The 56,042-nt window shown below is 71.5% G+C and carries 52 protein-coding genes and 1 pseudogene (1 of these 53 only partly in view); 22 read left to right on the forward strand and 31 right to left on the reverse strand.

What is annotated here, in order from left to right; genetic code table 11:
- Positions 1–34: 34 nt before the first annotated feature.
- The 4 genes from OG858_RS04510 to OG858_RS04525 form a co-directional block, all read right to left on the reverse strand.
- On the reverse strand, positions 35–997 hold the full coding sequence (locus OG858_RS04510; protein ID WP_086751704.1) for an electron transfer flavoprotein subunit alpha/FixB family protein: 963 nt from the start codon (positions 995–997) through the stop codon (positions 35–37).
- An 87-nt stretch (positions 998–1,084) separates the two neighbouring features.
- Positions 1,085–1,870, reverse strand: a complete 786-nt coding sequence (locus tag OG858_RS04515) for an electron transfer flavoprotein subunit beta/FixA family protein (protein WP_086751705.1) — start codon at positions 1,868–1,870, stop codon at positions 1,085–1,087.
- Positions 1,871–2,074: 204 nt separating this feature from the next.
- Positions 2,075–2,584: a flavin reductase family protein gene (locus OG858_RS04520; protein WP_319261978.1), complete on the reverse strand. Its 510-nt coding sequence runs from the start codon at positions 2,582–2,584 to the stop codon at positions 2,075–2,077.
- A 181-nt stretch (positions 2,585–2,765) separates the two neighbouring features.
- Positions 2,766–3,179: a TlpA family protein disulfide reductase gene (locus tag OG858_RS04525; protein WP_086751719.1), complete on the reverse strand. Its 414-nt coding sequence runs from the start codon at positions 3,177–3,179 to the stop codon at positions 2,766–2,768.
- A gap of 75 nt (positions 3,180–3,254) precedes the next feature.
- Here OG858_RS04525 and OG858_RS04530 point away from each other — a divergent pair, with 75 nt between their 5' ends.
- Complete coding sequence (locus tag OG858_RS04530) at positions 3,255–3,671, forward strand: DUF4395 domain-containing protein (protein WP_327749308.1); 417 nt, start codon at positions 3,255–3,257, stop codon at positions 3,669–3,671.
- Between the two features lie 186 nt (positions 3,672–3,857).
- Entirely contained in the window at positions 3,858–4,586 is a 729-nt protein-coding gene (locus tag OG858_RS04535; RefSeq protein WP_319065179.1) for a lysophospholipid acyltransferase family protein, read from the forward strand.
- 47 nt (positions 4,587–4,633) lie between these two features.
- Here OG858_RS04535 and OG858_RS04540 read toward each other — a convergent pair whose 3' ends face one another.
- The 5 genes from OG858_RS04540 to OG858_RS04560 all read right to left on the reverse strand — a co-directional run bounded on the left by OG858_RS04540 (position 4,634) and on the right by OG858_RS04560 (position 9,037).
- A complete protein-coding gene (locus OG858_RS04540; protein ID WP_086751712.1) occupies positions 4,634–4,987 on the reverse strand; it encodes a hypothetical protein in 354 nt (117 codons plus the stop codon).
- 95 nt (positions 4,988–5,082) lie between these two features.
- The gene (locus OG858_RS04545; protein WP_086751714.1) at positions 5,083–5,676 is read right to left on the reverse strand and encodes a transglutaminase-like domain-containing protein; all 594 of its coding nucleotides are present in this window, start codon (positions 5,674–5,676) and stop codon (positions 5,083–5,085) included.
- 96 nt (positions 5,677–5,772) lie between these two features.
- Positions 5,773–6,843, reverse strand: coding sequence for a threonine aldolase family protein (locus tag OG858_RS04550; RefSeq protein ID WP_086751716.1), 1,071 nt, complete (start codon positions 6,841–6,843; stop codon positions 5,773–5,775).
- A complete protein-coding gene (locus OG858_RS04555; RefSeq protein ID WP_319065177.1) occupies positions 6,840–7,592 on the reverse strand; it encodes an SDR family NAD(P)-dependent oxidoreductase in 753 nt (250 codons plus the stop codon). Before OG858_RS04555 ends, OG858_RS04550 begins: the two co-directional genes overlap by 4 nt.
- A gap of 47 nt (positions 7,593–7,639) precedes the next feature.
- Complete coding sequence (locus OG858_RS04560) at positions 7,640–9,037, reverse strand: DUF6421 family protein (RefSeq protein ID WP_086750550.1); 1,398 nt, start codon at positions 9,035–9,037, stop codon at positions 7,640–7,642.
- A 414-nt stretch (positions 9,038–9,451) separates the two neighbouring features.
- On the opposite strand from OG858_RS04560, the gene OG858_RS04565 reads away from it, so the two are divergent.
- Complete coding sequence (locus OG858_RS04565) at positions 9,452–10,135, forward strand: glycerophosphodiester phosphodiesterase (protein ID WP_328545122.1); 684 nt, start codon at positions 9,452–9,454, stop codon at positions 10,133–10,135.
- Positions 10,136–10,160: 25 nt separating this feature from the next.
- On the opposite strand, the gene OG858_RS04570 is transcribed toward OG858_RS04565, so the two are convergent.
- On the reverse strand, positions 10,161–10,700 hold the full coding sequence (locus OG858_RS04570) for a GNAT family N-acetyltransferase (RefSeq protein WP_319262201.1): 540 nt from the start codon (positions 10,698–10,700) through the stop codon (positions 10,161–10,163).
- Positions 10,701–10,822: 122 nt separating this feature from the next.
- Between OG858_RS04570 and OG858_RS04575 the strand changes: the two are divergent.
- A pseudogene (locus OG858_RS04575) lies at positions 10,823–11,056 on the forward strand (VOC family protein); the annotation flags it as partial.
- A 62-nt stretch (positions 11,057–11,118) separates the two neighbouring features.
- Here OG858_RS04575 and OG858_RS04580 read toward each other — a convergent pair.
- Positions 11,119–11,667, reverse strand: coding sequence for a MarR family winged helix-turn-helix transcriptional regulator (locus tag OG858_RS04580; RefSeq protein WP_086750553.1), 549 nt, complete (start codon positions 11,665–11,667; stop codon positions 11,119–11,121).
- Positions 11,664–13,298 carry an FUSC family protein gene (locus OG858_RS04585; RefSeq protein ID WP_319065176.1) on the reverse strand — a complete coding sequence of 545 codons (1,635 nt, stop codon included), beginning with the start codon at positions 13,296–13,298 and terminating at the stop codon, positions 11,664–11,666. The genes OG858_RS04580 and OG858_RS04585 overlap by 4 nt, the downstream gene beginning before the upstream one ends.
- Before the next feature lie 195 nt (positions 13,299–13,493).
- Between OG858_RS04585 and OG858_RS04590 the strand changes: the two genes are divergently transcribed.
- The 3 genes from OG858_RS04590 to OG858_RS04600 all read left to right on the forward strand — a co-directional run bounded on the left by OG858_RS04590 (position 13,494) and on the right by OG858_RS04600 (position 15,874).
- Positions 13,494–14,048, forward strand: a complete 555-nt coding sequence (locus tag OG858_RS04590) for a DUF5134 domain-containing protein (RefSeq protein ID WP_086750555.1) — start codon at positions 13,494–13,496, stop codon at positions 14,046–14,048.
- A 387-nt stretch (positions 14,049–14,435) separates the two neighbouring features.
- The gene (locus tag OG858_RS04595; RefSeq protein ID WP_319261999.1) at positions 14,436–15,119 is read left to right on the forward strand and encodes a phosphatase PAP2 family protein; all 684 of its coding nucleotides are present in this window, start codon (positions 14,436–14,438) and stop codon (positions 15,117–15,119) included.
- 32 nt (positions 15,120–15,151) lie between these two features.
- Complete coding sequence (locus OG858_RS04600) at positions 15,152–15,874, forward strand: HAD family hydrolase (protein WP_328545121.1); 723 nt, start codon at positions 15,152–15,154, stop codon at positions 15,872–15,874.
- Positions 15,875–16,160: 286 nt separating this feature from the next.
- Here OG858_RS04600 and OG858_RS04605 read toward each other — a convergent pair whose 3' ends face one another.
- On the reverse strand, positions 16,161–17,672 hold the full coding sequence (locus OG858_RS04605) for an LVIVD repeat-containing protein (protein ID WP_327749303.1): 1,512 nt from the start codon (positions 17,670–17,672) through the stop codon (positions 16,161–16,163).
- A gap of 194 nt (positions 17,673–17,866) precedes the next feature.
- On the opposite strand from OG858_RS04605, the gene OG858_RS04610 reads away from it, so the two are divergent.
- The gene (locus tag OG858_RS04610) at positions 17,867–18,532 is read left to right on the forward strand and encodes a DUF305 domain-containing protein (protein ID WP_086750559.1); all 666 of its coding nucleotides are present in this window, start codon (positions 17,867–17,869) and stop codon (positions 18,530–18,532) included.
- A gap of 27 nt (positions 18,533–18,559) precedes the next feature.
- On the opposite strand, the gene OG858_RS04615 is transcribed toward OG858_RS04610, so the two are convergent.
- Positions 18,560–19,036, reverse strand: a complete 477-nt coding sequence (locus tag OG858_RS04615; protein WP_319065175.1) for a DUF6214 family protein — start codon at positions 19,034–19,036, stop codon at positions 18,560–18,562.
- Between the two features lie 226 nt (positions 19,037–19,262).
- On the opposite strand from OG858_RS04615, the gene OG858_RS04620 reads away from it, so the two are divergent.
- Entirely contained in the window at positions 19,263–20,606 is a 1,344-nt protein-coding gene (locus OG858_RS04620) for an FAD-dependent oxidoreductase (RefSeq protein ID WP_086754551.1), read from the forward strand.
- Positions 20,607–20,832: 226 nt separating this feature from the next.
- On the opposite strand, the gene OG858_RS04625 is transcribed toward OG858_RS04620, so the two are convergent.
- Together OG858_RS04625 and OG858_RS04630 are read right to left on the reverse strand one after the other, a co-directional pair.
- A complete protein-coding gene (locus OG858_RS04625) occupies positions 20,833–22,137 on the reverse strand; it encodes an SGNH/GDSL hydrolase family protein (protein ID WP_327745747.1) in 1,305 nt (434 codons plus the stop codon).
- Between the two features lie 173 nt (positions 22,138–22,310).
- Positions 22,311–23,636: an extracellular catalytic domain type 1 short-chain-length polyhydroxyalkanoate depolymerase gene (locus OG858_RS04630; RefSeq protein ID WP_319065174.1), complete on the reverse strand. Its 1,326-nt coding sequence runs from the start codon at positions 23,634–23,636 to the stop codon at positions 22,311–22,313.
- A gap of 441 nt (positions 23,637–24,077) precedes the next feature.
- Here OG858_RS04630 and OG858_RS04635 point away from each other — a divergent pair, with 441 nt between their 5' ends.
- Positions 24,078–25,055: a pectate lyase family protein gene (locus OG858_RS04635; RefSeq protein WP_319065173.1), complete on the forward strand. Its 978-nt coding sequence runs from the start codon at positions 24,078–24,080 to the stop codon at positions 25,053–25,055.
- Positions 25,056–25,091: 36 nt separating this feature from the next.
- Complete coding sequence (locus tag OG858_RS04640) at positions 25,092–25,874, forward strand: pectate lyase (RefSeq protein WP_086753253.1); 783 nt, start codon at positions 25,092–25,094, stop codon at positions 25,872–25,874.
- 120 nt (positions 25,875–25,994) lie between these two features.
- Here the strand turns inward: OG858_RS04640 and OG858_RS04645 are convergent, their stop codons facing one another.
- Positions 25,995–26,576, reverse strand: coding sequence for an Rv1733c family protein (locus OG858_RS04645; RefSeq protein WP_086753255.1), 582 nt, complete (start codon positions 26,574–26,576; stop codon positions 25,995–25,997).
- 236 nt (positions 26,577–26,812) lie between these two features.
- On the opposite strand from OG858_RS04645, the gene OG858_RS04650 reads away from it, so the two are divergent.
- The 4 genes from OG858_RS04650 (at position 26,813) to OG858_RS04665 (ending at position 30,864) form a co-directional block, all read left to right on the forward strand.
- Complete coding sequence (locus tag OG858_RS04650) at positions 26,813–27,898, forward strand: WD40/YVTN/BNR-like repeat-containing protein (RefSeq protein WP_086753257.1); 1,086 nt, start codon at positions 26,813–26,815, stop codon at positions 27,896–27,898.
- A 197-nt stretch (positions 27,899–28,095) separates the two neighbouring features.
- Complete coding sequence (locus tag OG858_RS04655) at positions 28,096–28,773, forward strand: uracil-DNA glycosylase (protein WP_037690795.1); 678 nt, start codon at positions 28,096–28,098, stop codon at positions 28,771–28,773.
- Complete coding sequence (locus tag OG858_RS04660) at positions 28,770–29,747, forward strand: N-acetylglucosamine kinase (protein WP_319315960.1); 978 nt, start codon at positions 28,770–28,772, stop codon at positions 29,745–29,747. The genes OG858_RS04655 and OG858_RS04660 overlap by 4 nt, the downstream gene beginning before the upstream one ends.
- A 193-nt stretch (positions 29,748–29,940) precedes the next feature.
- Positions 29,941–30,864: a sirohydrochlorin chelatase gene (locus tag OG858_RS04665; RefSeq protein ID WP_086750965.1), complete on the forward strand. Its 924-nt coding sequence runs from the start codon at positions 29,941–29,943 to the stop codon at positions 30,862–30,864.
- A 105-nt stretch (positions 30,865–30,969) separates the two neighbouring features.
- On the opposite strand, the gene OG858_RS04670 is transcribed toward OG858_RS04665, so the two are convergent.
- On the reverse strand, positions 30,970–32,022 hold the full coding sequence (locus OG858_RS04670) for a lactonase family protein (protein WP_327723287.1): 1,053 nt from the start codon (positions 32,020–32,022) through the stop codon (positions 30,970–30,972).
- 313 nt (positions 32,023–32,335) lie between these two features.
- Complete coding sequence (locus tag OG858_RS04675; RefSeq protein ID WP_319262025.1) at positions 32,336–33,823, reverse strand: FUSC family protein; 1,488 nt, start codon at positions 33,821–33,823, stop codon at positions 32,336–32,338.
- Positions 33,824–34,081: 258 nt separating this feature from the next.
- Here OG858_RS04675 and OG858_RS04680 point away from each other — a divergent pair, with 258 nt between their 5' ends.
- Entirely contained in the window at positions 34,082–34,570 is a 489-nt protein-coding gene (locus OG858_RS04680; protein WP_319065248.1) for an Lrp/AsnC family transcriptional regulator, read from the forward strand.
- Positions 34,571–34,590: 20 nt separating this feature from the next.
- Positions 34,591–35,277: an HAD family hydrolase gene (locus tag OG858_RS04685; RefSeq protein WP_086752752.1), complete on the forward strand. Its 687-nt coding sequence runs from the start codon at positions 34,591–34,593 to the stop codon at positions 35,275–35,277.
- Between the two features lie 76 nt (positions 35,278–35,353).
- Here the strand turns inward: OG858_RS04685 and OG858_RS04690 are convergent, their stop codons facing one another.
- From OG858_RS04690 to OG858_RS04705, 4 genes are all read right to left on the reverse strand, one after another.
- Positions 35,354–37,999, reverse strand: a complete 2,646-nt coding sequence (locus OG858_RS04690; protein WP_319262028.1) for an immunoglobulin I-set domain protein — start codon at positions 37,997–37,999, stop codon at positions 35,354–35,356.
- Positions 38,000–38,192: 193 nt separating this feature from the next.
- A complete protein-coding gene (locus OG858_RS04695) occupies positions 38,193–38,732 on the reverse strand; it encodes a hypothetical protein (RefSeq protein WP_327743127.1) in 540 nt (179 codons plus the stop codon).
- Positions 38,733–38,936: 204 nt separating this feature from the next.
- Positions 38,937–39,920: an HtaA domain-containing protein gene (locus OG858_RS04700; protein WP_327743128.1), complete on the reverse strand. Its 984-nt coding sequence runs from the start codon at positions 39,918–39,920 to the stop codon at positions 38,937–38,939.
- A gap of 105 nt (positions 39,921–40,025) precedes the next feature.
- Positions 40,026–40,823 (reverse strand): LPXTG cell wall anchor domain-containing protein, encoded by a 798-nt coding sequence (locus OG858_RS04705; RefSeq protein WP_319065167.1) that lies wholly within the window; start codon positions 40,821–40,823, stop codon positions 40,026–40,028.
- A 77-nt stretch (positions 40,824–40,900) separates the two neighbouring features.
- Here OG858_RS04705 and OG858_RS04710 point away from each other — a divergent pair, with 77 nt between their 5' ends.
- Positions 40,901–41,974 (forward strand): heme/hemin ABC transporter substrate-binding protein, encoded by a 1,074-nt coding sequence (locus tag OG858_RS04710; RefSeq protein ID WP_406194800.1) that lies wholly within the window; start codon positions 40,901–40,903, stop codon positions 41,972–41,974.
- Between the two features lie 269 nt (positions 41,975–42,243).
- Here OG858_RS04710 and paaE read toward each other — a convergent pair whose 3' ends face one another.
- From paaE to paaA, 5 genes are all read right to left on the reverse strand, one after another.
- A complete protein-coding gene (gene paaE, locus OG858_RS04715; RefSeq protein WP_328545120.1) occupies positions 42,244–43,446 on the reverse strand; it encodes a 1,2-phenylacetyl-CoA epoxidase subunit PaaE in 1,203 nt (400 codons plus the stop codon).
- Positions 43,446–43,952: a 1,2-phenylacetyl-CoA epoxidase subunit PaaD gene (gene paaD, locus OG858_RS04720; protein WP_319065164.1), complete on the reverse strand. Its 507-nt coding sequence runs from the start codon at positions 43,950–43,952 to the stop codon at positions 43,446–43,448. The genes paaE and paaD overlap by 1 nt, the downstream gene beginning before the upstream one ends.
- Positions 43,946–44,773, reverse strand: a complete 828-nt coding sequence (gene paaC, locus OG858_RS04725) for a 1,2-phenylacetyl-CoA epoxidase subunit PaaC (RefSeq protein WP_319065163.1) — start codon at positions 44,771–44,773, stop codon at positions 43,946–43,948. The genes paaD and paaC overlap by 7 nt, the downstream gene beginning before the upstream one ends.
- 10 nt (positions 44,774–44,783) lie before the next feature.
- Positions 44,784–45,050 carry a 1,2-phenylacetyl-CoA epoxidase subunit PaaB gene (gene paaB, locus OG858_RS04730; protein WP_028796737.1) on the reverse strand — a complete coding sequence of 89 codons (267 nt, stop codon included), beginning with the start codon at positions 45,048–45,050 and terminating at the stop codon, positions 44,784–44,786.
- Between the two features lie 146 nt (positions 45,051–45,196).
- Entirely contained in the window at positions 45,197–46,201 is a 1,005-nt protein-coding gene (gene paaA / locus OG858_RS04735; protein ID WP_256960546.1) for a 1,2-phenylacetyl-CoA epoxidase subunit PaaA, read from the reverse strand.
- A 197-nt stretch (positions 46,202–46,398) separates the two neighbouring features.
- Here paaA and paaK point away from each other — a divergent pair, with 197 nt between their 5' ends.
- Complete coding sequence (paaK, locus tag OG858_RS04740) at positions 46,399–47,727, forward strand: phenylacetate--CoA ligase PaaK (RefSeq protein WP_328545119.1); 1,329 nt, start codon at positions 46,399–46,401, stop codon at positions 47,725–47,727.
- 314 nt (positions 47,728–48,041) lie between these two features.
- Here paaK and OG858_RS04745 read toward each other — a convergent pair whose 3' ends face one another.
- Both OG858_RS04745 and OG858_RS04750 read right to left on the reverse strand, forming a co-directional pair.
- Positions 48,042–49,613, reverse strand: a complete 1,572-nt coding sequence (locus OG858_RS04745; protein ID WP_319065161.1) for an amidohydrolase — start codon at positions 49,611–49,613, stop codon at positions 48,042–48,044.
- Positions 49,614–49,660: 47 nt separating this feature from the next.
- Positions 49,661–51,142 carry an APC family permease gene (locus OG858_RS04750; protein WP_086750637.1) on the reverse strand — a complete coding sequence of 494 codons (1,482 nt, stop codon included), beginning with the start codon at positions 51,140–51,142 and terminating at the stop codon, positions 49,661–49,663.
- Between the two features lie 145 nt (positions 51,143–51,287).
- On the opposite strand from OG858_RS04750, the gene OG858_RS04755 reads away from it, so the two are divergent.
- Both OG858_RS04755 and OG858_RS04760 read left to right on the forward strand, forming a co-directional pair.
- Positions 51,288–51,905 (forward strand): TetR/AcrR family transcriptional regulator C-terminal domain-containing protein, encoded by a 618-nt coding sequence (locus OG858_RS04755; protein ID WP_086750636.1) that lies wholly within the window; start codon positions 51,288–51,290, stop codon positions 51,903–51,905.
- Positions 51,906–51,973: 68 nt separating this feature from the next.
- On the forward strand, positions 51,974–54,145 hold the full coding sequence (locus tag OG858_RS04760) for a TerD family protein (protein WP_086750635.1): 2,172 nt from the start codon (positions 51,974–51,976) through the stop codon (positions 54,143–54,145).
- Positions 54,146–54,399: 254 nt separating this feature from the next.
- Here the strand turns inward: OG858_RS04760 and OG858_RS04765 are convergent, their stop codons facing one another.
- A complete protein-coding gene (locus OG858_RS04765) occupies positions 54,400–55,263 on the reverse strand; it encodes a fructosamine kinase family protein (protein ID WP_319065159.1) in 864 nt (287 codons plus the stop codon).
- Positions 55,264–55,465: 202 nt separating this feature from the next.
- On the opposite strand from OG858_RS04765, the gene OG858_RS04770 reads away from it, so the two are divergent.
- Positions 55,466–56,042, forward strand: partial view of an ABC transporter substrate-binding protein gene (locus OG858_RS04770; protein ID WP_086750634.1) — the start only. The gene runs 749 nt beyond the window's last position; only the first 577 of its 1,326 coding nucleotides appear in the window; it begins with the start codon at positions 55,466–55,468; its stop codon lies beyond the right edge, outside the window.

Raw genomic sequence — 56,042 nt, forward strand, 5'->3', positions numbered from 1 at the left:
GGGGCCTCGGACGACTCGGGAGGAGTCAGGAGGTTCAGCCCTTGCGGGTGTTGATCTCCTCGGTGAGCTGCGGGACGACGTCGAAGAGGTCACCGACGACGCCGTAGTCGACGAGGTCGAAGATCGGGGCCTCGGCGTCCTTGTTGACGGCCACGATGGTCTTGGAGGTCTGCATGCCGGCGCGGTGCTGGATGGCGCCGGAGATGCCGTTGGCGATGTAGAGCTGCGGCGAGACGGACTTGCCGGTCTGGCCGACCTGGTTGGTGTGCGGGTACCAGCCTGCGTCCACCGCGGCGCGGGAGGCGCCCACGGCCGCGCCGAGGGAGTCGGCGAGGGCCTCGATGAGGGCGAAGTTCTCGGTGCCGTTGACGCCACGGCCGCCGGAGACGACGATCGCGGCCTCCGTCAGCTCCGGACGCCCGGTGGACTGGCGCGGGGTGCGGGCGGTGACCTTGGTGCCGGTGGCCAGCGCACCGAACGTCACGGCCAGCGCCTCGACCGCACCGGCGGCCGGAGCTGCCTCCACGGCGGCGGAGTTCGGCTTGACCGTGATGACCGGGGTGCCCTTGGAGATGCGGGACTTGGTGGTGAAGGAGGCGGCGAACACCGACTGCGTCGCGACCGGGCCCTCGTCACCGGCTTCGAGGTCGATGGCGTCGGTGATGATGCCGGAGCCGATGCGCACCGCCAGACGCGCGGCGATCTCCTTGCCCTCGGCGGAGGACGGCACCAGCACGGCGGCCGGGGACACGGCCTCGACCGCGGCCTGCAGCGCGTCGACCTTGGGCACGACCAGGTAGTCGGCGTACTCGGCGGCGTCGTGGGTGAGGACCTTGACCGCGCCGTGCTCGGCGAGGGCGGCGGCGGTGTCGGCGGCGCCGTTGCCGAGCGCGACGGCGACGGGCTCGCCGATGCGGCGGGCCAGGGTCAGCAGCTCAAGGGTGGGCTTGCGGACGGCGCCGTCCACGTGGTCGACGTAGACGAGAACTTCAGCCATGGGAATGCTCCTGCGGATTGCGAAGTCTGAGGGGCGGTAAGGGAGTCGGGCCTCAGCCGGGCCGGGGGCCGCGGCGGGCCGCAGGGCCTAGATGAACTTCTGGCCCGCGAGGAACTCGGCGAGCTGCTTGCCGCCCTCGCCCTCGTCCTTGACGATCGTGCCGGCGGTGCGCGCCGGGCGTTCGGTCGCGGTGTCGACAGCCGTCCAGGCGCCTTCCAGACCGACCTCTTCCGCCTCGATGTCGAGGTCGGACAGGTCCCAGGACTGAACCGGCTTCTTCTTCGCCGCCATGATGCCCTTGAAGGACGGGTAACGCGCCTCGCCCGACTGGTCGGTGACCGACACGACCGCGGGCAGGGTGGCCTCGAGCTGCTCGGAGGCGGCGTCGCCGTCACGGCGGCCCTTGACCGTGCCGTCCTCGACGGAGATCTCGGACAGCAGCGTCACCTGCGGGACACCCAGACGCTCGGCCAGCAGCGCGGGAACGACGCCCATCGTGCCGTCGGTGGAGGCCATGCCGGAGATGACCAGGTCGTAGCCGGCCTTCTCGATCGCCTTCGCCAGGACCAGCGAGGTGCCGATCGCGTCGGTGCCGTGCAGGTCGTCGTCCTCGACGTGGATGGCCTTGTCTGCACCCATCGACAGCGCCTTGCGCAGCGCGTCCTTGGCGTCCTCGGGGCCCACGGTCAGCACGGTGATCTCGGCGTCGTCGGCCTCGTCGGCGATCTGCAGCGCCTGCTCGACCGCGTACTCGTCCAGCTCGGAGAGCAGGCCGTCCACGTCGTCACGGTCGACGGTCAGGTCATCGGCGAAGTGCCGGTCGCCAGTGGCGTCGGGCACGTACTTCACAGTGACAACGATCCTCAAGCTCACGCCGGCTCTCCTACTGCATCGTCATTTCCGGGCTGCCTTCTTCCAGGCAGCATAGGCGCCTGAAGCGGCCGATCCCGATCGGGGCGACCTGCGCTCCGGTCAGGATATTACTCGCCAGTACGACGCCTACGTTCCCGCATTCCGTGCCCGCTAAGCAAGCGCTTTGAACTGTGAGGTAGGCAACCCTGCGTAATCGGGCGGGAATCAGTCTCGCAGACCGTTGAAGCGGCCCTGGTGGTACAGGAGTGGCCGCCCTGCGCCCGACGGGTCACCCATGACCACCTCGGCGAGGACGATCCGGTGGTCACCCGCCGGCACGCGTGCCACCACCCGGCAGACCAGCCAGGCGAGCACGTCGTCGAGGACGGGAACTCCCTTCGGTCCACTACGCCATCCGGTGGGATCCCCGAACCGGTCGGCACCGCTGCGGGCGAAGGTGGCGGCCAGTTCCCGCTGGTGCTCCCCGAGTATGTGCACGCCCACATGGCGCGCCTCGGAGATCACCGGCCAGCTGGAGGCGCCCGTACCGATGCCGAACGAGAGCAGCGGGGGGTCCGCGGAGACCGAGGAGAGCGAGGTGGCGGTGAAGCCGACCGGGCCGGTGGCGTCCTGCGCGGTGATCACGGCGACGCCGGCGGCATGGCGCCGGAAGACGGAGCGCAGGAGGTCGGGGGAGGCGAGCTGGGGCGAACCGAGGCCGGAGGTGGCCGTCATGGAGTTGTCCTTCTGTTGGCGTCGACGAGCTGGCCCGGGCTTGTTCAGGGTCCCGGACAGCGCGAACTCGCCGTGCGGACCAGGTCCACATGCGTGCGCTCGAAGAGAAGGAGTTCTCGGGGCATACGGTCAGGCTGACGATAGGTGAGGCGTGCAGTCAAGTGCGTTCCGGCATGCGGCTTCACACGGCCTCACCGAGCGCGGCGATCACATCCGTCTTGCGCGGCTGCCCGGTTGCCCGTCGCACGATCCGGCCGTCGGCGTCGAGTACGAGCACGGTCGGCGTCTTGAGAATGCCGAGCCGGCGCACGAGGTCGAGGTGGTCTTCGGCGTCGATCTCCACGTGGGCGACGCCGGGGACCATTCCGGCCACCTCGGCGAGCACCCTGCGGGTCGCCCGGCACGGGGCGCAGAACGCGCTGGAGAACTGGACGAGCGTGGCCCGTTCGCCGAGCCCCTCCCCCAACTCCGCCGAACCGAGCCGCTTTTCGCCGTCCCGCCCGCGCACCCTGATTCTCCCGCTCCGCCGCCGATGCAGCACTCCGTAGACACTCGCCATGGCGAGCACGAGTCCACACACCACAAGTCCGGTCACAGCGCGCTTCAGCATTCACAAGACTGCAAAAATTCCCGGCTCCCCAGAAAGATTGGCGTGCGGAATGCTTGACGCATGGACATTGACGTGAGGGGGCCGCGCTTCGGGGCGGCCGTGACGACCGTGGTGCTCGCGGTCGCACTGATCACCGGGAGCGGCTGGCTGCTGGCCTGGCAGACGTTCGCGTTCGCGCTGGGCGCGGCGGGCGGGGTGGGGCGTTCGCCGTACGGCTGGGTCTTCCGCACGCTCGTACGGCCCCGGATCGGGCCGCCCGTGGAGTTCGAGGCGCCGGAGCCGCCGCGGTTCGCGCAGGCGGTCGGGCTGGTCTTCGCCGCGGCGGGCCTGGCCGGTTTCACGGTGGGGCCCGAGTGGCTGGGGCTGGCGGCGACCGGCGCGGCGCTGGCGGCGGCCTTCCTGAACGCGGTGTTCGGGTACTGCCTGGGGTGCGAGATGTACCTGCTCGTCCGACGGGTCACCGTACGTACGCAATAGAGGGCGGCTGAACTTCCGGTGGTCGCTCGCATGTCCGACGTGACAAGAATCTCGCCCTGGGCCGGCGCCAAGACTGGCTACTCGTGCGTTCTTGGGGCACGATCTGCGAGATGCCGTAAACCTACGGCTGCGTAACTTCCCGCCGGGAGACCCCTTCCCAGGCAGAGAGAAGGGTCCACTCCGCCCATGGCAGAGCTCGTCTACCGCCCCGCGATCGGTCTCGCCCACACCCTGTTCAAGGCATGGGACCTGAAGATCGACTGCAAGGGGTCGGAGAACATCCCGCGCTCGGGCGGCGCCGTGCTGGTGAGCAATCACATCGGCTATCTGGACTTCATCTTCGACGGCCTGGCGGCGCTGCCGCAGAAGCGTCTGGTGCGTTTCATGGCCAAGGAGTCGGTGTTCCGGCACAAGGTCTCCGGTCCGTTGATGCGCAACATGCGGCACATCCCGGTGGACCGCAAGCAGGGCGAGGCGGCCTACGCGCACGCGCTGGACTCGCTGCGCTCCGGCGAGATCATCGGCGTCTTCCCCGAGGCCACCATCTCGCAGTCGTTCACCCTGAAGAGCTTCAAGTCGGGTGCCGCCCGGATGGCCCAGGAGGCGGGGGTCCCACTGATCCCGATGGCCGTGTGGGGCACGCAGCGACTGTGGACCAAGGGACATCCCCGCAACTTCAAGCGCAGCCACATCCCGATCACCATCCGGGTCGGCGAGGCGATAGAGGCCTCCAAGGACAAGTACGCGGGCGCCATCACCCGCCAGCTCCGGGAGCGCGTCCAGGAGTTGCTGGAGGCCGCCCAGCGCGCGTACCCCGTCCGCCCCAAGGGACCGGACGACACCTGGTGGATGCCCGCCCATCTCGGCGGCACGGCCCCGACCCCGGAGCAGGTCCGCGAGGCCGAGGCCCGCTGACCCGCTCGACCGGCGCGGGCTTCACGGATCTTCCGTGCGCCGACGCCTCATGGGTTCCAGTAGGTGGACAGGGAACCGATGAAGCCCGCCCCGAAGTTGAGCACGACCAGTTGCGCCGCGGCGGTCAGCCACAGTCGGCAGACGAGGGCGAGGCCGACGGTGCCGGCCGCCAACTGGTAGAGGAACATGACGGAGTCGTGCTGGTAGCTCGCGCCGTCCGGGGCCGTCATTCCCGGGTACGGCAGCCAGTCCTCGGTGAAGACACCCTCCGTGCCGAGCATCAGGACCCAGCCGAGGACGATGAGGTCCACGGCGACCATCAGCACGGCCACGCCGATGTCCGCGCTCCGATGCCGCTCCGACCTCTCCAGGAACCGCTGGACCCGCCCCGCCTCACGCATCAACCGAGTCGATCACCTCGACCTGGCGACGGCCTATGGCGGAGGCCACACCTCCGGCAACAGGAGCGTCACAGGAACCGGCGCCCGCAAGGGTCTCAGAGTTCCGTGGGGAGCGTTCGCCAGAGGTGCGGCCGGTCGGGGGCGGCCCTGAGCGCGTCCAGTACCGCCGGATGCGGAGCGGCGTGGAGAACCGGGTAGTCCAGCTCGTCCGAGTCGGGGTCGGGCACCCAGGCCAGCCGCTCACCGTCCAGCGAGAATTGGGCATCCACACCAGGCTTGTTGCCGCGGGGGTCCTGGCGGTGCCAGTGCCCGTTGAAACGCACCGCGACCAGACCGTGGACGGCGTGTCCGCCGCCGTCGTCGTGCGCCAGCCGCTGATAGCAGAGCGCGGTGGGGATGTCCTCGGCGCGCAGCAGCGCGGCCAGCGCGTGGGCCTTGGCGTAGCAGATGCCGGTCCCCTGCTCCAGGACGTCCGAGGCGCGCCAGGTGACGCGCGGATCACCCGAGTCGGCCGAGTGGGGAATGGCGTCACGCACGAACTCGTACGCCGCCCGCGCATAGTCATACGAGTCGGTCGCGTCCTTGGCGAGCCGCGCGGCCGCCTGCCGCACCCGGGGATGGTCATGGTCGATGACCTCGTCGGCGGCCAGATACGCGGACAGGTCGGGGGTTTGCTGGATGAGCTCCATGCCCGCAGAGCATAGGAATACGATCACCCAGGAGTCAATACATTTCCGAGTGACCGCATACCCATGCAGACATGCGGAGTCCGCTCCCTGTCCGGGTCAGCGCGCCATCTCCTCCTTGAGCGCGGCCACGAATCCGTCCACGTCCTCCTCCGTCGTGTCGAAGGAGCACATCCAGCGGACATCGCCGGCCGTCTCGTCCCAGAAGTAGAACCGATAGCGCTTCTGGAGGCGTTCGCTCACGTCGTGCGGGAGGCGGGCGAAGACGGCGTTGGCCTGCACGGGATGGAGGATCTCCACCCCGTGTACCGCGCGGACGCCCTCGGCGAGCCGCTGGGCCATCTCGTTGGAGTGGCGGGCGTTGCGCAGCCACAGGTCCTTCGACAGCAGGGCTTCCAACTGCACCGAAACGAAGCGCATCTTGGAGGCGAGCTGCATGGACAGCTTGCGCAGGTGCTTCATGTGGCGGACGGCGTCCTGGTTGATGACGACGACCGCCTCACCGAACATCGCCCCGTTCTTGGTGCCGCCCAGGGAGAGCAGGTCGACGCCGGCCGCGTTGGTGAACGTACGCATCGGGACGTTCAGGGAGGCGGCGGCGTTGGCTATCCGGGAGCCGTCCAGGTGCACCTTCATGCCGTGCGCGTGGGCGTGCTCGCAGATCGCGCGGATCTCCTCGGGCGTGTAGAGGGTGCCGAGTTCGGTGCTCTGGGTGATCGAGACGACCTGCGGCATCGCGCGGTGCTCGTCGTCCCAGCCGTACGCCTGCCGGTCGATCAGCTCGGGTGTGAGCTTGCCGTCGGGTGTGGGCACGGTGAGCAGTTTCAGCCCGCCGACCCGTTCGGGCGCCCCGCATTCGTCGACGTGGATGTGCGCGCTCTCAGCGCAGATCACCGCGCCCCAGCGGTCGGTGACGGCCTGGAGCGCGACGACGTTGGCGCCGGTGCCGTTGAAGACCGGGAACGCCTCGGCGGTGGCGCCGAAGTGGCTGCGCACGATCCGCTGGAGGTTCTCGGTGTACTCGTCCTCGCCGTACGCGACCTGGTGCCCGCCGTTGGCCAGGGCCAGTGCGGCGAGCACCTCGGGGTGGACCCCCGCGTAGTTGTCACTGGCGAAACCGCGGATCTCCGGGTCGTGATGGCGTCGGGCGTCGGTCTTCGGAGGGTTCACGGCTTGTCGGTCAGCCACAGACGGTTCCCGTTCACTTCGGCGGCGGACTTCTCCCAGACACCGGCGATGGCCTCGGCCAGCTCCTTGACGTCGGTGAAGCCCGCGAACTTCGCGTTGGGTCGGTCGGCGCGCATCGCGTCGTGCACCAACGCCTTCACGACCAGGATGGCAGCCGCGGAGGTCGGCCCGTCCGGCCCGCCCGCCTTGCGGAAGTAGTCGGCCGTGGCCAGCGTCCACGCCTCGGCGGCGGCCTTGGCGGCGGCATAGGCGGCGTTGCCCGCCGTGGGCTTGCTCGCGCCGGCCGCGCTGATGAGGACGTACCGGCCGCGCTCACTGCGCTGCAGGGCCTCGTGGAAGGCGAGGGAGGTGTGCTGCACGGTGCGGATGAGCAGCATCTCCAGGAAGTCCCAGTCGTCGAGGCTGGTCCTGGTGAAGGTCTCGCTGCCGCGCCAGCCGCCGACGAGGTGGACGAGTCCGTCGACCCGCCCGAAGTCCTTCTCGATGCGGGTGGCCCAGTCCCGGGTCGACTGGAGGTCGAGGAGATCGACCGTGTCGCCGACGACGGTGGCGCCGCCGTGCGCGTAGCGGGCCGCGTCGACGGCCTCGGAGAGCCGCTCGGGGTCGTTGTCGGAGCCGACGACGATCGCGCCCGCTTCGGCCAGCCGCAGCAGGGCCGCCCGGCCGGCGGGTCCGCCCGCGCCGGCCACCGCGATCACCGCGCCACTCAGTGCACCGTTACCGTTCTGCATGGTCTTCGCCTCCTGAGCAGCGTCTGTGACGTCTGCGAATCCGGCGCTCACGCGGCGACCCGCTCGGCGTTCGCCGCGGTGATGCCCTTGGTGGAGGCGATCACGGTCTTCAGCTTCTTGGCGAGCGCCTCATAGAACATGCTGAGCGGAAACTCGTCCGGAAGCACGTCGTCGACGAGTTTCCGCGGCGGCTGCGTCAGATCCAGGGCGTCCGGGCCCTTGGCCCAGCGGGATCCGGGGTGCGGTGCGAGATAGTCGGCGACCAGCTCGTACCCGGCGAACCAGTGGACCAGCTTCGGGCGGTCGATGCCGTCCCGGTAGAGCTGCTCGATGTCGGCGCAGAGCTGGTTGGTGACCTGCGGGGCGCGCTGCCAGTCGATGTACAGCTTGTTGTCGGTCCAGCGGACGACGTCGTGCTTGTGCAGGTAGGCGAAGAGGAGCTGGCCACCGAGGCCGTCGTAGTTGCGGACCCGCTCGCCGGTGACCGGGAAACGGAACATGCGGTCGAAGAGCACCGCGTACTGCACGTCACGGGCCTGCGGGACGCCGTCGGCCTCCAGCTTCACGGCCTCCTTGAAGGCGGTGAGGTCGCAGCGCAGCTCTTCGAGGCCGTACATCCAGAACGGCTGGCGCTGCTTGATCATGAAGGGGTCGAAGGGCAGGTCGCCGTGGCTGTGGGTCCGGTCGTGGACCATGTCCCACAGGACGAAGGCCTCCTCGCAGCGCTTCTGGTCGTGGACCATCGCGGCGACGTCCTCGGGCAGGTCGAGGCCGAGGATGTCCACGGCGGCCTCGGTGACACGGCGGAACCGGGCGGCCTCGCGGTCGCAGAAGATGCCGCCCCAGGAGAAGCGGGCCGGAGCCTCGCGCACGGCGATGGTCTCCGGGAAGAGGACGGCCGAGTTGGTGTCGTAGCCGGCGGTGAAGTCCTCGAAGGTGATGCCGCAGAACAGCGGGTTGTCGTAGCGGGTGCGCTCCAGCTCGGCCAGCCAGTCCGGCCAGACCATGCGCAGCACGACCGCTTCGAGGTTGCGGTCGGGGTTGCCGTTCTGCGTGTACATCGGGAACACGACGAGGTGCTGGAGGCCGTCCGCGCGGCTCGCGGCGGGCTGGAAGGCCAGCAGCGAGTCGAGGAAGTCGGGCACCTCGAAGCCGTCGTCGGCCCAGCGCCGCAGGTCCTTGACGAGCGCCTCGTGGTAGGCGGCGTCGTGCGGCAGCAGCGCGGACAGCGCCTCGACGGCCCCGACGACATCCCGCACGGCGCGCTCGGCGTCCGCCGGATCGGGGGCGTGCTCGGCGTCGAAATCGATCGAACCGTCCTTGGACTGCCATGGCCGGATCCGCTCCACGGCATCCTTGAGCACGGGCCAGGCCGGGTGCTCCACCACCCTACCGACCGAAGGAATAACACCCTCCGCGCCCATCTGCACAAGAATTTCCGTCATGACCCATCCTCCACGGGATAAACTTTCGTAGGGACACCGTACGTAGCGAGGGTTCCCCACCGCAAGACCGATCATGAGCGATCCAGCCGGAAATCTTCCCGCCACCCCCTCCGACTAACCGCTGAATCTCCTGTCACACGCGTCATGGATCACAGTTCGTGCGTCGCGCCCGTCGCACGCAGGTCTCCGGGGTCAACGCGCGCCGGACTCGCCCACTCACGGATGACCCGATCGGTACGGGGCAGGTGCGGAAACGGTCCTGTTCTTCGACGTGACACGACGTGACACGACCCGAAAGGGCTCATGCACATGCGGATGCATCGCACGGCGGGAGTACTACGCTGCGCCCCAGCCGCGTGCCGCCCCTCCCCCGGTCACGCGGGCCGAGCCGCCGTCGACGGAAGCGAGTCAACCTTGAACTTCCTCACCATCGGTCACCGCGGAGTCATGGGTGTCGAACCCGAGAACACCCTCCGCTCCTTCGTAGCCGCCGATCGCGCGGGCCTCGACGTCATCGAACTCGATCTGCATCTGAGCAAGGACGGCGCGCTCGTCGTCATGCACGACGCGGACGTGGACCGGACGACGGACGGCACCGGCCCGATCGCCGACAAGACCCTCGCCGAGCTGCGCGCCCTGGACGCGGGCCGCGGCGAGCGTGTCCCCACCTTCGAGGAGGTCCTGGACGCGGTACGGGCACCGCTCCAGGCCGAGATCAAGGACGCGGCGGCGGCCCGCGCCCTCGCCGAGGTCATGCACCGGCGCGACCTGGTGGGGCGGGTCGAGGTGCTGTCCTTCCACGACGAGGCGGTCGCCGAGATCGCCCGGCTCGTGCCCGGCGTGCGCACCGCGCTGGTCGCCAGCCGCTACGGCCCCGACGTGGTGGACCGGGCGGTCGCGGTGGGCGCCGCCACCCTCGTGCTGAACATCCGGCGGCTGACGCTGGAGGTCGTCGAGAAGGCCCGCAAGGCGAACCTGCGGATCATCGGCTGGGTGGTGAACACCCAGGACCACCTGCGCCTGGTCCGCGCGCTCCAGCTGGACGGCGCGACGACCGACTACCCCGACATCAAACGCACCGGCCGCTTCACCGCGTAGGTCTCGGGCGCAGACCGGCGAGACCTCAGACGATTTCCTTGACCAGCAGCTCGAACCGCAGGTCGTCGCGGAGCGGGATGCCGAAGCGCTCGTCGCCGTACGGGAACGGGGTCATCCGTCCCGTACGGCGGTAGCCGCGCCGCTCGTACCAGGCGATGAGGTCGTTCCGTACGGAGATCACGGTCATGTGCATCTCCTTGGCGCCCCAGACCTCACGCACGATCCGCTCGGCCTCGGCGATGATCACCTTGCCGAGACCGCTGCCCTGGAGGGCCGGGCTCACCGCGAACATCCCGAAGTAGGCGTGGTCACCGCGGTGTTCGAGCTGGCAGCAGGCGAGGATCATGCCGTCCCGCTCGACGGTGAGCAGCCTGCTGTCGGGCGCCTTGATGACCCGCAGAACACCCTCCGGATCGGTCCGCTGCCCTTCGAGGATGTCCGCCTCCGTGGTCCACCCGGCCCGGCTGGAGTCCCCGCGGTACGCCGACTCGATCAACGAGACGAGGGCGTCCACATCGGCATCGGTGGCATCGCGGAAGATCAGGCCGGTGGTGGCGGCGTCCATGGACGGCTCCTGAAGGATGTCTGCGGGTTCGAACACGCACGAGGGTAACGGCAGCCGTGCCCCGGCAGGGGTGCGGCCAGGGCACGGGGAACCGCGCGGGAAGCCCTCCCCCACCCGCACCCGCCGACTTCGGCGGCATGATCACGATGGACGAGAAGTTCCCGCCCGAGGTGCCCTCGCACTGGCTGCCGTACTTCGCCGTGGAGGGCGTCGACGAGTCGGCCCGCATCGCCGCCGGGGCGGGCGGCACCCTCCTCATGGAGCCCACCACAGTGCCGGACGGCCCCCGCATCGCGGTGCTGCGGGACCCCCAAGGAACCGTGTTCGGCACGTACCTGGCGGGCGCGGAGGGCTGACCCCGACCGGCATCGACCTACCGACCCCGACCGGCCGGTCCCGGCGCACCGCGCGTCGCGCACTAGGCGCGCGGCAGACCCAGGCGGCCTTCCAGCTGGATCAGCAACTCGCCCAGCAGCACGGCGAGTTCGCGTCGATTGTCGGCGTCGACGCCGGAGAGTACGGCCTCCTCGTAGGCCAGTTGCTCCGGCATGACGCTGTCCACGAGGTCACGGCCGGCGTCGGTGAGGCGGACGTGGGCGACGCGGCGGTCACGGTCGTCACCGCGGCGCTCGACCAGTTCGCGTTCGGTGAGCAGCTTGAGGCGTTTGGTGACGGCGGCGCCGGAGGCGAAGGTCTCGCGGGCGATCTCACTGGGGGTCAGTTCATGACCGGTGCGGCGCAGGGTGCCGAGGACGTCGAACTCGGGACGGGTGAGGCCGGCCCGGCGCAGCGGCGCGTCCTCGGCCTGTTGGAGGAGGGCGGCGCAGCGGTTGACGCGGCCGATGATCTCCATCGGCGCCGTGTCGAGACCGGGGTGGACCGTCTGCCACTGGCGCACCACCTTGGCGACCGTGTCCCCGAGTACCGCGCCGCTCCCCGCCGCCGCCCGCCCGTTGCCTGCCGTCATGCCCGTGCGCCCTCCGATGCCTCGAACCCTTGCTGTCGTACCGTCGCCGCGAGCGTACGGTGTCCGGCCTGCTCGGCGTGTGTCACCCGCTCCGACGGCCAGGCGCGTTGCCACCATTCGCCGCTCGCGGCGTCGGTGACGGCGCGCAGTTCGACGAGGGCGGCGGCCAGGGCGCGGCGGGCGGTGGGCAGTGCACCGGGTGCGGCGTTCGGGTCGGCGGCCGTGCGGACCGTGTGCGCGCGGGCGCGCTCCACGGTGGTGAGGGCGTGGGCGACGCGGTCTCCGGCGCGCCGGTTGGTGACGGCGACCGCCACGAGGAAACCGACCAGGACGCCGACGACGGTGTCCAGGAGCCGGTCGGTGATCAGCTCGCCGGGGTTTCCGTAACGGACGAACTCGGTGACGAGCAGGGCCATCGGGGTGACGCAGATGGTGCCGAGCCAGTAGTTGCGGCTGATCAGGGCCTCGGCTCCGAAGCTGAGGGCGAGGCAGCACAGGACGAGTGCCGTCGGGCCGAGGTGGGCGAGCGGGACCAGGGCGGCGAAGGCCGACACACCGGCGAGGTTGCCGACCACGCGCTGCACGCCCCGGCTCCAGGTGAGGGTGAGGTTCGCCTGATAGAGCGAGGCGGCGGTGACGAGGGCCCAGTAGGGGCGGCCGACACCGATCGCGAGGGAGGCGTACCCGGCGAGGGCGCAGCCGACGGCGGTGCGTACGGCGATGGGGGTGAGCGGGCCGAGCCTGCTCCACAACGGGGCTCGCCCGCCCGCGGGTTCGACCTCCGCGCCGGGCATCTCGTCGGCGGCCTCCGTCGGGGCGGCGTCTCGCGGAAGGGGTCCGGCACCGCGCAGCTCCCGTGCCAGGGCGCGCAGCCGGCCGGGGTCGGCGGCAAAGGGTGCGGCGAGTGCGACGTCGGCGCGGGCCAGGAGCGCTTCGAGGGCGCGCCGGGGTTCGGTGCGGGCGCCGGCGGCGAGCAGTGTCTGCCAGGCGGTGTGCAAGGCGGTCGTGGCGGTCGCACGGATGTCCGGTCGCTCGGGCCTTTCGACGTGGGCGGCCACCGCGTTCAGGGCCTGGGCCGTGGCGCGGCGCTCCGGCCCGTGCGGGCGTGGCAGGCCGGGGGCCATGCACACGAGCCAGGCCCAGGCACCCGCGACGGCGGACGCGGCGAGGTGACCGGGAACCTGGGCGAGGCCCTGGGGCAGGAAGAGGGCCGCCGAGGTGACGAAGGTGAAGATGACGTTGGCGGGCGGCCCGACCCGGCTCGCGTCGCAGAGCGCCTTCTGCACGGCGGCCAGAAGCGCGCCCACGGTGACCAGCACCACCGCGTTCGTGGTGAGCGAGGCGGCGACCAGGGCGACCGCGAGTCCGCCGACCATGCCGAGCACGACGCGGGCGAGGGTCCGGGCGCGGGCGGCGTACGGGCGGTGGTGGGCGTAGAGCGCGCACAGGGACCCGGCCATCGTGTACATCGCCAGGTCGAGGCGGTCGAGGGCCAGCAGCGTCAGGTTGGGTGGGGCGGCCGCGACGACCACGCCGAGCGCGGGCTTGAACCAGATCTCGGAGGGCCGGTTCACTCGGAGGGCACCGGAGAGCGGAAGCCGGCGGGCATGAGGAGGTCCGACGCTGAACATGCCATGACCTTAGCTGGTGTTTTACTTGTGAAATAGATTTCGGACTGTGGCGCTCGTCTCGGCCCCGCACCCCCGCGCGCTCCCCCGCGTACACCCTTGCGCTCGTATGCGCGCCATCGGGCCCGGGCATGCCCTGACCGACTGTCCGACCTCACTCTCAGCACTGACCGATGTCGTCGAACGGGGAGGTGCGCGGTGCACGGACCGGTTTCGGCCGGCTGGCTGCTGGTCGCGCTGTGCGCGGTGACCGGGGGCTACTGCCTGCTGCGGATGCGCAGCGCCGTCGAGGAACAGCGCCTGGCCGCGGGCGGCGAGGCGCTGATGGGGTTCGGGATGGCCGCGATGGCCGTGCCCGCCGCGGCCATGGCGCCGCCGCGCTGGGCCTGGCTCGGCTACGCGGTCGTGTTCGGCATGGCGGCGGCGCGGGCGCTGTGGTCGGCCCGCACGAGCCCGCACCATCTGCACCATCTGGTGGGAGCGCTGGCGATGGTCTACATGGCCGTGGTGATGGTCGCCTCGCCGGGCGGCGGCCACGGCGGCGCGGGCCTGCCCCCGGTGACCGGGGTGCTGCTGGTGTACTTCGCGGGCTACGTGCTGTGGGCCGGCATCCGGCTCATGCCCGTACCGGCCACGACGGGGGCGCGGGTTCCGGTCGCACGGGCGACCGGCTGGGGTGACCGGCCGGAGCTGGCGCGTGCCTGCCGGCTGTCCATGGGCATCGGTATGTTCGCCATGCTGCTGACGGTCTGAGCGGCCCGGACGTCCGCGCCACCGGCCGTGGGCCGCTCGGAAACGGTTCGTCCGGCCCCGAGCCGCGCCTGGTCGCAGTCCGCGTCACTTCGGCGGCCCGGCCCGTGTCACCGCGCACCCGCCCTGCCCATGGGCCGCGCCTCATGACGGCCGCCACGACCGCCGCCGGGCGCCCTCCGGTGGCGCTCGCGGCGGGTTCCCGCGGTGGCCGGTGGCTTTCGTCCCCGCTTCGCGGGCACTCGACAGGTCGTGAAATGGCAAAGAGAGGACAAAGGGCAGCCCAAGGACAACGTGCGGCGCGACGGCTTTGCTCCGGTCGCGGCGCGTGACAGTGATCTCACGCCCCGACGTTGGCCTGAGGCCCCGGGAGTCGGCAAGGATCGCTGTATGCACACCCCCACCGTCGACGCGCCGCCCCACCGGCCGCCGACCACCCGCACCGTCCGCGCCGCCGCGGCCTTCGCGGCGCCCTCCGTCCTGCTGCTCGTGCTGGTCGCGCTCCCCTGGGGGCCGCTCATGTCGCTGGACGAGAGCATCGCGAACACCACGCACAGATGGGCCGTCGACGCACCGGGCATCACCCACGCGTTCCGCATCCTGACGGACTGGGTCTGGGACCCGGTGACGATGCGTCTGCTCGTCGCGGCCGCCGCGATCTGGCTGGTGTGGCGCCACCGGGAATGGTGGCTCGCCGGGTGGCTGGCGGTCACCTGCGCGGTGGGTACGGCGATGCAGCAAGGGCTGAAGGCGGCCGTCGGCCGGGAGCGGCCCGCGTGGCCCGACCCCGTCGACTCCGCCCACTACGCGGCGTACCCGTCGGGCCACGCCATGACAGCCACGGTCGTCCTCGGTCTGCTCGTGTGGCTCCTGCACCGGTACGGCGCCGGCCGTGTCGTCGTGCGGACGGCCCTGGCGGTGGCCGCCGTCTCCGTCGTGGGCGTCGGACTGACCCGGATCTGGCTGGGCGTGCACTGGGCGTCGGACGTGCTGGGCGGCTGGCTCCTGGGCGGCCTGACGATCGCGCTGGCAGTGCTGAGTTACGAGAAGTGGCAGGCCCAGAGGCGTACTTGACCGGGCGCGGGCGGGCACGAAGGATCGACGGCATGACGGTCAAAGGAGTGCTGTTCGACTTCTCCGGAACCCTTTTCCGCGTGGAGTCCACCGAGTCCTGGCTCCGCGCGGCCCTGACGGACGCCGGTCTGGCCCTGCCCGAACCGGAGTTGGTCCGGGCGGCCGAGGCGCTGGAGCGGGCGGGCGCGCTGCCGGGCGGGGCGTTCCCGGAGGAGCCGCCGACGGGCCGACAGGGTGAACTGTGGGCGGTGCGGGACCGGAGCGCCGAGCAGCACCGGGCCGCCTACACGGGTCTGTCCCGCCAGGTACCCCTCCCCGTCCCCGCGCTCCACGACGCGCTGTACGACCGCCATATGACGCCGTCGGCCTGGAGTCCCTACCCGGACGCCGCCGAGGTCCTCGCCGCCCTGCGGGAACGCGGCGTGTCCGTCGGGGTGGTCAGCAACATCGGCTGGGATCTTCGGCCGGTGTTCCGCGCCCACGGCCTCGACCCGTACGTCGGCGCGTACGTGCTGTCGTACGAGCACGGCATCCAGAAGCCGGACCCGCGGCTGTTCGCCCTCGCCTGCCAGGCGCTCGGTGTGGACGCGCGCGACACCCTGATGGTCGGCGACGACCGGCGGGCCGACGGCGGTGCGGCGGCGCTGGGGTGCGGGGTGTACTTCGTCGATCATCTGCCCGCCGCCGAGCGGCCGGACGGGCTGCGGCCGGTGCTGGATCTGATGGATGAGGTGCCGTCGGCCGCTGCCCCCTGAGCCGGGCCCGGTGCCCGCGTCCCGTTCGCCGACCGGCTGTTCGTCACCGCTGGACGTCCGTCCCGGACCGTCCCCCGTGCGGCCCGGGACGAACAACGGCCGGGCGGGAGCACGTAGGGTCGCCGCCCGGAAGCGCTGAGTATAGTTCGCCGACAGCGAGTCGACGCGGGAGTTGCCGGATGTCCTCGCGCAGCGAGCCGGTCGGTGAAGAGTCCGCGAGCGCGGTGTCCCGCCGGTCCCCGAAGGGCCCGGCGGGACGGGTTGACCGAGATCCGTGGCGGTGCTGCTACCGGTCCACGTCGAAGTAGTCCGGCTGCGTCTGCACGTTGAGCTCGGACAACTGGACCTCCTTGGCCGGATCCGTCCGCGGGTCGTCGAGCTTCAGGACGTCGAAGCCCTTCACCAGGTCGTTCGAGTAGATGTAACCGTTGTAGTAGTACGCCGACCAGGAGCCGCCGCCCACCAGGGTGCTGGTGGAGATCGGACCGCGCTCGAAGTAGGCGATCTCCTCGGGCTTGGCGGAGTCGGTGAAGTCCCAGACGGAGACGCCGCCCTGGTACCAGGCCTGGACCATGATGTCCTTGCCCTTCACCGGGATCAGCGAGCCGTTGTGGGCGACGCAGTTCTCGGTGTTCGCCTGGTGGCGAGGGATCTTGTAGTAGCTCTTGAAGACGAGCTTGCGCTCGTCGCCCTTGCCGGTGATCTCGTAGATGCCGTCGGCGCCGCGGTTCGGTCCGATCGCCGCGTTGCAGGTGGCCGCGCCGCCGCCACCCAGCTCGTCGGTGAAGACGACCTTGTCGGCATCCTGGTTGAAGGTGGCCGAGTGCCAGAACGCGAAGTTCACGTTGTCCTGGACGCGGTCGATGACCTTCGGCTTCTTCGGGTTCTTGATGGAGAACAGGATGCCGTCACCCATGCAGGCGCCGGCGGCCAGGTCCTTCGACGGCAGCACCGTGATGTCGTGGCAGCCGGTGGTCTTGGAGACACCGGGGTTCGTGGGCGAACCCGGATTGCCGCCGCCGTCGGGGCCCTCACCGGGGAAGAGGACCGGGAAGCCCACCACCTTCGCCCTCTCCGGGCGCTCACGGGACACCTTGATGACCGAGATGCCGTCGTGCGGAGGCTTGCAGTCGGGGAACAAGGCGCTCGGCGAGTACGACGAGACGTAGACGTAGACGTTCTTGCCGTCGGGCACCAGCGTGTGGGTGTGCGAGCCGCAGGCCGTCTCGACGGCGGCGACGTACTTCGGGTGTGCCTTGTCGCTGATGTCGAAGATCTTGACGCCTTCCCACGACGACTTCTCGGTCGCGGGCTGCGTGGTGCTGTTGCAGGAGTTGTCGCTGCGCGAGGAGTCGGTGGACAGGAACAGCAGGTCGCCGGAGACGGAGATGTCGTTCTGCGAGCCCGGGCAGAGCACCTGGGCGACTGTCCTGGGCGCCTTCGGGTCACTGATGTCGAAGACACGGAAGCCGTCGTAGTTGCCGGCGTAGGCGTACTTGCCCTGGAAGGCGAGGTCCGAGTTGGTGCCCGGCAGCGCCTCCTTGGGGATGTTGGTCAGATGCTGGATGTTGGCGGAGTGGACGATCTCGTCCTGGCCGGGTATCTCGCCGGCGGCTATCGCCGCCCGTGCCTCGGCGGCGTCACTCTTGGAGACCTTCTCCCGCACGGCGGGCGAGTCCCCGGGGTCGGGGATCGCGGCCGCCGGTCCGGCGGTGAGCAAGGCGGCCAGGAGGCCGGCCGCAGTCGCGGCGACCCCAATACGTCTGCGCCGCGTCCGAAGGTTGTTCAACAGGGTCACTGTGTCCTCCCATGTAGCCGTTCGCGGTCGAACGGTTCAGGCTCCTCCGAAGTATCTTCTTCATCATGCACAGATCAACAGACGGCAATGTATTTGTAACGAACAAATTTGATCACCGGTCAGCGAAAGCGTGTTAGGAAAGTCCGTCAACACTCACAAGGTGTACGCCCGTTGCTGTGCCCCAGGAGGTCACTGTGCTCGTTCGCCGCACAACCCGCGCACCGCTGGTCACGGCCTCGCTGACGGCCGCTTTCCTGGTACTCGCGGGCTGCGACTCGGGGTCGGAGTCGGACCCCGACGGCGGTTCCGCCCAGTCGAGCGGACCGGCGGTGATCGCCCCCGGAAAACCCGGTGAGGCCGCACAAACCCTCTCCCCGGAAGAAGTCCAGGAGCAGCGGGCGGAGGACGACACTCCGAATTCCGCGGACTTCGACTATGTGCGCATGATGATCGTGCACCACACCCAGGCGTTGGAGATGACCGAACTCGCCCCCGACCACGCGAAGTCGACCCCGGTGAAGCGGATCGCCGAGCGCATCTCGGCCGCCCAGAAGCCCGAGATCGAGGCCATGGAGGGCTGGCTGAAGGTCCACGACGGTGACAAGAGGGACACCGCGCACGACCACGAGACGATGCCCGGCATGGCCACCGGGGCCCAGCTCAGAAAACTCGGCACACTCGACGGGGAGAAGTTCGACCAGCTCTTCCTGAAGCTGATGATCACTCATCACGAGGGGGCGATCACCATGGCCACGGATGTGAAGGCGCAGGGCAACAACATCCTGGTCGAGGAGATGGCCGACGACGTGATCGCCCAGCAGGCGACGGAGATCAGCCGGATGCGCGACCTGACGGAGTAGCCGGCGAGCCCTGCCTGTCCGTCGGGTTCAGCGCCGGGCGTGGCGGGGGCCGAGCAGGCCCTCGTCGCGCGCCCCGGCGATCAGCCGGAGCGACTTGCGGCGGCTGTGCCCCGTCGCGCACATCACGGCGAGGACCGGGTCGTAGCCGGACCGCTGCGCCGCGAGGTACTCCTCAGCCACCAGCCGCCGCCCCTCCGTCCCCCGCGGCCAGGCGGGCCTGGCCCGGCGCCCGGATCCGTACGCGGTCTGCGGCAGCTCCTCGTCGAGGAAATCGGGCGTGGTGCCGCACGCCTCGAAGAGCGGGCCCTCGATCCAGTCGGCCAGCTCCGCCAGGTCGTCCAGGGACAGCGGCGGCTGGGCACGCACGTCCTCCAGGGACAGACGGCCCTCGCAGACCACGACGAGCACCTCGACCGCGGCGCCGTCCGGGAAGGCCAGCATCGCGTCGAACCAGGCCGTGGCGCCGCCGTGCTCCTGCACTTCCCACGCGCGACGCACGGTCACCGCGCCGTCCTGCCAGTGGCGATCAGAAAGATTAAGAAAGGATGCTTCCAGCACATACGCAACGTAAGCGCATGATCACATTCACTGCGCACAGCCACGCGTACCGGGGGCGTACGGCACCCCGACGGCGCAGCACGCCCTCCCTCCCCTCCGCACCCCTCCCCCGGTGGGCCTCACGGTGCGATCCTTGAGACATCAGCGATCTCCTCGCGTAAGGAGTTCCGCCGTGCTGCATGTCGCCGTCGTCGGATCGGGGCCGAGCGGGTGCTACACCGCCCAGAGCCTCGTCCAGCAGGACCCGGACGTGCTCGTCGACGTACTGGACCGGTTGCCGTGCCCGTACGGTCTGGTGCGCTACGGGGTGGCGCCGGACCACGAGAAGATCAAGTCGCTGCAGAACAATCTGCGCACCGTCCTGGAGCACGAGCGGGTCCGGTTCCTCGGCGGCGTCCGGGTGGGCCCGGACGGGGTGCCGGCCGCCCGGCTGCGGGAGCTGTACCACGCGGTCGTGTACTGCGTGGGCGCCGCGGCCGACCGACGGCTCGGTATCCCGGGTGAGGAGCTGCGGGGCAGCTGGTCGGCCACCGAGTTCGTCTCCTGGTACAGCGCGCACCCGGACGCCGTGACCGACGGCTTCGCCCTCGGCGCACGGGCCGCCGTGGTCATCGGCGTCGGCAACGTCGCCGTCGACGTCACCCGGATGCTCGCCCGCGGCGCGGCCGAGCTGAGCCCCACGGACATGCCCCAGGCCGCGCTCACCTCCCTCGCCTCCAGCGAGGTCACCCATGTCCACATGGTGGGCCGCCGAGGCCCCTCCCAGGCCCGCTTCACCACGAAGGAGCTGCGCGAGCTGGGGACCCTCCCGGACACCCAAGTGACCGTCAACCCTGCCGAGTTGGAACTCGATCCGGACTACGTCGACCCGTCGTCCCTCCCTGCCGCCCGGCGCCGCAACGTCGAGGTTCTGCGCGGCTGGGCCACCGCGCCCGCCCCGCCCGGCCGCCACCGCGTCCGCCTGCGCTTCTTCCTCCGCCCCGTCGCACTCCTCGCCGACGGTGACCGGGTCTGTGGCGTCCGCCTGGAGCGCACCGAACCCGACGGCCACGGCGGTCTGAGCGGCACCGGCCGGTACGAGGAGATCGAGGCCCAACTCGTCCTCCGCTCGGTCGGCTACCGGGGCGTCCCCCTCGACGGCCTCCCCTTCGACCCGGCCCACGGCACGGTCCCGCACAGCGCCGGCCGCGTACTCCGCGAAGGCGTGGCCTCCCCGGGCGAGTACGTGGCCGGCTGGATCAAACGTGGCCCGACCGGGGTGATCGGCACCAACCGCCCCTGTGCCAAGGAGACGGCGACATCTCTGCTGGAGGACGCGCCGGAGCTCGCGGGCAGGAACGTGCCGGACGATCCCGCGAGGGCACTGCGGGCCGAGGGCTGCACGCCGGTCGAATGGTCGGGTTGGCAGGCGATAGAGCGAGCCGAGGCGGAACTGGGCGCCTCTCTCGGCAGAGGCGTGGTGAAACTCCCGGACTGGCGGTCCCTGCTGAACGCCGCTCACCGGGGCGCCCGTTGAGGGACACGGGGTCCGCGCGACCGGCCCCCACCGACCCACACATCGAACTCACCCAGGGCAACACCCCTGACATCACCGAACTGTTCAAGTCCCCCGGGGCCGGCCCGCGGCACCCGCCACCCCGTGAACGGCCACGCCTCCGGGGCCCGCATCCCCATCGGCCACCGAGCAGTACCCACCGGGTCGGTCCAGGCGGGGTTTCCGACCGGCGGCCGGGCCGAGCCGCTCAGCTTTGCCGCAGCAGGCGGGTCGGGACCGCCTCGGCCAGGATCCGGTAGCCCTCCGGGTTGAGGTGCAGCCAGTCGCCGTCGTGAAGGCCGGGCAGGAGGCGGCTCGGGTTGTCCGGGTCGCGGACCGCGCGGTCGAAGTCGAGGACCGTGTCGAAGCGGCCGCTGGTGCGGATCCAGGTGTTGACGGCCTGCCGCGCCGCCTCACGGTGTCCGGCGGTGTCGTCGTAGGGGGTGTTGCCGCCGAAGGGCAGGAGGGTCGCGCCGTGGACGCGGATGCCCTGGGCGTGGGAGCGGACGATGATCTGCTCGTAGGCGGCGATGAGGTCGGCGGTGACGCGCTGTTGGGCGGCGGGGGTGGCCTCGGCTGTGCCGAGGTCGTTGACACCCTCGAAGACGATCAGTTGTTCGACAGCGCTGTGGGCCAGGATGTCGCGGTCCAGGCGGGCGAGGGCGCTCGGGCCGAGGCCGTCGTTGAGGACGCGGTTGCCGCCGGCCGCCTGGTTCACCACGGCGATGTGCCGGGTGCCGGGCCGCTGTTGGAGCCGGTCGAAGAGCTGGTCGGGCCAGCGGTTGTTGCCGTTGGTGGTGGAGCCCCTGCCGTCGGTGAGGGAGTCACCGAGGACGGCGACGGCGGTCGTGGCGGGCCGAGACAGCACCTCGACGTCGCTGAGCAGGTACCAGTGGTTGGTCGGGGTCGCGCCGGGGAGGTCCGTGTCCTCGGTGTGGTCGCCGTGCCGGAGGTACGAGGTGGTGCGCGAGCCGGGGTGCGAGGTGAGGGCGAGGGACGCCTGGCCCTCGGCCAAGTACGCCGTCACGGTCAGGTTGGTGCCCGGATTCAGCGTGAAGTCCAGTGGGTCGGAGACCACTTGGGCGCCGACCGGGACGGTCATGGACTCCCGGCCGCTGAAGGTCACCGTCCGGGAGGTGCCGGGCTCGATCGCCCCGACCCCGGCCTGTCCGCCCAGCGGGAGGGCCACTGTCACGGCGGTCAGCGGCAGCGCGCTGCCGCCGAAGGCGTTGGAGAAGCGCAGCCGGACGCGGTCACCGCCGGTGGTGACGCGTACGGTCTGGCGCAGGGTGGTGTCGACCAGTACGGCCCGCTCCCCGGTGAACGGCGCCGGGGGCATGTTGCCCGGCTCGGTGAGCTGCGGCATCGCGGACCAGGTGTTCACCCAGTGCCGGGTGGACGACGCCGTGTCCCGGGTGCCCGCCCCGTCCGTCCGCTGCGTACCCCCGACCAGGGCGACCACGGCGGACGACGCCACCACGAGGGCCAGGGCGAGGACGCAGGTGGCGATCACGGTCGCGAGCGGCGCTCCGCCGGACGGCTTGACGGGCTGCGGGCTGCTGAGCGGTTGCAAGGGCGGTGCCTTTCTCCGGAGGTCGGGCAGGACGAACGAGGTCCGGGCGCGCGCCCTGTCGGCACACGCCCGGACGGCCGGTCGGATCGAGACGAAGGTCAGGTCAGGTCACGTCAACCGCGCGTGCACGCCGTCCCGTTGAGCGAGTACGCCGAGGGTGCGGCGCTGTTGCCGGTGTGGTTTGCCTGATAGCCGATGCTGACGCTGGCGCCGGGCGCGATCGCGGCGTTGTAGGTGGCGTTGGTCGCGGTCACGGCACCGCTCGCGGGGCTGTATGTGGCGCCCCAGCCGTTGGTGACGGTCTGTCCGGAAGGCAGGGTGAAGCCCAGCTGCCAGCCGTTGACCGCCGTCGTACCGGTGTTGGTGATGGTCACGGACGCGGTCAGACCCGTGCTCCAGGCGTTGGTGGTGACGGCCACCTTGCAGGGGCCGGCCGGGGGCTGGGGCGCGGGGCCGGAACCGTTGAGGCCGAAGAAGGTGAGGACGCGCTCGGCCATGCCCCAGGCGTAGAGGTTGTGGCCGGTGCCCTGCAGGCTGATGGCCTCGACGGGGGCGCGGTCACCGGTGCCGCCGTAGCGGGTGCGGGTCCAGCCGGACTGGGGCGAGTCGGTGGCGGCCGGTGTCTGGCCGACACCGTGCACATTGGTCCACTGCTTGATCTCCTCGCCGAAGTTCGGGTAGCGCAGCACGTCGTCGGTGGTGCCGTGCCACAGCTGCATACGGGGCCGGGGTCCGGTGTAGCCGGGGTGGGCGCCGCGGACGAGGTCGCCCCAGGCCTGCGGGGTCCGTGTGATGGTGCCGTTGGCGCAGTCGCTGTTCCACTCGGAGCCGTTGGTGGTGGCGAAGCAGGCGAAGGGCACACCCGCGAAGGCGGCGCCGGCGGCGAACACGTCGGGGTAGTCGCCGAGCAGGACGTTGGTCATCATCGCGCCGGAGGAGATGCCGGTGGCGAAGACGCGGTCGGTGTCGGCGTCGTAGGTGCGGACGGTCCAGTCGACCATGGACTTGATGCCCACGGGGTCGCTGCCGCCGCCACGGGTCAGCGCCTGCGGGGAGGCGACGTCGAAGCACTTGCTGCTGCGGGTGACGGACGGGTAGACGACGATGAACCCGTACCGGTCGGCCAGCGAGGCGTACTCGGTGCCGTTGTACATCGCCGGCCCCGAGCCGGTGCAGTAGTGCACGGCCACCACGATCGCCGGGTTCGCGGTGACGCTGTCCGGGACGTACAGGTACATCTGCAGGTTGCTGGGGTTCGTGCCGAAGCCCGTGATCTCGGTGAGCGCGGCCCGCGGGGCGGCCTCGGCCTTCGCGGCCGCCGCGGCGGCCGCGGGCGCGGTCAGGAGCGTGGCCGCGAGCAACGGCAGCAGCGCTCCCAGCAGCGCGACGAGCACCGAACGCAGCGGTCCGCGCGCCCGGTCGTGGGGGGTGAGGGTCACGTCGTTGTGCCTTCCTGTGACGGGATCGGCAGTGGGCGAGAAGTCGCTTCGGGTCAGCGGGAGAAGCATCGTGACATGCACATGGTTGCCATGGAAGCGCTCCCACACGTCGAAAGAATTCGCCGCCGCCGACCCGCCACTCCCGGCCGGCGCACCCGCCGAGCGCGGCCGAGCGCCCTCACCAGGCCCGACCCAATGTCTTTTGCGCAAAGCGTTGACTAGAAAGCGCTTGCCCCCTACGTTCCGTTCAGCAGTGTGAACCGGCTGCCGACGCCCCACCCCAGGGCAGCGCACGCCGGAGCCAGGCACCTCAAGGGAAACTGCTCCACCTGCACCACCGAGGTCGACGCCACTCCTCTTCCGCTCGCACGCGTCGGCCATGGGAGTGACTTTCATTCATATACATGACCCCGCAGGCTCTCCCTGAAGGGACGCACCCGCATGCGTACCGTCCCCCCACGTACACAGGCGCAAAGATCAGCTCTGGTGGCTGCGGCGGCCGCCCTGGCGACAGCCGCCGTCCTCGTCCTGCCGCACTCCGCCGGCGCGGCGGAGACCTCCCCGGTCGGCTACGGCGCCGGGACCACCGGCGGCGGCAGCACCACCCCGGTCACGGTCTCGACGCTCGCCGCCTTCAAGAGCGCCGTGACCGGCAACGCGGCCAAGGTCGTCCGCGTGAACGGCCTGATCACGCTGAGCGGCCAGGTGGACATCGGCTCCCACACGACGGTGCTGGGCGTGGGTTCGTCGTCCGGGTTCACCGGCGGCGGTCTGCGGATCAAGGAGGAGACCAATGTCGTCGTCCGCAACCTGAACATCAGCAAGCCCCTCGCGCCCGCCGACGGGATCACCGTCCAGGAGTCCACGAAGGTGTGGATCGACCACAACTCCTTCTCGGCGGACCGCACGCACGACAAGGACCACTACGACGGCCTGCTGGACATCAACCACGGCTCGGACAACGTGACGGTGTCCTGGAACACCTTCAAGGAGCACTTCAAGGGCTCGCTCGTCGGCCACAGCGACAACAACGCCTCCGAGGACACCGGGCACCTGAAGGTGACGTTCCACCACAACCACTTCGGCAACGTCCACTCGCGCATCCCCAGCCTGCGCTTCGGCACCGGGCACTTCTACAACAACTACGTGGACGGCGCCGAGACCGCCTGCCACTCGCGCATGGGCGCCCAGATGCTCGTGGAGAACAACGTCTTCCGCAATACGGGAGTCGCGGTCACCACGAACCGCAGCAGCGACGTGGACGGCTACGCGAACCTGCGTGGCAACGACCTCGGTGGGGCCACCACCGAGGTCTCCCGGGTGGGGAGCTTCACCGCCCCGCCCTACGGCTACACCGCCGAGCCCGCCTCCTCCGTCGTCGCCTCGGTGACGTCGGGCGCGGGCGCCGGAAAGCTCTGACCCCCCATCCGCTCGGACCACAGAAGGAATCGGGACATGACTTCTGCAGCACGCCCGCGGGCCCGCACCCGCGCGCTGACCGGCACGTTCGCCGCGTTCAGCCTCTCCTTTGGCATGATCATGACTAGCGGAGCAACTCCGGCGAACGCCGCCACCTGGCCGTCCGCGAACGGCAGTCAGCCGGTGTCCTCCACCATCTCGGTGTCCGGCACCCGGGACGGCGGCATGGTCCGCTACTACGGCAGCGGCGCCCTGGCCGGCGACGGGCAGGAGGAGGGCCAGGACCCGATCTTCAAGCTCGCGGCCGGCGCGACGCTGAAGAACGTCATCATCGGCGCACCCGGCGCCGACGGCATCCACTGCGAGGGCAACTGCACGCTGCAGAACGTGTGGTGGGAGGACGTCGGCGAGGACGCGGCGACCTTCCGGGGCGGCTCCACCTACACGGTGACCGGCGGGGGCGCCAAGAAGGCGGCGGACAAGGTCTTCCAGCACAACGGGCCCGGCACCCTGAACATCTCCAACTTCGCGGTCAGCGAGTTCAAGACGCTGTACCGCTCGTGCGGCGACTGCTCCACGCAGTACACCCGCAAGGTGAACCTCAACAACATCGAGGTGACCGGGACGGGCTCCACCGCGCGGCTCGTCGGCATCAACGTCAACCGGGGCGACGTCGCGACCCTGCGGAGGATCACGATCCTCAACGACAGTGGCCGCAAGGTCGTCCCGTGCCAGAAGTACAACAACAACGCCACCGCCGGCACCGGCCCCGACAGCACCAACTGCTTGTACTCCTCCTCGGACATCACCTACAGGTGAGACCGCTCATCACCCACCGGTGAGTCCCCCGGCGGCCGGACGAAGCCTCCCCCCACGGGCCTCGTCCGGCCGCCGGCCGTGCGCGGGGCGATCGCCGTCACGGCCGCGCCCCGCCCGTCCTCACCAGATCTTGCGCTCCCAGAGCGGGCCGATCCGCTCCCACTCCTCGTCCCACTGGTCCATCCGCCGCCGCTCCATACGGCCGCGCACGAGTCGGCCGCCCACCAAGGGCACGGCGGCCACGAACACGCCCGCGAGACCACCGACGAGCGCGGCGCGCAACCGGGCCTGGGACTCGCCGGCAGGCTTGGTGACCAAAAGGCCCTCGGCGTCCGTCCAGACGGTGACCGGGGCTCCCATCATGCTCGCGGGATCGACCCGGGCCTGCCCCTCGTGGGCGGAGCCGTCCGGCGCCGTCCAGCGGACCTTGCCCCACACCTTCTCCGTGCCCGTACCGCTCGGGCCGGACGGCTCCGGCGCGTCCTCGGTGAGGACCGCGTCGACGGGCCGCCACTCGGCGCGCTGCCGGGCGAGGCCGGACTCGACGGAGTCGGCGGCCATGAGGCCCATGGCCACCCCGCCGAACAGTGTCAGGGTCCAGGTGATCAGCACGACCCAGGACTCCAGCCGGTCGCTGCGCCTTCTGAGCGGGTTACGCCGCCATCGCCACAACCACACCTTCGGACCACGGAATGCCACCATCGGGGGCACCCTCCCTCGCACACGCAGGACTGCCGGACCGCTCTCCCATACGGCGGCGGCCCTCCCCCTGCTCATGCGATGTGGGTCACCCCGCCCCGCCCGGGCGGTCCCAGGCCCGTGCACGAGCCGCCTCCACGCCCGCTGACCTGCTGCGAAGGCGTCTCAAGGGGTGACTGTCAGTGGTGGGGTGCAGACTGGCCCGTGACTGAGACGACGATGTCCAGGAGGTGGCCGAGATGGCTGACGTACTGCTCACGGTAGGCACGCGCAAGGGATTGTTCATCGGACGGCGGCGCAGCGGCGCATGGGAGTTCGACGAGACCCCGTACTTCAACGCGCAGGCGGTCTACGCGATCGCCGTCGACACCCGTACGGACACCCCCCGACTGCTCGTCGGCGGCGACAGTGCCCACTGGGGCCCCTCCGTCTTCCACTCCGACGACCTCGGCCGCACCTGGACCGAACCCGCCCGGCCGGCCGTCAAGTTCCCCAAGGACACCGGGGCCTCGCTGGAGCGCGTGTGGCAGCTGCACCCGTCGGCCGCCGAGCCGGACGTGGTGTACGCGGGCACAGAACCGGCCGCGCTGTACCGCTCCGAGGACCGGGGGGTGACCTTCGAGCTGGTACGGCCGCTGTGGGAGCACCCGACCCGCGACAGGTGGGTGCCGGGCGGGGGTGGCGAGGGCCTGCACACGATCCTCACCGACCGGCGCGACGCGCGCGCGATGACCGTGGCCGTCTCCACCGCCGGGGTGTTCCGCACCGAGGACGGCGGGGCGAGCTGGGCTCCCTCCAACTCCGGTGTCTCCGCGGTGTTCCTGCCGGACCCGAACCCGGAGTTCGGGCAGTGCGTGCACAAGGTGACCCGGGACGCCGCGACCCCCGACCGGCTGTATCTGCAGAACCACTGGGGGGTGTATCGCAGCGACGACGCGGGCGGGCACTGGGAGGACATCGGCGAGGGCCTGCCCTCCACGTTCGGGTTCACGGCGGTCGCCCATCCGCACCGCGGTGACACCGCCTACGTGTTTCCGATCAACGCCGACGCGGACCGCGTCCCGGCCGACCACCGCTGCCGGGTCTTCCGGACGGCCGACGCGGGAAAGAGCTGGGAGCCGCTGTCGGCGGGGCTGCCTACGGAGAACCACTACGGCACGGTGCTGCGCGACGCGATGTGCACCGACGACGCCGACCCGGCCGGCGTGTACTTCGGCAACCGCAACGGCGAGGTGTACGCGTCGGCCGACGACGGCGACAGCTGGCGGCAGTTGGTGTCGCACCTGCCGGACGTGCTGTGCGTACGCGCGGCGGTCGTCGGCTGACACGGAGACGGAAGGAGAGCAGGGAGAAAGCCGGTTGTCCACATCGCCGGTCGGGTCGTTCACGTCGTCCGTCGTGCGCCCGTACCGTCCACCAAGTCGGCCCGGAAACGGTCGTGTTCGACATCGGGACGGTCGCTATCGATCACCCGTCGGCCACCGGTTGATCGTCATGACCGTTACGGCAGTAGGGTGACGCCGTGGCACCACGACCGTTGCATGAGATCGTCGAATCCGGCTGGGCGAAGGCCCTCGAACCCGTGGCCGGGAGGATCGCCGAGATGGGCGACTTCCTGCGCGGGGAGATCGCCGCGGGGCGCACCTATCTCCCCGCCGGATCCAACGTCCTACGGGCCTTCCAGCAGCCCTTCGACGACGTCCGCGTCCTCATCGTCGGGCAGGACCCCTATCCGACTCCGGGGCACGCGGTGGGGCTGTCCTTCTCGGTCGCGCCGGAGGTGCGGCCGCTGCCGGGCAGCCTGCTCAACATCTACCGGGAGCTGAACACCGACCTGGGGCTCTCCCAGCCGTCCAACGGTGACCTGACGCCCTGGACGCAGCAGGGCGTGCTGCTGCTCAACAGGGCGCTCACCACGGCCCCGCGCAAGCCGGCCGCGCACCGGGGCAAGGGCTGGGAGGAGGTCACCGAGCAGGCGATCCGGGCGCTGGCCGCGCGTGGGCGTCCCCTGGTGTCCATCCTGTGGGGCCGTGACGCCCGCAACCTCCGGCCGCTGCTGGGCGACCTCCCGTCCATCGAGTCCGCCCACCCCTCCCCCATGTCCGCCGACCGGGGCTTCTTCGGCTCCCGTCCCTTCAGCCGCGCCAACGACCTGCTCACGAGGCAGGGCGGTGCTCCCGTGGACTGGCGCCTGCCATGACCGGCGGCGAGCCCCCCGTCGTGCTCGCCGTGGACTCCGGTGGCTCCGGAATGCGGGTGGCGCTGGCCCGGGGCACCGAGGTGCTCGGTGGGCCGACGGCGTCCGGGGAGCCGGTGCGGACCGGGGCGCGCGGCATCGACGCCGGGCATCTGCTGGAGCGGTTGCTGCCCCTGGCACGGCGGTTGCTCGACGACGCCGGGTGCGAGCACCCCGCCGCGGTGGCCGTCGGGGCCGCCGGGTTCGCGACGCTCGGCGAACAGCTGCGTGCCGAGCTGCCGTCGGCGCTGTCGCGCGAGCTGGGGGCCCGGCGGATCGCGCTGGCGGCCGACGCGGTCACCGCCTACACCGGCGCCCTCGGTGTACGGCCGGGCGCGGTGATCGCCGCCGGTACGGGGCTCATCGCGATCGGCACGGATCTGCGGAGCTGGCGTCGGGCGGACGGCTGGGGCCACCTGCTCGGGGACTGCGGCGGCGGGGCGTGGATCGGGCGGGCCGGGCTGGAAGCGGCACTGCGGGCGTACGACGGGCGGACCGGTGGTTCGGCCCGGCTGCTGGCGCGCGCCGAGGAGGTGTTCGGCCCGATGGACGGGCTGCCCGGCCTGCTCTACCCGAGACCGGACCGCCCGGCGGTCCTCGCGTCGTTCGCGCCCGAGGTTGCCGCCTGCGCCGGGGACGACCCGGTGGCGGCGGAGATCCTGCGCGAGGCGGCCCGGCACATGGCCGACGCTGCGGCCGCCGTCTGCCCGGCCTCGGGCGAGCCCCGAGTGGCCCTGACCGGCGGCCTGTCCAAGCTGGGCGGTCCGCTGCTCGTGCCCCTGGAGGCGGAGTTGGCGAAGCGGTTGCCGCACGCGCCGCGGGTGTCGGCGGAGGGGGATCCGCTGGTCGGCGCCGTGCGTATCGCGGTCGCGCTGGCGGGTGAGGGACTCGAGTTGCCGTACGACGAGCGGATGTTGTACGTGGTGGCTGAAAAATAGTACCTGAAACGGGGAGCATTTCCGCTTGTCGGACAAGCATTACCGTGCACCCCCAAGAGCACCTCTCGGCAGATAAATGCGGCATTGATCGGTCCTGATCGGCCCGTAACTCATCAGACAAATCCGGACGGATACCGTTCACCTGCACCCTCCCCGAACAGGGGAGCCCAAGAAGCCAGTAACATGCGGCGCCATGAGCTCCCCCACTGGGCCCGCGTCCGGCCTGCCAGTACGAATGCCGCGACCCCGCCAGCCCGGGCGGCACCGCCGCCCGGAGCCCCTGGCGGCTCCCGAGGGCGCGCCCGCGCTCGTCCTCGCGGTGCCCGGCACGCCCAGCGCCGCCACGCGCAGCCTCGCCGAGGAGGTCGTGAGCATCGCGCGTTCCGAGCTGCCCGGCCTCGACGCCCGCATCGGTTACGTCGACGGTGGCGCCGACGAGTTCCCCACACTGCAGTCGGTGCTCACACGTGCCGCCGAGGAGCGCACCGCCCGTTACGAGCAGGCGCGCGCCGCCGGCCTGGACGTCAAGGAGCCGGACGGCCTCGTCGCCGTCGTCGTGCCCCTGCTGGCCGGTCCGGACAGCGCCACGCTGCGCCAGGTCCGCCAGGCCGTCATGGAGAGCCGTATCGCGGCCGAGCTGACCGACGTTCTCGGCCCGCACCCGCTGCTCGCCGAGGCTCTGCACGTGCGCCTGTCCGAGGCCGGTCTGGCGCGTGCCGACCGGGCCCGGCTGTTCACCGTCGCCACCGCCGCGGACGGCATCGTCCTGGCCACCGTGGGCGGCGAGGAGGCCGTGCAGGCCGCCGGGATCACGGGCATGCTGCTGGCCGCGCGGCTCGCCGTGCCGGTGATGGCCGCCGCTCTCGACCAGGAGGGCTCGATCACCTCCGTGGCCGAGCAGCTGCGCTCCTCGGGCTCACAGCAGCTGGCGCTCGCGCCGTACCTGATAGGGCCGGAGATCGACGCCGGCCTGATCGAGGCCGCCGCGAAGGAGGCGGGCTGCTCCGCCGCCGAGGCGCTCGGCCCCTACCCGGCGATCGGCAAGCTGGCGCTCGGCAAGTACACCACCGCGCTCGGCATCGCGCCGCAGCAGCCGCAGGGCATGCCGGTCCGCTGAAGTCCGGTGCAGTGATCCCGGACCGCGACCCGTACCGCCGAGGGCCCGCTCCTCTCGTAGGAGCGGGCCCTCGGCCGTACGCACACCGATGTCGTGCGGGCTCTCTCAGACGTCCAGGACGACGCAGGCAGCCGCGGGCGCCTCGATCGAACCACCGCGTACCGGTACACCCGTGACCGGGTCGACCGTGAACCAGGTGACGTCGCCGGAGCGCTCGTTGGCCACGTACAGCCTCCCGGCCGCGTACGTGAGGGCGCGCGGCCAGTGGCCGCCGCAGGGCACGGTCGTGACCAGGCGCAGCCCGGCGCCCTCGACGGCGAGCACGGACACGACGTCCGTACCGCGGGTGGCCGTCCACACGAACCGACCGTCGGGGGACACCACGACGCCCGAGGGGTACGCGTCGCCCTCCGGGGCTTCCTGAAGCACCGACACCTCTCCCAGCGCCTCCAGCAGGCCGTCAGAGGCGTTCCAGCGGCACACGGTCACCGTGGGGGCGAGTTCGTTCAGCACGTAGACGTACGAACCGCCCGGTCCGCCGGGGTGGAAGGCGAGGTGGCGCGGTCCCGAGCCCGGCCTCAGCGCCGTCTCGCGGTGCACGACGGGGACGCCGCCCTCCAGCCCGCACACCCGCACCGAGTCCGTGCCGAGGTCGACGGCGAGGAAGCGGTGCCCGCCGGGGGCGGGCAGCACCTGGTGGGCGTGCGGTTCCTGCGGGCTGCGGGGGCCGGGCTCCGACGCGGTGTGCCGGAGCGTTCCGGACGCGGAGGCCGCGAGGGTGCCGTCGGGGCGCAGGGGGACGGCGGTGACGCTGCCGGAGCCGTAGTCGGCGGTCAGTACGTGGCCGTCGTGCAGACACAGATGGGTGGGACCGTCACCGACCGCCACCGGGGGTCCGGTCAACTCGGGCCTGTCGCCCGTCACCCGGTAGACGGCCACGGTTCCCTCGGGCCGCTCGCTGACCGCGTAGAGGGTGTCCCCGTCCGGCGAGAGGGCGAGGTGGGACGGGTCGGGGACGTCGTTTGCGCCGCCGAGGACGGTCAGTGCGCCGCTCTCCTCGTCCACCGCGGCGGCGAGGACGCCGAGGCCGCCCGCCGACGTGAACGACCCGATGTAGGCCCGCCGTCGCCTGCCGCGTGCCGTCGTCGCTGGTGCCATTGCCCGTCCCCTCACCGCTCGCCCTTGTGCGGGCGAGGGTAACAGCAGGTCTAGACCAGATGGGTTGCGCCCCCGCCGCCCCTACCCGTCCCGTCCCGTCCCCAGGGGCTGCCGCCCCTTAAGACCCCGCGCGCCATAGAGCTCGGGGGTGAGGTGCATCGGCGCGTGCGGGTCGTGTGGGGTTGCTCGCGCAGTTCCCCGCGCCCCTTGGCAGCACGGGGTGCGCCCGGGGCTTTTGAGAGGCGCGGGAACCTGTGTGGCCGGCCTTCCCAACTCTCCCACTGCCGAGAACGCACCCCTGGGGTCGGACCGGTCAGGCGCGGGCCGGGGCGGAGGCGTGCAAGGGGTGGGCCAGTTCCGCGAGGGCCCGTTCCAGGGCCTGAAGGTGGGCGAGGGCCTGATCGGCGCGCGGGTGATGACCGGGGGTGGCCGCGTGCGCCGGGGCGGGGCGCTCGGGCACCGCGCCGACCAGGGCCTCGACGGCCGACTCGACACGGCGGCAGGCAGCGGTGAGACGGGCGTCGTGGGAGGCGTCAGGGTCAGCGGCGACGGCAGCGAGGCCACGGGTCTCCCGGGCGCACTCGTCGAGCAGGGCGAGCACCCGGCGGGCCCGTTCCTTGCGCGGGCGCAGCGGGTTGAGCGGGTGGACCAGGGGCGCGAGGGACATCCGTACGCGTCCGAGGAGCGCCTCCAGCTCCGCCACGCGCGGTGCCGGGTCCGCGGCCGGGTCCCCCGCCAGGCGTCGGGCCGCTGTCGCGGTGCAGCCGTGCACCGCGTGCAGGGCCCGCCGCACCCAGCGGTCGGTGACGGCGTGCGTGGTGACCGGCAGGATCAGCGCCACGGCGAGCGCGGCCCCGAGCGCGCCGACCCCCGTCTGCGCCAGGCGGAGGCCGAGGAGTGCCGGATCCAGGACGCCGAGGAGGCCGTAGAGCAGGCCCGCCATGACGGTGACGCACAGCATCATCCAGGAGTACGACACGGCGGCCGTGTAGAAGATGCCGAAGACGCACACGGCGACCAGTGCGGCGGTGGGCGCCGGGGAGCCGTGCAGGGGAACGGCGACCAGGAGGCCGACGAGGATTCCGGTGACCGTGCCGAGGACGCGTCGGAAGCCGCGGACCAGGGTCTCGCCGCGCGAGGTGGTGTTCACGAAGATCCACCAGGCGGTGCCGACGGCCCAGTACCAGCGTTCCTGCGAGAGGACCTGCCCTGCGGCCATCGCGAAGGCGCAGGCGGCGCTCGTCTGGAAAGCCTGGCGGGTGGTGGACCGGGCCAGTCCGCGGCCGTCGCCCGGGGCGGGGGCCGGGGCCGGCGGGCGGCGCCGCTCGATGCACCAGACGCCGAAGCGCACGGCCGAGGAGGCGGCCAGCGCCAGGGTCATCGCCGTGTACAGCTCGTGCAGTTGGCCGGGGACGGCGTGCAGGAACTGGGTGACGAAGAAGGTCATGAAGGCGAAGATGCCGAGCGCGTGGCCGCGCGGGCCCCAGCGGCGGGCGTGCACGCCGCAGAAGATCACGACAAGCCAGACCGCGTCGCGCAGCGCGGGCACGTCGTGCAGCACCGTCGCGAGGGCCAGGACCGGGAAGCCCGCGGCGGGCAGCAGCGCGGTGGTGACCGCCTGGCCGCGCACCGTCGGATCGGCGACCGTGAACAGTGCGAGGAGCGCCGCGAGCCCGCCCGTGATCGACGCGGTCAGCGACAGCCCGGCCAGCTCGGACGCGGCCACCGCGAGGCCGATGGCGAGCACCGCCCGCAGTGAGACCCGCAGCCGCAGCAGCCCCGGGTCCGGAGCCATGAACATCCTCTTCACCGCCGGCCGCCCGCCCCTCTCCCGTTCGGTTTCGGCCCGTGCGGGGCCCTTCGAGATCGACCACGCCCTCACGGCACGGAAATGGCGCCGCGGGCACGGACCGGCCTCATTGCCGTCCTGCGCTGCGCGGCGCCATCGATGGTCATCAGGAAAGCATCAGAGTTCCGATGGCTCAACCGGCGTCCGGGCGACTGGGCCATTGGTACAGTTTCTCCCGATCGCCGCATGCCGGAGAGAGGCCAACGGACCATGGCCGTGGACGAGCTCGACACCCGCATCCTGCGGCTGCTGCTGGAGCAGCCGCGCACCAGCGTGCGGGAGTACGCCCGCATCCTCGGCGTCGCCCGGGGCACCCTCCAGGCCCGCCTCGACCGGCTGGAACGCGACGGTGTGATCACCGGTACCAGCCCGTCGCTCTCCCCCGCCGCGCTCGGTCACCCGGTGCTCGCCTTCGTGCACATCGAGGTGACCCAGGGGCACCTCGACGACGTGGGGGACGCGCTGGCGGCCGTACCGGAGATCATCGAGGCGTTCTCGATCACGGGCGGCGGCGATCTCCTGACACGGGTCGTGGCCCGGGACAACGCGCATCTGGAGGACGTCATCCAGGCGCTGATCAGCCTGCCGGGCGTGGTGCGCACGCGTACGGAGGTGGCGCTGCGGGAGCGGGTGCCGTACCGGTTGTCGCCCCTGGTGGAGTCGATCGGCTCGGGAGCGGGCAGACCGGCCAGAAGCTGACTGCTGACATGCTGAAGTCCATCAGCACGCTCGGCAGCACTGCGGTCATCTTCGATCTCGACGGAACACTCGTGGACAGCGAGCCCAACTACTTCGAGGCCTCACGTGAGTTGCTCGCCGCCCATGGAGCACCGGGTTACACCTGGCGGGACAACACGCGGTACGTCGGCATCAGCACCTGGGAGACGCTGGGCCTCTGGCAGAAGAAGTACGCGATCGAGGCGCCGCGCGCCGGGCTCGTCGACGAGTTGAACCGCCGCTATCTGGAGCGGGCCCGTGCCTCCACCCCGGTCTTCCCCGAGATGCGGAAGTTCGTGGAGCTGCTGGCGGCCGAGGGGGCGCCCATGGCCGTGGCCTCGGGGTCGTCGCGCGAGGCGATCGAGGTGGTCCTCGGCGGCACGGGGCTCGACGCGTTCGTGCGGACCATGGTGTCGGCGGAGGAGGTCGACCGCGGCAAGCCGGCGCCCGATGTGTTTCTGGAGGCCGCCCGCCGCCTGGGCGTCGCCCCGGCCGACTGTGTCGTCCTGGAGGACGCGGCGCCGGGCGCGGCAGCCGCCCACGCGGCCGGGATGCGGTGCGTCGCGATTCCCTATGTCGCCGACCAGGCGGACGACCCGGCGTTCGCGACGGCGGGGCTGCTCGTGCGGGGCGGGCAGCGGGAGTTCGCGGCGCGGGAGGCGTACGACTGGATCGTGGCGTCGGGGTGAGACGCCCGAGAGCCCGGTCCGCCGACATGCTCGGCGGACCGGGCTCTCGTTCTGTTCCGGTTCTTGTCCGGGTGGATCAGGCCGCCGTGCCGCGCCCCGTCGCCCGCGCCCGGCGGTGCAGGATCCAGCCCGTCACGGTGAGCGCCGCGGCCGAGGCGGCCACACCGAGGACGGTCAGGCCGGTGGTGGCGAGGCTGCCGCCGCCTCCGGTGGTCGTGGTACCGCCCGTGCCGCCGCCGGAGGTGCTGCCGCTGCCTCCGCCGGACGTGGAACCGCTGCTGGTGCCGCCGGTGGACGTGGCGCCGCCGGTGTCGCCGCCGCTGTCACCGTCGTCGCCGCCGTCGTCGGTGTCCACCGGGTCCTGGCCGACGAAGGCGACCGGGACCTTGACGTCCTGCGAGCGGTCGCCGGACAGGGTGTGGTCCGCGCGGGTGGCGAGGACACAATCGGCCTTGAAGCAGTCGGTGTACTCGTCCTTGGCATCGACGGTCAGCTCGACCTCGAACGTGCCGCCGTCCTCGTACGGGATCGCCAACTCCTCGCCGTAGTCCGGCGGGTTGGAGGAGATCCATGCGGAGGAGTGCGACCCGCCGGTCATGTCGACGCCGCCGATGCACGGGGTGGGCAGTTCACCGGCGCCGTTGTCGACGCAGAGGGCGACGTAGATGCCCTTGTCCTCGTCGTAGCCGGAGCCGGTGACCTTCAGGGTCTGCTTCTCGGTGGCGAGGTTGTTGACCGGGGTGACGGTGAGCTTCTGGCCGTCGGAACCGGTGACGGTCTTCGTGCCGGAGGGCTCGTCGTCCCCGCCGTCCCCGTCCCCGTCGCCACCGCCGGTGGTGTCGTCGGCCTCGGTGACGGTGAGGGTGAAGGGCGAGGTGCGGGTGGTGCCCACGACGTTGGTGAACACGGCGCGGTACTCGTAACCGTCGTGCGCCGCCTTCGCCTTGAAGGTGTACGTGTTCTTCGTCGCGCCCTCGACCACGGACCAGGTCTGGCCCCCGTTGACACTGACCTCCCACTTCACGGTGGGTTCGGGTGTGCCCTCGGCCGCCGCGACGAACGAGACCTCGTCGCCCGGTGCCACGGTCCTGTCGGTCGGGGACTGGGTGACCCTGGGGGACATCCGGCGGTCGAGCTTGGTGATCTCGCCCTCGGAGGGGCTGCTGACGTAGACGGTGGTGCCGCCCGGGGCGACGGCGACGGAGGCCGAGCCGTTCTGGGAGTCGTTGTCCGCCAGCTTCGTGGACGCGGCGGCCTCCGCGTAGGTGGTGGTGTCGTACACGCCGAGGTGGCTGGTGTTGTCGCCGCCGTTGCCGGAGTCGCCGTTGTCCTGCCAGACGACGAAGGCACGGCCGGTTGCGGTGTCGAAGGCGATGTCGGCGGCGTCGTCCGGCCCCTCGATCGCCTTCAGGAACTTGGCGTCCTTGTCGTAGACGCGCACGGTGTCGCCGCTGCCGACCCAGGCGTTGCCGGTGGCCGGGTCCGCCTCGACGAACTGGACGTTCGCGGAGGGGAGTTCGGCAGTGGCGGTGACGGTGAAGGAGTCGGTGTCGACGCGGCGCAGGGTGCCTCCGGCGGATCCTGCCGACCAGGCGGCCCTGTGCGCCTGGTCGGCGCCGAGCACGGAGCCGCCCTGAAGGGTGAGGGTGCGGTTCTCCAGCGGGACGGCGGTGGCGATGTCGGCCTCGGAGAGCTGCTCTCCCTGGGCGACCAGGACGGTGGTGTCCTTGGTGCCGGGGCCGATCCCGGTGATGTTGGCGCCGATGATCCACTTGCCGGCGACGGCCGCATCGCCGGGCTTGGCGGTGCCGATGCCGCGCAGCGCGAACTGAAGGACGGCGCCGTCACCGGAGAGCGGGGCGGCGATCCGTACGACGGCCCGGGGAGCGAGCGTGCCGGTGGTGCCCGGGGCCTGGGCGATGTGACCGAGGCTCTTGCCGTCCGCCGGGTCGAGGACGTGCAGGCCGCGCTCGTCGACGTCCCCGGAGGCGGCGAAGTTGTCCGAACCCGCGTACAGCTTCTTGGACTCCGGGTGCAGCAGAAGGTCGTTGACCTGGCCGGCCGCCGTGAACGCGGCGGACTCGACGTAGCCGACCGTGCCGGCGGGCACGTCCTCGCCCTCGCCGCCGTCGTCCCCGCCGCCGGTGTCCTGGCCCTCGAAGGTGACGGGGACGCGGACGTCCTGGGAGCGGTCGCCCGAGTTGCGGTGGTCGACGCGGGTGACGACGGAACAGACGACCTGGGTGCAGTCGACGCCGTTGTCCTTGGCCTTGATGCCGATCTCGACGTCGAAGGTGCCGCCCTCGCCCCAGGCGATGGCGAGGTTGCCCTCGTACTGGTCGCCCTTGGGGACGATCCAGTGCGAGGAGTTGCCGGTGCCGCTCTCGTCGGCGCCCCCGATGCAGGGCGAGGGGATCTTGCCGTCGCCGTTGTCCTTGCACAGGGCGACGTAGATGGCCTTGGACGTGTCGTAGCCGGAGCCGGTGACCCTCAGCGTCTCATCGTCGGGATCCAGGTTCGCGGAAGCCGAGACGGTCAGTTTCTGGCCGTTCGAGCCGAGGCCGGTCCTGGGGGTGTCGGCGGCCTGGGCGGCGGTGCTCACCGTGACGGCCGTGATCGCGGCGGCCACCAGGGCGGCGGCTCCGAGGAGCGCCGCGGGGCGTCTCAGCCGCGGTCGGGCCGCGCCGCCCGGCCGCCGCCGGTCCGTCGTGTCGTCTGTCATGGGTTCCTCATTCGTCGGGTGCGCCCCGCACCCGGGGGACGCCTGGGCCTGTCCGGCGGATCAGGTCGCAGGGAAGGGACAGTGCCCTGGTACGCCGAGGAGCGGGGCCATGGGGGTCCCTCCCGCTCGGGCGAAGCCGCCGGACAGGTCCCGGGGCCGGGCCCCGTGGTGAAGGGCCCGGCCGTAGGAGTGGCTACTGGAAGGTGACGGGGGCGTGGACGTCGTACTTCCGGTCGTTGCTGTCGAAGTGGTCGGCGCGGGTCACGACCGCGCAGGTGACGTCCTCGCCGCAGACACTGCCGTCGTCGAGGGTGGCCTTGACGAAGATGTCGACGCTGAAGGTGCCGCCGGTGCCGAACTTGGAACTGTTGGCGAACAGGCCGCCGAACGTGTTGTTGATCCAGTGCGAGGCGCCGGTGGAACCGGACTCGTCCTGGCCGCCGAGGCAGGGGGTGGGCTTGTTGGCGCCCTGGGCGCCGTTGACGACACAGAGGCCGACATAGATGCCCTGGGCCGTGTTGTAGCCGGAGCCGGAGACGGTGACGACCTGGCCCGACGCGGCGGCCGTGTTCGGCGCGGTCAGGGACAGGTTGTAGGTGGTGCTGCCGTCGACGATCGTACGGGTCGAGGTGGCGGCGGAGGCCGAGGTGGCGAGGCCCAGGGTCAGGGCGGCGGAGGCGGCGACGGCGAGACCGGCGCGGGCGGCGGTACGGGCGGAAGGAACGACTCTCATCAGGAGAGCACCTTTCTCGTAAGCGGTGGGCGGGGGGAGGCACGGGCCGTGCGACCCGCGCCTGCCCCAGTGGGAACAGGCCGGCCGGTCCCATTTCCACTTAGGGAAGGCTTACCTAATCTTGCCCATGATCTCTTTGTCAACAGAAAGCAAAGGAAGTCGCAACAGACCTTCACGTCACCGGTGTTGACCGGCTCCCGACGCTCAGGAAGACGCCTCGCCGTCGAGCACGGTGAACGGCGCGGCGGCCTCGCGACCTCCGGTCACGGAGTACAGCCGGACCGTGTGCGCACCCTCGGCCGCCGTGTCGTAGACCGGGAAGTCACGGGCGACCTCGCCCGAGTCGTCGGCCACGGCCTGATAGCGGGTGTCGTCGTCGATCGCGACCAGCACGACCTCACCCGGCTCGAACCCTTCGCCGGTGACCCGTTGTCCGGCGCCCGCGGCCAGGCTCGCGAGCCGCACGGCCGCGGAGGGGGTCGTCTCCGCCCGCTGCTCCGCCCCCTCGGATCCGGTCGTCGTGTCGCTCGCGTCCGGGGTGGGCGAGGGGGCACCGCCGCCGGACTCGTCGGCCGCCACATCCTCCGGCTGCTGTTCGGCACCGGAGGCTCCCGTGCCCACGGTCACGTCGAGCGGGGCGAGTTCGTCCCCCGCCGCGTACGATCGGCCGCTCCACCCGGCGAGCAGCTCGGCGCCCTCCACGGTCAGCGACACCCGCAGGCCCGACCAGGTCGCGCCGCCGCTGCGCACGGTCGGCGCGGCGGTGCCCGCGCCGACCTCGGCCAGCGTCAGGTCGCCACTCTCCCCCGCCCGTTCGGCCCGCACGTCGAGCGTGCCGGTGCCGCCGTCGAGCCGCAGGCGCAGCTCGCCGAGGGTCAAGGCGCCGGTGCCGGTGCCGCCCAGACGGATGGATCCGTTGAAGCCGACGTCGGCGTCCCCGGCTTTCGGGGTCGCGCTGCCGCCGTCGACCGGGAACCAGGTCCGGCCGCCGGAGCCGCGCACGGCGGGCGCCTCGGCCGTCACCGTCACGTCGGTGCCGGTGGACGCCCCGAACGTCGGGCCCCAGCTCACGAACCCGCCGGACACCGCACCCGGGGCCCCTGCCCCCTCCTGTGCCGTCGCCGTGCCTTGGCAGAGCAGGGCGAGCAGCGCGCCCGCCGCCGTCGCGGTGGCACCAGGTCTGTTCATCACCTCGAAGTCCTCCCTGAAATCCGGAATGCCGACCGTGAGATCGACGGGACACCCCTGCGCGGGGCGTCGACCGGCTTGTGTTCGGCTGACGTCGACATGCCGTCAGGTCGGGCCCGCGCCGCCGGGCGCGGTGGTGGTACGGCGTCGGCGCGCCCAGACCCAGGCCGCCCCGCCGGCCGCGACAAGCCCGACCGCGGTGATGCCCAGCGGCACGGCGGCACTGCCGGTGCTGGCCAGCGGGTCGTCCGACGTGTTCGTGTCGCCCGACGTGCCGCCGGTGGTGCCGCCGGTGGTGGTCGCGCTCGTTCCGGCCGACGGGGTCGCCGTGCTGTCGGCGCCGGAGTCGTCGCCGCTGCCGCTGTCGGCCCCGGCGAAGGTCACCGGGATACGGACCGTCTGGCTCTGGTCACCGCCCCTGGTGTGGTCGTTGCGGGTGATCACGGAACAGGTCACACCCGGTTCGGCGCAGTCCGTGTTGGCGTCCTTGGCCCGCACCTCGACCTGCACGGAGAACGTGCCCTTGTGCCCGGCACCCTTGTACGGCTCGGCCAGCCCCTCCCCGTACGAGGGCGGGTTGGAGGAGATCCACACCGAGGAACCGGAGTCGCCGGACATGTCGACGCCGCCGATACAGGGAGTGGGGGTCCTGCCGGCACCGTTGTCCACGCAGAAGGCGACGTAGACGCCCTTCTCGGTGTTGTAGCCGGTGCCGGACACGGTGACCGTCTCGCCGTTCGGGTCGAGTCCGGAGGATTTGGAAACGGTGAGCCTCTGGTCCTCCGGGCCGGTCGCGGAGCCGCCGGCGGCCACCGCGGAGGGGGCCGGGAACAGGATCAGGGCACTCGCGACGGCGACGGCCGCCGGGACTGCGCGCAGGGCTCGTAGGCCACATCTGTGCATCGGTGTCAGCACTCCCACCCTCGGTAACTCAGGTAAGGCTAACCTAAAATAACGAACACCTGATTCAAACGGTAGACATGGAAGGCGGTTCGATGCGAAGGTCCGGAAGTCCTCAACTCACCATCATGCGCAGGGGAGTTGCCGCACTCACCGTTGCTTTCGCAATGCTTGCGACCGGATGTGCAGGCAGCAGCAAGGAAGGGGAAGCAAAGGCGGCGAACCACTCGGCGTCGTCCGCGAGCGCGCGGGCTGCCGCGGCCCAGGAACAGTTGAGGACCAACTCCGTCGTCCCGCTGAAGGGCGAGGCGCCGACGCCCGAGCTGCCCGTCACCGTCGACTCCTCCGACGGCCGCAAGGTCACCGTCGAGGACGCCTCACGGATCCTGCCGCTCAACGGGGGCATAGCGGAGATCGTGTTCACCCTGGGCCTCGGTGACAAGGTCGTCGGCCGGGACATCACCGCGACCTTCGCGGAGGCCCAGGGCCTTCCCCAGGTGACCAAGGCACACGACGTGAGCGCGGAGAGCGTGCTCTCGCTGGAGCCGACCGTGGTGCTCGCCGACACCGACACCGGGCCCGGCGAGGCCGTCGACCAGATCCGTGAGGCCGGGGTCCCCGTAGTCGTCCTCGATCCGGCCAACGACCTCTCCGACGTGAGCACCCGGACCACGCGGGTCGCCGAGGCGCTGGGCGTCCCGGCCGCCGGCAAGGCGCTCAACCAGCGCTTCGCCGACGACCTGAAGGCGGCGCGGGCTGCCGTGCCCGAGGGGAGCAGCCCCAAGGTGGCGTTCCTGTACATGCGTGGCTCGGCGGCCGTCTACCTCATCGGCGGGAAGGGCTCCGGGGCCGACTCCCTCATCGCGGCGGCGGGGGCGGAGGACGCCGGGGTGGTGGCCGGGCTGGACAAGCCGTTCACGCCGATCACCAGCGAGGCGCTCGTCAAGGCTCAGCCCGATGTGATCCTGATGATGAGCAAGGGGCTCGAGTCGGTCGGCGGTGTCGACGGGCTGGTGGAGATTCCCGGCATCAGGGAGACCCCGGCCGGGATGGACCGTCGGGTGGTGGATCTGGAGGACGGCGTGTTGCTCAGCTTCGGGCCGCGTACGCCGTTGGTGATCGACATTCTGGTGGAGCGGTTGCACGAGGGGTGACGGCGGGTGGGGTCGGTTGGTCGGGCGCGGGCGGGTGGATGGAGGCGGTCAGTCGGGCGCGGGCGGGGTGGGGGCGGTCAGTCGGGCGCGGGCGGGCGGGGGCCGGTCGCGCAGTTCCCCGCGCCCCTGAGAAGCAGGGGCTGCGCCCCGTCCTTTCGGCCCGCAGGGCCTGGTCCTTCAGGCCCGCAGGGACTGGTCCTTCAGGGGCGCGGGGAACTGTGCGACCAGCCCCCATCCACCCGCACCCGGCGATCCGGCCTCAAGCCCCCTCACGTGTCGTAGTCGACCGTCAGCGTCTCCGACACCGGGAACGACTGGCAGGTCAGGACATAGCCCGCGTCGACCTCGGCCGGTTCGAGGGCGAAGTTGCGGCGCATGTCGGCCTTGCCGTCGGTGACCAGGGCCCGACAGGTGCCGCAGACACCGCCCTTGCAGGCGAAGGGCAGGTCGGGGCGGGTGCGTTGGGCGCCTTCGAGGATGCTCCGCTCGCGGGACAGCGCGGAGGTGGTGGAGCGGCCGTCGAGGGTGACGGTGACCTCGCTGACGGGGCCCTCGGCCGCGGCCTCCTCGTGCCGGGTCTCCCGTACGGGCTCGTCGTCGGCGTAGAACAGCTCTTGGTGGACGCGGTCGTCCGGCACGTCGAGTCCGGCCAGAACCCGCTGGGCGTCGCGGACCATGCCGTGCGGGCCGCACAGCCACCAGTGGTCCGCCGTGTCGACGTCGACCAGGGAGCCGATGAGCGCGGAGAGCCGATCGGCGTCGAGGCGGCCCGACAGCACCTCGGCCTCGCGGGGTTCGCGGGACAGGACGTGGGCGAGCTGGAAACGGGCCGGGTACAGGTCCTTCAGGTCGGCCAGTTCGTCGGCGAACATCACCGTGCCGCTGCGGCGGTTGCCGTAGAAGAGGGTCACCGTCGAACCGGGGTCGGCGGCCAGTACCGACTCGGCGATGGAGACCATGGGCGTGATGCCGGAGCCCGCTGCGATCAGCACGTGGTGGCCGGGGGCGGCGAGGTCGGGGGTGAAGGACCCGGTGGGGCCCATGACCTCGACCGTGTCGCCGGACCGCACATCGTTCACGAGCCACGACGAGAACAGTCCGCCCGGCACGACCCGCACACCGATACGCGGCGCCGAACCGGCCGGCGAGCAGATCGAGTACGAGCGGCGTTCGTCGCGTCCGTCGATCTCACGCCGCAGTGTCAGCGACTGGCCCGGCGCGAACGCGAACTCCTCCGCCAGCTCGGCCGGGATCTCGAACCCCACGGCGACGGCGTCCTCGCAGAGCGGCTGCAGCGACGCGACCCGCAGGGCATGGAAGGCCGGGCGGCGGGTACGCGGGCGTACCGCCGGGGCCGGGGAACCGGCCGGGGCAGGCGCGGGGGAAGAGGCCGAGGCCGGAGCTGCGGCACCCGCCGGGGCCCCCGGCTCCGTGCGCAGGCCTCCCGTCGGTTCTTCCTTGAGGCCTTCCATCAGATCTCCTTGACGTACTCGAACGGCTCGCGGCAGGCGCGGCAGCGCCACAGGGACTTGCAGGACGTGGCGGCGAAGCGGGAGGTCTCCTCGGTGTCCGCCGAACCGCAGCGAGGGCAGGCGACCGTGCGGCGGGTGGGCGACAGCAGGAGGGGGACCGGGCCTCTGGGGGCGGCTCCGGGCGGGGCGATGCCGTGCTCGGCGAGCTTGCGGCGGCCGGCTTCGGTGATCCAGTCGGTGGTCCAGGGCGGGTTCAGGGCCGTGCGGATCCGGACCCGTTCGTACCCGGCGGCGCGCAGCCGGGCCGCCACATCCGCGCGCATCTCGGCCATGGCCGGGCAGCCGGAGTACGTCGGGGTCAGGCTCGCGACCACCGTGCCGTCCTCGGTCAGCTCCACGTCCCGCAGGACGCCGAGGTCGGCGAGGGTCAGCATGGGCAGCTCGGGGTCCGGCACCTGCTCGGCGATGTGCCGGGCGCGCCGCGCGTCGGTCGGCGTGGTCACCATGTGGCCTCCGGGTGGGCTCGGGCCACGCTCTGCAACTCGGCGAGCAGCGGCGCCAGATGCTCGGTGTGGTCGCCGGTGCGGCCCGCTCCCGACAGCGGCCGGTACACCGGCATCGGCAGCCCGGCCGCCTCGGTGACCTGGCGGAGCACGGCGGCTACCTCGTCCCGTACGTCGCAGGCGGTGAACAACTCGCCGAAGTACGGGGCCACCTGCTCCATCGCCCTGCGGATACGCCGATGTGACTCCTCCGTGCCGTCGCCCAGCCGCACGGCCCATTCGGCGGCGTACTGCCGGTGGTACGTCAGTTCCTTGACGCCCTTGGCCGCGATCGCCGCGAGGACCGGGTCGGGGTGGCCGGCGAGCTGCTCGAAGTGCGCGAGGCGCCACGTGGACAGGACGAGCAGCCGGACGACGGTGAAGGCGAAGTCGCCTCCCGGGAGTTCGGCGAGGCGGACGTTGCGGAAGTCGTCGGCGTCCCGGAAGTAGGCGTACGCGTCCTCGCCGCGTCCGGTGCCGTCGACCTGTCCGGCGCGGGAGTACAGCAGACGGGCCTGGCCGAGGAGGTCGAGGCCGATGTTGGCGAGGGCGACCTCCTCCTCCAGTTCGGGCGCGCGGGTGGTCCACTCGGCGAGCCGCTGGGCGCAGATCAGGGCGTCGTCGCCGAGGGCCACGCAGACCGCGGCCAGCGCACCGGCGTCCACACCCTCGGGCACCGTGGTGTCCACGCCGTGCAGCGGGTCCTCGAAGCCGGTGCCGTACGCCCAGCGGGCGTCGTCCTCGTGTCCCTCGGCGAGGGTCAGGTAGACGTGGTCGTCACTCATGCCCTGCTCCTCAGATGTGCGGGACGTCGTCGGGGATGTCGTAGAAGGTGGGATGGCGGTACACCTTGTCGGCGCTGGGCTCGAAGAAGGGGTCCTTCTCGTCGCGCGTGGAGGCGGCGATGTGTTCGGAGCGCACCACCCAGAGGGAGACGCCCTCGTTGCGGCGGGTGTAGAGGTCGCGGGCGTGGGTGAGGGCCATCTGGTCGTCGGCTGCGTGCAGCGAGCCCACGTGGACGTGGTTCAGGCCACGCTTGCCGCGCACGAAGACCTCGTACAACGGCCAGTCACCCTTGTCCGGGCGGGCCGTGCCACCGCTCTCCGTCCGGGCCGTGCCACCGTCGTTCGTCCGGGCCGTGCCACCGTCGTTCGTCCGGGCCGTGCCACCGTCGTTCGTCCGGGCCGTGCCACCGTCGTTCGTGCCGGTCATGCCGCCGTCCCCTTCCGGGCTCGCTCGCTCTGCCTGGCGGCGTGGGCGGTGGCCGCCTCACGCACCCAGGCGCCTTCCTCGTGGGCGGTCCGCCGCCGTTGCGTCCGCTGCTCGTTGCACGGTCCGTCGCCGGTGATCACGCGCTTCAGCTCGGCCCAGTCGGGGGTTCCGAAGTCGTGGCGTCCGCGCTCCTCGTTCCAGCGCAACTCCGGGTCGGGGAGGGTGACGCCGAGCTTGTCGGCCTGCGGGACGGTCATGTCGACGAAGCGCTGCCGCAGCTCGTCGTTGGAGTGCCGCTTGATCTTCCAGGCCATCGACTGCGCGGAGTTGGGCGAGGCGTCGTCGGGCGGGCCGAACATCATCAGCGACGGCCACCACCAGCGGTTCACCGCGTCCTGGACCATCTCGCGCTGCGCCTCGGTGCCGCGCATCATCGTCAGCAACAGCTCATAGCCCTGCCGCTGGTGGAACGACTCCTCCTTGCAGATCCGCACCATCGCGCGCGCGTACGGCCCGTACGAACTCCGGCACAGCGGCACCTGGTTGCAGATCGCCGCGCCGTCCACGAACCAGCCGATGACACCCACGTCGGCGAAGCTCGCCGTCGGGTAGTTGAAGATCGAGGAGTACTTCTGGCGGCCTTCGATCAGCCGCCGGGTCAGGTCCGCGCGGTCCGCGCCGAGGGTCTCGGCCGCCGAGTACAGATAGAGCCCGTGGCCCGCCTCGTCCTGGACCTTGGCGAAGAGAATCGCCTTACGGCGCAGCGAGGGCGCCCGGGTGATCCACTCGCCCTCCGGCTGCATGCCGATGATCTCCGAGTGCGCGTGCTGCGCGATCTGCCGGACGAGCGTCTTCCGGTAGCCCTCGGGCATCCAGTCGCGCGGCTCGATCCGCTGGTCCCGCGCGATCGTCGCGTCGAAGTGCTCCCGCAGCGCGTCCTCGGCGTCCTGGGTCCCCTCGGAGTCCTGGGACGGCACCCCTGCGGAGTCTGTCGTCGTCATCGATACCAGCTTCCCAACCGACCATTCGTTCGGTACCAGTGTGACGTGATTCGAGCGGACGGGCAAGACCCGCACGCCCCTCCCTCGCGATCAGCGCCTTCTTGACAGCTGCCGACAGCCCTGGATTACATGACCGTGACGCACAGCAACCGAATGGTCGGTCGGCCCATGCCGGTAGTGGGCACGAAGGAGTCGTGATGAGCAGCCTGGGCGAACCTCTCCCCCACGACCTGCTGGACGACGGCGAGCGCCTCACCCCGGAGCAGCTGCGGGAGCTGCAACTCGACCGGCTGCGGGCGACCTTGCGGCACGCGTACGACCATGTGGAGCTGTACCGGATGAAGTTCGACGCGGCCGGGGTCGGCCCCGACGACTGCCGATCCCCCGACGACCTGGCCCGGTTCCCCTTCACCACGAAGGCCGATCTGCGGGACACGTATCCCTTCGGCATGTTCGCCGTCCCGATGTCCGACGTACGACGCGTGCACGCCTCCAGCGGCACCACCGGGCGCCCCACGGTCGTCGGTTACACGGAGAACGACCTCGCCCTGTGGGCGGACGTGGTCGCCCGCTCGATCCGGGCCGCCGGTGGCCGCAGAGGGCACAGGGTGCACATCTCCTACGGCTACGGCCTGTTCACCGGCGGCCTCGGCGCGCACTACGGGGCCGAGCGCGCCGGATGCACGGTGATCCCTGCCTCCGGCGGCATGACCGCCCGCCAGGTGCAACTCATCCAGGACTTCCGTCCCGAGATCATCATGGTGACCCCGTCCTACATGCTCACGCTGCTGGACGAGTTCGAGAAGCAGGGCGTCGATCCGCGCTCCAGCTCCCTGCGGGTGGGCATCTTCGGGGCCGAACCGTGGACGGAGGAGATGCGCCGGGAGATCGAGGAGCGGGCGGGCCTCCACGCGGTCGACATATACGGCCTGTCGGAGGTGATCGGCCCGGGGGTCGCGCAGGAGTGCGTGGAGACCAAGGACGGCCTGCACATCTGGGAGGACCACTTCTACCCCGAGGTCGTCGACCCGCTCACGGACCTCGTGCTGCCCGAGGGCGAGGAGGGCGAGATCGTCTTCACCTCCCTCACCAAGGAGGCCCTGCCGATCGTCCGCTACCGCACCCGCGACCTGACCCGGCTGCTGCCCGGCACCGCCCGCCCCGCCTTCCGCCGGATGCGCAAGGTCACCGGCCGCTGCGACGACATGATCATCCTGCGCGGGGTGAACGTCTTCCCCGGCCAGATCGAGGAGATCGTGCTGCGCACACCCGACGTGGCCCCGCACTTCCAGGTCCTGCTGACCCGGCGGGGCCGCATGGACCACATGACGGTCCGGGTCGAGGCCCGTCCGGCCGCGGCCGCCGACCGCCGGGAGGCGGCGGCCGCGGCGATCGCCCGGGCGGTCAAGGACGGGGTCGGCGTCACGGTGGAGGTGACGATCGTCGACCCCGAGACCCTGGAACGCTCGGTCGGCAAGCTCAAGCGGGTCAAGGACCTCCGCGACCCCGGTGACTCGCCGAGCTGACGACTCCGGGCCGGGGGCGGCCTCGCCCCCGCCGGGGTGAGGGACGGCCGGGTCGTTCGTTCGCGTGCGGGTCCGGTGAGGGCTGGTCGCGCGGATCCCCGCGCCCGTGACAACCCGGGCCCGCACCCCTGACAGCCCGGGCCGCTGCGGGCCTAAAGACGACGGCCCTGCGGGCCCGAAAAGCACGGGGCGCAGCCCCTGCCCCTGCTTCTCAGGGGCGCGGCGAACCGCGCGACCAGCCACCGCCCACCCGCGGCCGACGACCGGGCAGGATGCGCAACGGCGATCCTCCCTCCCCCGCCCGCCCCCCTCGCTCAAAGCCCCCGGTGCACCACATGCCCGCCCGTCACAGTCAGCCGCACCGGTGCCTCGGCGACCTCGTCGGCCGGTGCTTCGACGGGGTCGACTCCCAGCGCGGTGAGGTCGGCCCGGAAGCCCACCGCGATCCGGCCCGAGACATCCGCCTCACCCGCGGCCAGCGCCGCGTGACTCGTGCAACCTTCCAGCGCCTGCATCCCGGTAAGCCCCGCGCCGGAGGACGCCGCGCCCCGCGGCTCGCGGGCCGTGGCCAGTACGGCCCGCGCGTCATAGTGGGCGATGGGCCAGTCCGACCCGAGGGCGACGACCGCGCCGGCGTTCCGCAGATCGCGCAGCCGCCAGGCCCGTACCGCACGCTCCGCGCCGAGCCGCGACGACCACTCGTCGGACAGGTCGGCCCGGGTGTAGTCGGTGTGCGGGGGCTGCATGGAGGCGATGACCCCCACCTCCGCGAACCGCGCCACCAGCTCGTCCGGCACCGACTCGATGTGCTCCACCCGGTGCGCGAGCCGCCCGCCGGGCCCCAGCGAGGCGACGGTGTCGAGGACGTGCCGCACGGCGGCGTCGCCGATCGCGTGGGTCGCCGTACGCACCCCCGCGCGGTGCAGGTGCCGTAGCGCGTCGCTGTAGGCGCCGGGGTCGGGCCAGAACGCGTCGGTGCCCTGGCCGTGGCAGTCGGGGTGGTCCAGCCAGGCGGTGCCGCCCTCCACGGTGCCGTCCATGAAGAACTTCACGCCGCCGACCCGCCAGTGCCGTCCGTCCCTGCCCTGGAGTGCGACGAGTTCCGCGAGGTCGTCCGCGTCGGCGCCGGGCATGCACCAGGGCGCGAAGCGCAGCCGGAGCGGCAGTACCGACTCCTCGGCGACCGCGCCCACCAGGTCGAGGTCGCCGAGGTCCATCACATGGGCGCCGGTGAGGCCGGTGGCGGCCATCGCGCCGAGCAACTCGGCCAGCCGGGAACGTCGTTCGGCGTACGAGGGCCGGGGCATGACGGGCTGGACGAGTTCCATCGCGGCATGCTCGACGAGATGGCCCGTGAGCCGTCCGTCGGCGTCGACGGCGAGGTGCGAGCGCTGTTCGAAGGCGCGCGGTCCGGTGATGCCGGCGGCCTTGAGGGCGGCCCCGCTGACCAGGGCGGAGTGGCCGTCGTACAGGCGCAGGAAGGCGGGGGCACCGAGCAGGATGTCCTCGACGAGGACGCGGTCGATGGTCCGGCCACCGAAGACGTTGTGGTCGAGGCCGTAGCCGATGACCCAGCCGTCGACACGTTCCCCCGAGGTGAGCGCGGCGCGGAGTCCGTCGAGGTCGCGTACGGCGGTGAGGTCGATGCCGGTGGCCATGTCCAGGCCCCAGACGGGGTGGCTGTGGCTGTCCACCAGGCCCGGCACCAGTCGGCCGCCGCCCAGATCCACGGTCTCGGTGCCCGGTCCGCGCCAGTCCCGTACGTCCGCCGCATCACCCACGGCGGCGATCAGGCCGTCGTGTACGGCGACCGCGGTGGCGTACGGCCGTTCCGGATCCAGGGTGCGGACGTGGGCGCCGGTGATGACGAGGTCGGCGGTGGGCATGGAGAGGTCTCCTCCTGTGGTGGGGGCGGCGGGCGGCTGGGGCGGGGTCAGTCGCCGGACGCGGCCGGTGGTTCGGCGGCGAAGTTCGCGTAGACCTCGGGGCGGGCCCGGCGCAGCCAGCGGGCGAGGACGAGGCCGATGACGAGGACCGTCGGGACGAGGGCCGCCAGGAAGGTGTTGACCGCCGTGGAGGCGCCGGTGAACCGGTCGAGGTGGCTGACGACCAGGGCGATGGCGCCGGTCAGGAGCGCCGCCGCGACGACGGGGGCGACGACCGTGCGCAGGACACCCTCGCTGTGGGTGACGCGCCGGAAGTAGAAGGGCACGGCGAGCGCGGCGAGCACTTGCAGCAGCATCAGGGCGAGCATGCCGGGGGTGTTCACCCACAGCAGCAGCTGCATGTAGGGGTCGGCACCGGCCGCGGCGAAGGCCAGGACGACGATCGCGCCGAGGACGGTCTGGGCGATGCCCGCGACGTACGGGGAGCGGTGGCGCGGGTGGACGCGGGCCAGAGCCTTGGGGAGGATCCCCTCCTCGGCGAGGGCGAGGCCGTAGCGGTTGATGGCGTTGTGGAAGGCGAGGAGGGAGGCGAGGACGCTGGTGACGATGAGGACGCGCATCAGGTCGGCCGCCCAGGGTCCGACGTAGGTCGTGATGGCGGAGAAGAACAGGTCGGCGGGGTTGGCGCCGGCCGCCGCGATGACCTGGGCGTCACCGAAGGCCTGGATCACGGTCCACACGATGAAGGCGTAGAACAGGCCGAGGAAGCCGATGGCGAGGTAGGTGGCGCGGGGCACCGTGCGGGCCGGGTCCCGGGCCTCGCGGCGGTAGATGACGGTGGACTCGAAACCGGTGAACGCGGCGAACGCGAAGGCCAGGACGGCCACCATGCCGGAGACCATGACGTTGTCCGGGGCGAAGGAGGCGAGGGAGAGGCCGTCGGCGCCGCCCTCGATCAGCACACCCCCGGCGAGCAGCACGAGGATGCCGGTCTCGGCGACGAGCAGGACGCCGAGGAGCTTGGCGCCGAAGTCGATGGACCGGTAGCCGGCATAGCCGATGATCAGCAGGCCCACGAGGGAGACGGGCAGCCAGGGGATGTCCGCACCGAACAGGGAGTGGGCGGTGTCCCGGGTGGCGGTGCCGAGGAGGCCGTAGACGCCGATCTCCATGCCGTTGTAGCCGATGAGCGCGAGGAGCGCCGCGCCGATGCCGGCCGGGCGGCCGAGGCCGCGGGTGATGTACGCGTAGAAGGCGCCGGCGCTGCGGACGTGGCGGCTCATGGTGGTGAAGCCGACGGCGAAGACGGCGAGCGTGAGCCCGGCCAGGAGATAGCCGACGGGGGCGCCGATGCCGCCCATCAGGATGGCGAGCGGGGCGACTCCGGCCATCACGGTGAGCGGGGCGGCGGCGGAGACGACGAAGAACGCAATATCGGTGGTGCCGAGAGAGCCGGAGCGGAGGGACGGGGTCGGGGAGGACGCGCTTTCGGCCGGGCCTGCGGCGGTCGCGTCGGGGGTGACAGTCATGAGGGAAAGCCCTTCTGGCTGCGGGCAGGGACGAGGGTACCGGGCCGTGCGGGATGACCTGAGCCCGTAAACCTAAAGGCTTTCGGTTTTCGCAATGTAGCCTTCACCTCGGACTACTGGGAAGACCCCGGAGGGGACGGACACCATGGGACGGCCGCGCACACCCCTGCTGGACAGGGAGCGCATCACCACCACCGCGCTGGAACTCCTCGACGCACAGGGCGAGTTCAGCGTTCCGCAGATCGCACGGCGGCTCGGGGTGCAGACCGGCTCGGTGTACCACCATGTGGACGGCCGGGACGGCATCGTGGAGCTGCTGCGGGAGCGGGTCGCGGAGGGCATCGACGTCTCCGCCCTCGACCTCCGCCCCTGGGACGAGGCCCTGGAGGCGTGGGCCCGCTCCTACCGCGCCGCCTTCGCGGCCCACCCCCGGGCCATCCCGCTGCTGACGACGTCCCCGGTACGGGCCCCGCGCATCCTCGAACAGTACGAGCGGGCCGTCACCCTGCTCCTCGACGCGGGCTTCCCGCTCCCGGACGTGATGCCGGTGCTGGTCGCCCTGGAGAACGTCGTCCTGGGCTCGGCCCTGGACCTCGCCGCTCCCGTGGCCATGTGGGAGATCACCGACGCGTCGGCCACGCCGCGCCTGGCACAGGCGTTGGACGCGGTGGGCGACGGTCGCGCGGACGCCGCCTTCGAGGTGGCCCTCGACGGCTTCCTCGCGCATGCGCGGCGCGGACTGGAAGCGCACGCACAGGTGTAGGCACGGACGGGGCGGCGTACGGAAAAACCCCTGTGCGCCGACTCGCACACCTCTGCGATCATCCCCGAATGGCGCAGAGTCTCGAATCGCTGGTCATCCGGCACACCCACCGCCTTCCCGCCCCCAGGGGGTCCGCCGGCGAAGGCACCGCCGCCGCGCGGCAGTTCGACGCAGCCCTCATGGACGTGGGCTTCAAGCTCTCGGCGGAGCTGCTGGAGCGTCTGTCGGGGCTGTCCGGGGCCGCGGTCCTGCACACCGCCGGGCGGACACTGCGCACCGTGAGCGAGATGGTGGGCGACCACGTCCGGCACAACTCCTACTTCATCGACTTCCCGGCGAACGTGCCGGACACCGAGGAGTTCTGGACGGGTTGCGTGGCCAAGGCCCTCGGCGACGAGAAGTCCCGCGAGAACGTGCTGACACAGCTGGCGAACGGGGTGCTCGACCTGCTCAGCCTCCCCACGTACGGCCGCTACCAGCACACCTACGAGGAGATGCTCGCGGCGCAGGACGAGCTGATCGCCTCGGCGGGCGACCGGGTGACCGTCCTGCACCTCGGCCGGGACCTGGACGACGAACTCACCGATCTGTACCTGGCCCTGGCGGGCAGCACGACCCCGCTGGGCGAGGACCACCTGCGTGACCTCAAGGTGCTCGCCGAGCGGTGCGCGCTCGGCCCCCAGCCGGAGCGGATCCCGGTCCGGGAGAACCGGGCGGTCGTCAACGAGGCCCGGCTCGGCGTCGGCGCGGACCTCCTCCTCGACACCGTCACCGATGTGCTGCGGCTTGCCTGCGCGCTGTCGGGCGGCGACGTGACGCTGCAGGAGCCGACCCGGCTGCGGGCACTGTCGCGGCCGGTGCGCCGGGGGCTCCTCGCGGGCCTCGACGCCGTGGTCGCGGCGAACCCCGCGAAGCTCGCCGATGTGCACGCGCACCGGGAGCCCTTCAAGCGGCTCGGTGAGCGCCTCCACCCGCACGAGTACCCGCGCTGGCCGCACGCCGCCGACGTGTTCGCCGTCGCGCGGGGTGAGAAGGAGGCGCGGTCCTTCGGCAGCCGGCTGGAGAAACTGCTCGACGAGCTCGACGTGCTCGGCGCGGTGAAGCTGCTGGAGTCCGCTCCCGGCAGGCTGTTCCGCGCCCTGGACCTGCTGCTGCGCATCGCCGCCGACCAGGCGGAGCGGGACACGGTGGTGGCCGCGGCGGTGCGCGTCGCACCCGGGGTCTCCGGCCGGGTCGTGCTCGCGGTCCGCGAACACTTCCACAACCGGGAACGGGAGAGCGAGGAGCCCCGCGTCTTCGTCAACCGCCGGGGACGCGCCTGGGTGACCCCCGACGTCAGGCCGCCCGTACCGGCCGCCGACCGCGACCGGCTGATCACCGCCCTCGACGCCGAGCTGCGCCGCCGGCTCCAGGCACCGGGCCGACTGCTGATCGACCCCGACGTCCTCGACGTGGCGCTCCCGCTCAGCGGCAGGGCGACCGCGGCCGGGCTCGGCGTGCTGCCGCGAGGGTCGGTCTCGACGGTCGAGGGCGACCGGTTGCGCTTCTTCGTGTACTGGAAGGAGACCGAGTTCCGGACCGACTACGACCTGTCGGCACTGCTTCTGCACTCCGACTACAGCACCGACTCCTGGCTCTCCTACACGTCCCTCACGGCAGTAGGGGGCAGGCACTCGGGCGACATCACCGAGGCGCCCCACGGGGCCTCGGAGTTCATCGACCTGTCCCTGGACCGGGTGCGCAATGCGTTCATCGTCCCGGAGGTCAACATCTACGCGGGTGAGGGCTTCGAGGAGGTCGAGGAGTCGTTCTTCGGCTTCATGGTGCGCGACGGCGAGCAGAAGGGTCGCCCGTTCGAGCCGCGCACGGTGCGGATGAAGTCGGAGCTGCGCGGGGTGGGCCGAGTGGCGCTGCCATTGGTGTTCCGGCGCGGGGACGACGGACGGTGGCGTGCGAAGTGGCTGCACCTGTATCTGAAGGGGATCTCGTCGGCCAACCGGGTCGAGGACAACCAGGTGTCGGTGTCCAAGGTGGTGCGCGCCCTCGTGGAGCGCGAGCAGCTGACGGTGGGGTACCTGGTCGACCTGATGTCCCGCGACACGACGGTCATGGACCTGTGGGACGGCGTGTCGGTGCCGGACGAGCCCGTGACGTACATCGGTCTCGGACGGCCCGAGGGGCTGCACCCGGACTCCCGGGTCATCACCCTCGAAAATCTGCGCGACCTGATCCCGGGCTGAGTGCTAGCGTTTGCCCGTGGCGAGGCCATGAAGGGGCTTCCTTCTCATTCACTCCAAATGAAATCAAGTCCTTTCGCTCTCCTCGCCACCGACTTCGAACCGGGAGGCGCCACGTCGGCGCCTCCCGGTTTCGTTCTGTCACCGCGGCCCTCAGTGAGGCCATGGGGAGGCTTCCTTCTCACCGCCGTACAAGCGGCCAACCACAAGTCTCCTCGCTCTCCTCACCTCCGTGTCGCTCCGGGCGGCGCCCGCGCTCACCGCGCGAGCGCCGCCCGAGCCGCTTGCAGGGCCTGCTCCGCGTAGCCACGGCCGAAGAGCACGGCGTGCACCAGCAGCGGGAAGAGCTGGTGGAGGCCGACGCGGTCCTGCCAGCCGTCGGCGAGGGGCGCCGCCCGCTGATAGCCGTCGAGGATGTGGCCCAGATGAGGGCAGCCGAAGAGGGCCAGCATCGCCAGGTCGGTCTCGCGGTGGCCGCCGTGCGCGGCCGGGTCGATGAGCCGGGCGTGGCCGTCGGCACCCCATAGGACGTTGCCGTTCCAGAGGTCGCCGTGCAGCCGGGCGGGCGGCTCGGCGGGGCCCGCGAGATCGGGCAGCCGCGCGCAGACCTCCTCGATCGGGGCTGTCTCGGCCGGGCGGAGCGTGCCGTCGTCGACCGCGCGGCGCAGATACGGCAGCACACGGTGCTCGGCGTACCAGGCCGGCCAGTCGGCGCCGGGGACGTTCCGCATGGGGGCGCGTCCGATGTACGCCTCCCTCGGGCCGCCGGGCGGCGGGGCGCCGTAGGAGGGCGCCCCGGCGGCGTGCAGGGCGGCCAGCTCGGCACCGAGGCGGGCCGCCGCCGCGGCACTCGGTGCCCCCTGGGCCACCAGGTCGATCACCAGGCGGTCCCCGTCGTGGCCGTACACCGTCGGCACGCGGACCGTGTGCGCCTCGGCGAGCCAGCGCAGTCCGGCCGCCTCGGCCCGGGCCGCGCCGGGGCCGTTGCCCAGCTTGACGAGCACCACCCGGCCGTCGTCGAGGGTGACTTCGGCGAGCGTTGCGGACAGTCGGCGTTCACCAGTCGCCGGGCGGCCGGTGAGTCGCGCCGCCAGGGCACCGGGTGCCGTGCGATCAGTCACGGCGCACCACCTCCAGATCTCATGTCCGCGGATGCCTGACAGGATCCCGCGAGCGCCAGGTGTGACACCGGTGAAATCTCCCACTCATGTCTTGACATGCGAACGAAACGCTCCGTAGCTTGGCCGATCATTTAGATCCGTGAAGTGAGTTCATGGATATGAACAGCCGGGTGGACAGCCCGGAAGACAACGGAGTGTGCCCATGGGCGTTCGCCGACGAAGTCGCCGCCTGGCCGCCATGATCACCGTCGCGGGGCTCGCGTTCGGGGCGGCAGCCTGCGGATCGGGGTCCGACAGCACCGGAGGCGGTGACCCGAACACGCTGGAGGTCTGGACCCGCAGCAACCCGGACCCCGCCGCCACGTACGAGCGGGTGTTCGCCGCCTTCACCGAGAAGACCGGCATCCGGATCGACTACCAGCCGGTCATCAACTTCGACCAGCAGCTCCAGAGCCGGGCGTCCACCAGGGACCTCCCGGACGTGATGATCAACGACACGGCACTGATGGGCAGTTACCAGAGCCAGGGCCTGCTCAAGCCGATCGATCCGGCCGCGATCGAGGGCCACGACCAGATCACCGACCGGACGTGGGCCTCCACCGTGGGCATCGACGGCGAGCACTACGGCATCCCGTACTCCCGTCAGGCCCAGACCCTGATGATCCGCAAGGACTGGCTGCGCAAGCTCGGGCTCAAGGCGCCCACGACCTGGGCGGAGATGCTCGCCGTCGCGAAGGCCTTCGCCGATCGCGACCCGGACGGCGACGGCAGGAAGGACA

Origin of the sequence: Streptomyces europaeiscabiei, assembly GCF_036346855.1 — a bacterium.
Classification (GTDB): domain Bacteria; phylum Actinomycetota; class Actinomycetes; order Streptomycetales; family Streptomycetaceae; genus Streptomyces; species Streptomyces europaeiscabiei.

Coding starts and splice junctions, on each gene's coding strand:
- OG858_RS04745 (WP_319065161.1), bottom strand. CDS start 49,613: ATGCCCACCGCCGACCTCGTCATCACCGGCGCCCACGTCCGCACCCTG.
- OG858_RS04585 (WP_319065176.1), bottom strand. CDS start 13,298: ATGTTCAGCGTCGGACCTCCTCATGCCCGCCGGCTTCCGCTCTCCGGT.
- OG858_RS04530 (WP_327749308.1), top strand. CDS start 3,255: ATGGACATTGACGTGAGGGGGCCGCGCTTCGGGGCGGCCGTGACGACC.
- OG858_RS04665 (WP_086750965.1), top strand. CDS start 29,941: ATGAGCTCCCCCACTGGGCCCGCGTCCGGCCTGCCAGTACGAATGCCG.
- OG858_RS04680 (WP_319065248.1), top strand. CDS start 34,082: ATGGCCGTGGACGAGCTCGACACCCGCATCCTGCGGCTGCTGCTGGAG.
- OG858_RS04580 (WP_086750553.1), bottom strand. CDS start 11,667: ATGACGGCAGGCAACGGGCGGGCGGCGGCGGGGAGCGGCGCGGTACTC.
- OG858_RS04710 (WP_406194800.1), top strand. CDS start 40,901: ATGGAAGGCGGTTCGATGCGAAGGTCCGGAAGTCCTCAACTCACCATC.
- OG858_RS04650 (WP_086753257.1), top strand. CDS start 26,813: ATGGCTGACGTACTGCTCACGGTAGGCACGCGCAAGGGATTGTTCATC.
- paaE (WP_328545120.1), bottom strand. CDS start 43,446: ATGGAAGGCCTCAAGGAAGAACCGACGGGAGGCCTGCGCACGGAGCCG.
- OG858_RS04690 (WP_319262028.1), bottom strand. CDS start 37,999: ATGACAGACGACACGACGGACCGGCGGCGGCCGGGCGGCGCGGCCCGA.
- OG858_RS04535 (WP_319065179.1), top strand. CDS start 3,858: ATGGCAGAGCTCGTCTACCGCCCCGCGATCGGTCTCGCCCACACCCTG.
- OG858_RS04750 (WP_086750637.1), bottom strand. CDS start 51,142: ATGACTGTCACCCCCGACGCGACCGCCGCAGGCCCGGCCGAAAGCGCG.
- OG858_RS04570 (WP_319262201.1), bottom strand. CDS start 10,700: ATGGACGCCGCCACCACCGGCCTGATCTTCCGCGATGCCACCGATGCC.
- paaC (WP_319065163.1), bottom strand. CDS start 44,773: ATGAGTGACGACCACGTCTACCTGACCCTCGCCGAGGGACACGAGGAC.
- OG858_RS04600 (WP_328545121.1), top strand. CDS start 15,152: ATGACGGTCAAAGGAGTGCTGTTCGACTTCTCCGGAACCCTTTTCCGC.
- OG858_RS04510 (WP_086751704.1), bottom strand. CDS start 997: ATGGCTGAAGTTCTCGTCTACGTCGACCACGTGGACGGCGCCGTCCGC.
- OG858_RS04520 (WP_319261978.1), bottom strand. CDS start 2,584: ATGACGGCCACCTCCGGCCTCGGTTCGCCCCAGCTCGCCTCCCCCGAC.
- OG858_RS04700 (WP_327743128.1), bottom strand. CDS start 39,920: ATGAACAGACCTGGTGCCACCGCGACGGCGGCGGGCGCGCTGCTCGCC.
- OG858_RS04645 (WP_086753255.1), bottom strand. CDS start 26,576: ATGGTGGCATTCCGTGGTCCGAAGGTGTGGTTGTGGCGATGGCGGCGT.
- OG858_RS04660 (WP_319315960.1), top strand. CDS start 28,770: ATGACCGGCGGCGAGCCCCCCGTCGTGCTCGCCGTGGACTCCGGTGGC.
- OG858_RS04635 (WP_319065173.1), top strand. CDS start 24,078: ATGCGTACCGTCCCCCCACGTACACAGGCGCAAAGATCAGCTCTGGTG.
- paaK (WP_328545119.1), top strand. CDS start 46,399: ATGAGCAGCCTGGGCGAACCTCTCCCCCACGACCTGCTGGACGACGGC.
- OG858_RS04545 (WP_086751714.1), bottom strand. CDS start 5,676: ATGGAGCTCATCCAGCAAACCCCCGACCTGTCCGCGTATCTGGCCGCC.
- OG858_RS04560 (WP_086750550.1), bottom strand. CDS start 9,037: ATGACGGAAATTCTTGTGCAGATGGGCGCGGAGGGTGTTATTCCTTCG.
- OG858_RS04675 (WP_319262025.1), bottom strand. CDS start 33,823: ATGTTCATGGCTCCGGACCCGGGGCTGCTGCGGCTGCGGGTCTCACTG.
- OG858_RS04640 (WP_086753253.1), top strand. CDS start 25,092: ATGACTTCTGCAGCACGCCCGCGGGCCCGCACCCGCGCGCTGACCGGC.
- OG858_RS04695 (WP_327743127.1), bottom strand. CDS start 38,732: ATGAGAGTCGTTCCTTCCGCCCGTACCGCCGCCCGCGCCGGTCTCGCC.
- OG858_RS04555 (WP_319065177.1), bottom strand. CDS start 7,592: ATGCAGAACGGTAACGGTGCACTGAGTGGCGCGGTGATCGCGGTGGCC.
- OG858_RS04670 (WP_327723287.1), bottom strand. CDS start 32,022: ATGGCACCAGCGACGACGGCACGCGGCAGGCGACGGCGGGCCTACATC.
- OG858_RS04540 (WP_086751712.1), bottom strand. CDS start 4,987: ATGCGTGAGGCGGGGCGGGTCCAGCGGTTCCTGGAGAGGTCGGAGCGG.
- paaA (WP_256960546.1), bottom strand. CDS start 46,201: ATGACGACGACAGACTCCGCAGGGGTGCCGTCCCAGGACTCCGAGGGG.
- paaD (WP_319065164.1), bottom strand. CDS start 43,952: ATGGTGACCACGCCGACCGACGCGCGGCGCGCCCGGCACATCGCCGAG.
- OG858_RS04760 (WP_086750635.1), top strand. CDS start 51,974: ATGGCGCAGAGTCTCGAATCGCTGGTCATCCGGCACACCCACCGCCTT.
- OG858_RS04705 (WP_319065167.1), bottom strand. CDS start 40,823: ATGCACAGATGTGGCCTACGAGCCCTGCGCGCAGTCCCGGCGGCCGTC.
- OG858_RS04755 (WP_086750636.1), top strand. CDS start 51,288: ATGGGACGGCCGCGCACACCCCTGCTGGACAGGGAGCGCATCACCACC.
- OG858_RS04595 (WP_319261999.1), top strand. CDS start 14,436: ATGCACACCCCCACCGTCGACGCGCCGCCCCACCGGCCGCCGACCACC.